Below are 57,671 nucleotides of genomic sequence, written 5' to 3'. Positions count from 1 at the left end.
CTTGAGCCACCAATGGGCGACGTCGCGGCAGGTGGCAAACCACACGTCATCGCGCTCGCGCATGTGTTCGAACAGCCGTTCGAGCAACAGCAGGCGGCCTGGCTTGCCGGTGATCTTGGGATGGAACAGGGTGGTCAGGCACAGACCCTCGGCGGCGGCACCGTCGAACTCACGGCACCAGTTGTCCAGGGTCAGCTCATAGCTGGCGGTGCGGTCCAGGCCACTGGGAAAATCCGGGCCCCGGGTGTAGGCGATGGAGGCATAGTCATCCATCTCCCAGCGCCCGGGAATTTCCACCAGCGGCCGCTCGTGGCCGGGGACATTCACCAGGTAGGGGCGATCGTCGCCACGCATGCTGCTGGAATAGATCACGCCGTTTTCCACCAGCATCGCCGGCGTGTCGCTCTGCCAGTCGCCTGACGGTGTGCGAAAGCCTTCGGCGCGGATGTTCAGGTGTTGCCAGAACACCTCGCGGCATTTTTTCATTACGTCCTTCTGCTGCTGCAGCGAAAGGGCGTAAAAGGATTCGTGCTTGTAGCCGTGGTAGGCCACCTCATGTCCGCGCTCGACGATCGCCTGGCACTGCCGGGGCCAGTTCTCCACGACCCAGGCCGGGACGAAGAACGTGGTGGGCAGGGCAAACGCCTCCAGCAGGTCGAGCAGGCGCGGCAGCGCGCGATACGGGCCGTAGCCGCCGAAGCCGAAGTACTCGGGCTTGCGCCAGATCGAGTCGTCGAGCATGGCATCGCCGGTCGGGCCGTCGAGGTCGAACGCCAGGGCCAGGCAGGCTTTGTGCCCATCCGGCCAGGTCGGGGTCGAGGACATGGGTGGTTGTTCCTTGTTTACACCAGCGCTTACTGGCCTTTGTTGATGGCGACGCTGTCGACCGCACCGACCGACAGGTCCCATTTCTTCAGGATCGCCTGGTAGCTGCCGTCGGCGATCATGCCCTGCAGGGCAGCCTGGATGGCGTCACGCAGTTCGCGGTTTTCCTTGCTCACGCCAAGGCCGGTGAACTGCACGGTCATGGGTGTGCCGATGATCTTGAAGGTGTTCTTTTCCTGGGTCGTCAGGTACGGCAGGGTCTCGCTGCCCTGGACGGCGGCGGCGATCCGGCTCTGGCGCAGTTGCGCCCGGGCGTCGGCCGAACCTTCGGTGCCGATCACCTTGATCTGCTGGTCGGCCGGGCAGTGGGCGCTGCTCCAGGCGGCGATTTCCGCCGGGAAGGTGGTACGCCGGCTGGTACCCACGGTCCTGCCGCAGATATCGGTCATCTCGTTGATGTCCTTGTTCTTCTCCAGGGTGTAGAACTGCGAGCCGCTGGTGAAGTAATCGACGAAATCCACCGCCTTCTGCCGTTCCGCGGTGTCGGTCATGCCCGAGAGCACGATGTCCACGCGCTTGGTGGTCAGGGCGTTGATCATCTGTTCGAAGGAGGTCTCCTGCCACTTGATCTTCACGCCCAGGCGCTCGGCCAGGGCGTTGCCCAGGTCGAAGTCCAGACCGGTCAGCTCGTTGGTGGCCGGGTCCTTGAAGTCCATCGGTGGATAGTTGGGCACGATCGCCGCGACGATCTCGCCCTTGGCCTTGATGCTGGCGGGCAGCTCGGCAGCCCAGGTGAAACCGGAGGCCAGGAGGCTTGCGAGTACTGCGGGAATTGCGAGGTTCTTCATGGTCGTTCTCTTATGAAATGTTGTGAGGTTCAAATGGAACCTAGGTTCGAACGGCAGAAATGAAGCTTTGGGTGCGGGGGTTTTGTGGATTTATCAGTATTTCTTCGGGGCTTCCTTCCTCCACGATCTGCCCGCCGTCCATGAACACCATGCGATTGGAAACCTCGCGGGCGAAGCCCAGTTCATGGGTGACGACGATCATGGTCATGCCGGTGCGCGCCAGGTCGCGCATCACCGACAGCACCTCACCGACCAGTTCCGGGTCGAGTGCCGAAGTGGGTTCATCGAACAGCATCAGCTTGGGCCGCATCGCCAGTGCCCGGGCGATCGCCACCCGTTGCTGCTGGCCGCCGGACAGCTCGATGGGGTAGCTGTCGCGCTTGTGCGCCAGGCCGACCCGCGCCAGCAGTTCCAGGGCTTCGTCGGTCGACTCCTTGGGCGAACGCTTGAGGACCTGGACCGGACCTTCGATGATGTTTTCCAGCACGGTCATGTGCGGGAACAGGTTGAAGCGCTGGAACACCATGCCGGTGGCCAGGCGCTGGCGGGCGATCTGCGCTTCGTTGAGTTCGTGCAGCTTGTTGCCGACCACGCGGTAGCCGACCAGCTCGCCGTCGACCCAGAGGCCGCCCTTGTCGATCTTCTCCAACTGGTTGACGCAGCGCAGCAGGGTGCTCTTGCCCGAGCCGGACGGGCCGATGATGCACAGCACCTCGCCCTGTTCGACTTCGATGTTGACGTCCTTGAGGGCGTGGAACGAGTCGTAGTGCTTGTTCAGGCCGACAGCCTTGACGATGGTTCTCATGTTCGGTTTCTCCAGGACGCTTACGAACGCTTGCCGGCGCCGCGGGCGAATCGGCGTTCCAGGCGGCTTTGGGCAAAGGACAAGAGGGTGATCGCCAGCAGGTACCAGATACCGGCGACCATCAGCAGCTCCATCACACGGGCGTTGGCGTAGTAGATGTTCTGGGCGTTGTAGAGCAGTTCCGAGTACTGGATCACACTGGCAAGGCTGGTCGCCTTGACCATGCTGATGAACTCGTTGCCCACCGGCGGGATGATGATGCGCATGGCCTGGGCAGGATGATCCGGCGCAGCGCCTGCAGGCGCGGCATGCCGATGGACTTGGCGGCCTCGTACTGGCCGGTGTCCACCGAGAGCAGGCCGGCGCGCACCACCTCGGCGGTGTAGGCGCCCTGGTTGATGCTCAGGCCCAGCAGGGCGGCGACGAAGGGGGTCATCAGGCTGACGGTATCGACCTGGAACAGCCCGGGAATCCCTACGGTAGGGAAGATCAGCGCCAGGTTGAACCACAGCAGCAGTTGCAGGATCAGCGGCGTGCCGCGGAACAGCCAGGTGTAGGCGATGGCGACATAACGCAGGATCGGGTTGCTCGACATGCGCATGATCGCGGTGATGACGCCGAAGAAGATCCCCAGGATCATCGCCAGCACCGCCATGACCAAGGTGTTCAGCAGGCCGGTCAGGATCGACCTGGCGCTGAAGAACTGGCCGATGTATGACCATTCGATCTGGCCGTTGGCGAAAGCGCGGACCAGTCCGGCCAGGGCGATGACGATCAGGGTGGCGAAGAATATCCGCCCGTAGTAGCGCCGTGGCACATGCTCGTACTGGGTGATGTCGAACTGGTTCTCGGCCTGCTTGCGCTCGGCGAGCAGGCGATCCGCCTGGGTCTGGCTCATGGTATGTCTCCGTCTGCGGCGCCAGGGGCGCCGCCAGTATTTCTGCCTTGGATCACCGCCCCCTATAGGAGCCGGGCTTGCCCGCGAAGCTTTTGGCGGCCTCAAGGGCCCATTCGCGGGCAAGCCCGGCTCCTACAGGGGAGGGGTTACGGGATCGGGTGTTGGGTCAGAGGCGCAAGCCCGCGTAATGGGTGGTCCATTGCTGTTGCACGGCCAGGGCCGCCTTCAGCCGGGCGATCTGCTCGCGCACCTGCTGCGGTGCGGTACCGCCCCAGCCGCTGCGGGCGCCGATAGCCGCTTCCAGGGTCAGGCAGTCGCGGACGTCCGGGGTCAGCCGGCTGTCGATTTCGGCCAGCAAGGCCGGGCTTGCGTCCCACAACTCGAGGTCGCGGGCTTCGCAGGCCTTGACCAGCGCGCCGGTGATTTCGTGGGCCTCCTTGAACGGTACGCCTCGTACCGCCAGCCAGTCGGCGACTTCGGTGGCCAGGGCGAAACCCAGCGGCGCCTGACGCCGCAGTTCCTCGACGTTGACGGTCATGGTCGCGACCATTCCGGCCATGGCCGGCAGCACCAGCAGCAGGGTGTCGACGCTGTCGAGCACGCCGTTCTTGTCTTCGCTCAGGTCGCGGTTATAGGACAGCGGCAGCGACTTGAGGGTCGAGAGCAGGCCGGTGAGATTGCCGATCAGGCGACCGGCCTTGCCCCGGGCCAGTTCGGCGATATCCGGGTTCTTCTTCTGCGGCATGATCGAGCTGCCGGTGGCATAGGCGTCGTCCAGGCTGACCCAGCGGAACTGCCGCGACGACCACAGGCAGAACTCCTCGGCCAGGCGCGAGATGTTGATACCCAGCATGCTGGCGACGAACAGGAACTCGGCGACGTGGTCACGGCTGGCCACGGCGTCGATGGAGTTTTCACAGACCCCGTCGTAGCCCATCTCGCGGGCCGACTGCTGCGGCTGGCGGGCGATGGCCGAACCGGCCATGGCCGCGGCGCCGAGTGGCGAAAGGGCGGTGCGGGCATCCCAGTCGATCAGCCGCTGGACATCGCGCAGCATCGACTGGGCGTGGGCCAGCAGGTGGTGGGCGAAGACGATCGGCTGGGCCTGCTGCAGGTGGGTGAAGCCCGGGCAGATGCTTTCCATATGCTGTTCGGCCTGTTCCACCAGGGCCTGTTGCAGGGCCAGCACTTCACTGGCCAGGGTGCGTACGTGGTCACGCAGGAATAGCCGCAGGTCGTTGGCGGTCTGGTCGTTGCGCGAGCGGCCGGCCCGCAGCTTGCCGCCCAGGGCGCCTAGGCGTTCGGTGAGCAGGCGCTCGATGAAGGTGTGCACGTCCTCATCGTCGAGGGTCGGGGCGATGCGCCCGGCCTGGAACTCCTCGCCGATCCGGTTCAGGGCCTCGACCAGGCTGCGGGTTTCCTGCTCATCGAGCAGACCGGCCCGCTGCAGTTCGTGGGCATGGGCACGGGAGCCGGCGAGGTCATAGGGCGTCAGGCGGAAATAGCGTTCCGGGCAGCGCGACAGGGCGGCCAGGGCCGCGGCCGGGCCGCTTTTGAAACGGGCCCCCAGAGGCGATCGGTGGCTTGGGTCATTATTGTTTTCCTCACACGAATTGAATGTTCGATGCACCGCCGCAGCCCGCCTGCGGATGGCTCGGAACCGGCCTGCGGCGGGTGGGTCATGCATTGTTCAAGAGGGCAGTTACAGCGTAAGGGAACCGATCGCAATGTCGGTTTTTGAATACCTGGAGTCAGCGGGTTTTCGCTGATTTGCAGAATTTTGTTGTGGTTGCCAAGCCTTGTTTTCTGTGGTCATTATTATTAACCGGCTATGTTTTTCTTGTGGGACAGATCCTGGTTAATAGGCGGTTCGAGGTCAATAAGCATTATGGAAACCCAACTTTCCACTTCTGGAAACCCATCGGCGAAACCGACTCAGAGAGCTCCCCTGGCGCTCAGTGGACTGGATTTCAAATTGCTCAAGGTGTTCAAGGCGGTGGTCGAGGCCGGTGGCTTCAGCGCCGCCCAGAATGAGCTGAACGTTGGCCTCGCGGCCATCAGCAAGCAGATCTCCGACCTGGAGATTCGTATCGGCATGCGCCTGTGCACCCGTGGCCGGGAAGGTTTCTGCCTGACTGAAGAAGGTAGCCTGGTGTATCAGGCATCCATCGAGTTGTTTGCTTCGGTGGACAAATTTCGAGACCGGCTTAGTTCTGCGCAGAATGAACTGATAGGGGACCTTGGTATTGGTGTCGTGGATAATACCATTACCGATCTTAATTCTCCGTTAGTTGCTGCGCTGCGAACTATCAACGAGCAGTCGCCGAAAGTAAGGCTGCGCCTGCATGCGGCACAGCTGGATGAAGTGGAAAGAGGGGTTGTCGAAGGCCGGTTCATTGCCGGAATAGTTCCGGTTTATCAGAAAAGGGAAGAGTTCGATTACTTCAATCTGTACGAGGAACTGTCCGAGGCTTATTGCGCTGTCGGTCATCCGTTGTTCGACCTCGACGATTCGCTGATCGATACCGATGTGCTGCGCAATCATCCGTTCATCAATCACCGGTACGCGATTCACCGCGACAAGCTGAACTTCGTCGGCCACGACAGCCATTCGGCCTCGGCGTCCCAGGTCGAAGCGGTGGCGATGCTGATCCAGACCGGGCGTTTCGTCGGCTTCCTGCCCCAGCACTATGCGGCCGCGCAGGTTGCCAGGGGCCAGCTGCGCGCCTTGCGGCCGGAGACCATTCGCTTCAACACACCATTCAATCTGATCCTGCGCCACAACACGACACGCGGTCCGCTGATCAAGGCATTTGCCCAGGCCCTGGGCGTGGATCTCAAGGTACCCGCTCAGGTTCTTGCAGAGGCTGCCGGTGTTCGTTCAAGTTCGGACCGTTGATGGATTTATTGCAAGTCGGCGCCAGGGTACGAATGGGTCGGGCGCGGCTGTTGGTAGTGCCCGCGATAGTTAAGGCTTTATTCGGGCAAACTTGCGTTTCCTTGCCGGCGCGTCGGCGCAGGGAGCAATGGAAAGTCAAAACGCTTGCGCTCGCCAGCGGACTGTTGCAAAAGTCGGGAAGGGGATGTTGGCCGGGTAAGGAGACGCCCCGGCAATTGCCTTCTGTTAATTAATACCCTTGTTGCTCGCCGAACCGTCTTGCCAACCATGCCCGGCTCATTCCAGCAGTCGTACGAAACCCGGTTGCAATCCGAATACCTCGACCCCTTCCTGGGTCGCCTGCCCGGTCGTGATGGGCACCTGCCTGATCGGCTGGCCCGGCGCCTCGCGATAGTCCACCCGCATGCCGCTGGCATCGTGACGGATCGCCGCCGCGGGCAGGACGATCGCCTGGTCGTTGCGATAGGTGACGATGGTCAGCCGGGCACTCATGCCCAACCGCACCCGTTGCAACTGCTCGCGGGTCAGCTTGGGAATCGACAGCGTCACCGGAAACTGCGCACTGCCGCCCGGCACATCGTTGGGCAGGGCCAGGCTGCTGACGATATCGACCGAGCCGCTGAGCCGCTCGCCGTCGAAGCCGTCGCCGAGGATCTCCACGCTCTGCCCCGGATGCAACTGGTTGATATCCAGCTCGGAAACCTTGCTGACGATCTTCAATTGCTCGATGTTCGCCAGGCCGAACAGTACCTGCCCCTGGCTGACCCGGCTGCCGGTCTGCACCGGTGCCGAATTGCTGTTGGACGAGTTTTGCGAACCGTTGCCGCCCGGCGGGGGGACGACGATGCCGGCGAACGGTGCGGTGACGTCCTTGCCGTCGAGCAGGGCCTTGAGCGTCTCGTACTTGACCGTGGCGTTGGTCAGTTCCATATCGGCGATCTGCCGGTATTCGCCCTTGCCCTGGTCCAGCGCCTGCTGCAGCTCGCCTTCGGCGGCCGTCAGGTCCATGCGCTGGCTCTGCAATTGCTGCTGCAGGTCCTGCAGTTCATTGCGCGGGATGATACCGCGGTCGAACAGGTTCTGGCTTTCGCCCAGCTTGCGTTCGGTGTTGCTCAGCGTCATCTGCGCGCTGCGCAGGCTGCGCCGGGCCCGCGCGACCTGCTGGCTGTTGCTCCAGTCCTGCAGTTCCTGCACCGAGCGCCGCGCCTTGAGCTGGGCCGACAAGGCATCGCGCAACTGGATCTCGAGCAGGCCCGGGTCCATCTGCAGCAGGGTCTGCCCGGCCTCGACCCGTTGTCCCTGTTCCACCAGGATCGCGCGTACGTTGCCTTCGAACGGGGCGGTCAGGATGATGGTCTTCTGTGGCTCGATCTTGCCCACCAGGCCGATCTGGTGCACCAGCGGTGCGGGCTGCACCGGTATCCAGCGGTCATCCCCGGACTGGTCGGCGGCGGGCGCACGCAGGGTGGTGACCACGACACCGGCCACCGCCAGCGCGAGCAGCAGCCCCGCGCCCTGTATCCAGCGCTTGCGCCGAATCTGCTTGTCAGTAGTCATTGAGTGCAATGTCCCAGCTCTCCAGTGTCATGCCCAACGTCAGGTCGAGCTGCGTCTGGGCGTTCAGGTAGGCGATCAGTGCGGTGAGGCGCGAGCTCTCGGCGTTGCGCAGGTCGCCTTCATAGCTCAGCACCTGGAAGTTGCTCGAGCGTCCGGCACTCAGCTTTTCCCGCTCGATATCCAGCTTGCGGCGGGACAGGTCCACCGCACGCCGGGCGATCTCGTACTGTCGCCAGCGGGTGCCGAGGTCGCGAACCACGTCATTGACGCTACGCTCCAGGGCCTGGCGGGCGTCGGCCTGGATCAGTTCCTGTCTTTCCACGTCGACCCGTGCATGCACCTCGGCCTGGCGGGTACTCAGGTCGCCGATGGGGATCTGCACCTGGACCCCGGCATAGCTGTCCCAGCGCCGCGAGCCGTTGCTGCCGACGTCATTGTCGAGGCGGTCGCGAATCTGGTTGGCGCCGGCCACCAGCGACACGTCCCAGCGCCCCTGATCCTTGGCGATCACCAGGTTGAGGTCGGCCTGCTGGCTGCCCAGCAGGGTGGCCAGGTACTCCGGCTGCTGGACCTTGGCCACCCGCAGGGCATCCTGCTTGTCGATGTTGACCTGCGAGGCCTCCAGCGCTTCGCTGGCACGGATCTGCGTCGACAGGTCCAGGGCCAGCAGGCGCAGCAGCGACAGGCGGTTGATGTCCACCTGGTTGCGGGCTTCCTCCACCCCCAGTTCCTGGGTGGCGATATCGGCTTCGGTCTGGACGATCTCGAACTCGGCCATGCGCCCGGAGGCGATCAGCGCCTTGTTCACCTCCAGCAGGGCCCTGGCGCGCTTGAGTGCGTCCTGGGTGATGGTCAATTGTTCCTGGGACCTGAGCAGTTCCCGGTAGGCGGTGATGATGTCGCTGATGGTCTGCGACACGCTGGTCTTGAGGTTGAGCCGGTTGATCTGCTCGGATATGCGGGCCAGGCGCAGCGGCGCGGTGGTCACGTCCCAACCGGCGCCGCGCATCAGGGGCTGGATGATCGCCAGGTCGAGGCCGTCGCTGCGATAGCGGCCGGCGACGTCGGCATTGTTCAACTGCTGGGTCCAGGCCATGCTCAGGCGCGTGCCGTACTCACCCAGCAGGTTGGCGGTCGGCGACAAGGTGGTATTGCGTGCGCTGTCCTCCGAACCCTTGGTCGTCCGGTATTGTCCGGAGAGCAGCAGCTTGGGGTTGAAGGTGTCCTCGGACACCCGCAGGTCGAACTTCTGGGCGATGCGCTGCAGGTAGGCGCTGCGGATGCCGCGGTTGTTGCGCAGGCCCAGGTAGACCGCGTCGCCCAGGGTCAGGTTGGTGATCTGCTCGCTGAGCAGCACGCTGCGGGTCTGGTTGTTGCGCAGCGACGGCGCCGACGGCTGGCCCACCAGCGGGCTGGCGGCGAAGGCCTGGCAGCAGAACAGGCAGAGCAGGGTGGCCGTCCATGGCCTGCGTCTATTCATCGCGCAGCGCCTCCACCGGTTGCAGGTGCGAGGCCGAGATGGCCGGATAGAGCCCGAAGAACAACCCGACCAGCAGGGTGCTGCCGACCCCCAGCGGCAACGAGGCGGCGGCCAGGGAAAACTGCCAGTCGGACAGCCGGGCATAGAGGTAGGCCGCCGTGACCCCGAGGATCGCCCCGGACAGCGCGCCCACCGCCGTCAGCGTCACCGCCTCGAGCAGGAACAGGTTGCGAATGTCCCGCCGCCGTGCCCCCAGGGCCATGCGGATACCGATCTCCCGTCGGCGCTCGGACACATTCATCAGCATCACGTTCATGACCCCCACGCCACCTCCCACCAGCGAAATGCCCCCCAGGGCCATCAGCAGGTAACCGAAGGTCCGGCTCTGCCGCGTCATGCCGTCGATCATCTGCTGGGGAATCTGCACTTCCACTTCGCGCCCGCGCAAGGTGCTTTTCAACGCCGCGGTCAGGTCGCCGGCGACGGCTTCCATGTCCTGGTCGGCGGCGGCCCGGGCAACCACGCTGGTGATCTGCGGCGAATCGACGATGCGGCGCATGCCGGCCAGCGGCAGGAACAGCGAATCGTCGGTCTGTACCGGAATCAGCGCGGCCGCCGGTTGGCTGTGCAGGATCCCGATGACCTGGAACAGATAGTCGTTGAGGCGGATCCGGTCACCGACGCGCAGGGGCAAACCGGCGCTGCCCAGGGTTTGGGCGATATGGTCGCCGACCACGACATGGGTTTCACCCTGGTCGAAATCGGCAAGGAAGCGACCCTCGCGCAGCTTCAGGCGCATGGTGCCGGCCAGTTGCGCGGTAGTGCCGACCCAGTTGGTATTGCTGCCATGGCCCCGGAACACCGCCGACCCGCTGGACAGCGCGATCGGCGCCAGGTACAGCAGGGAAGGCACCATCGCCTGCAGGCGCGCGGTGTCGATACTGGCGGGCATCGGCTCGCGCAGGTCGGCACTGCCGGGAAACTGCGCGGCCAGGGTGTCGGTGCCCATGTCCTTGAAGATGGCCGCCGCTTCCTGCGCCGCGTTATGGCCGATATTGATCAGTGCCACCACCGACGAACTGCCGATGACGATTCCCAGCAGCGCCAGTATCGACCGCTTGCCCAGGGTGCGCAGGCTGACGAACGCCTCGTGCAGCAACTGGCTGGCACTCTGCTGGACCTGCAGGCTCATGCCGGACACGTCTCGTGCACGACGCCATGCTGCACCCGGATCTGCCGATGCAGGCGCTCGGCGATGTGCGGGTCGTGGGTGACGATGATCAGGGTGACCTGGCGCACCCGGTTGAGCTCCAGCAGCAGGTCCATGATTTCCCGCGCCGTGCTGCTGTCCAGGTTGCCGGTCGGTTCGTCGGCCAGGATCACCGAGGGCTCGCCGACCAGCGCGCGGGCAATGGCCACCCGCTGACGCTGGCCGCCGGAAAGATCGGCCGGGCGATGGTGGGCGCGCTCGCCGAGACCGACCTGTTCGAGCATCGCCCTGGCCCGCGCCAGCGACTCGCCGCGCGGCACGCCACGGTAACTCAGGGGCAGGGCGACGTTGTCGAGGGCGTCCAGGCGGGGCAGCAGGTTGAAACTCTGGAACACGAAGCCGATCTGCTGATTGCGGATGGCCGCCAACTGGTCGGGGCTGGCACTGAAGATATCGTGCCCGGCGAAGTGGTAGCGGCCGCTGTTGGGCAGGTCGAGCAGGCCAAGGATATTGAGCAGGGTGCTTTTGCCGGAGCCGGAAGCGCCGAGGATGGCGCAGCTTTCACCGGCGTCGATGGACAGCGAGACATCCTTGAGGATGGTCAAGGGTTGCTCGGCGAGTCGATAGGTCTTGCCGATGCCTTGCAGGCAGATGAGGCCTTTGTGAGCGGTCGTGTCAGTCATTACGCAGAGCGCCGGCAGGCCCGTCCGCGATCCAGCCGCTGCCTGAGCGCGTTGCCAGTGTCCAGGCATGTTGCAAGGCAGGATCAGGCACAGGTTTTGTTTTCCTATTTTAAAATTTTGTTTGAATAGTATCCGCGATCCCGCTCCGATGCCAGCGGTTCGGCGCAACGAAAAGGGCTGTCTGGGCTTGCGATTTTGTGACAAGAGGAAACACTTTTTTGACACATTCCATCGTATTTTTCGTGAGTCTTCTATTGCCTTGCGCGAGGGTAACGAATCCGCGAGAAGCTTGCGTTCCAAGGCTTTCAGAGGTATAAAAAATCAAATTTATTTTTAAAACGCTGTTCGTTCGGTCAGCTATCTCCTTGCAAAGGCTTCCCATCCATGGTCGCAAAGAAACTCAGCGCTCCCAATGTCACCAAGACTCGCTTGCTGGACGCCACGGAAGAACTGTTTACCAAGTACGGCTATGACGCCGTGCTGCTGCGCCAGATCACCGAACGAGCCCAGGTCAACCTGGCCGCCGTGAACTACCACTTCGGGGACAAGGACTCGCTGATGACGGCGCTGCTCGAACAGCGCCTGGGCCCCCTCAACGAACAACGCCTGGAACTGCTGGCCCGCTGCGAAGAGCAGGCTGACGGCCCGCTGGACTGCGAGACTCTGCTCGGCGTGCTGTTCGCCCCGGCGATGGGCCTGGAGCGCAGTGGCTCCGGTGAGCAAGGGCGGTCCTTCGTGCGTTTTCTCGGGCGGGTCTACAGCGATACTTCGCCCTTCATCCAGGAATACCTCAAGGAACACTACCAGCCGGTGTTCGAGCGTTTCTTCAATGCCTTCGCCCTGGCCTTGCCGGACATGCCGCGCAACGAGGTCGGCGTACGCCTGCAGTTTGCCCTCAAGGCCATCTCCGGGGTGATCGCCGGTACCGAGCTGCGCTTTCTGATGCAGGCCATGAGCCTCGGCCGGCCGGCGACGGATGCCGAGGTCATGGCCAAGCTGATCAGCCTGGTGTCGGCGGCGATTCATGCGCCGATGCAGGACCAGCAGGCGACCAGCGCCCTGGACCGGGTACTGGAAACCCAGCACGAAATCCGCCAGGGTCACTCGGCGGGCGCCAAGGTGGCGAGCAAGTAGCGCGGTTCATGGCGCTGCCCGGTCGGCCGTGAGCGCCTGGCCGGGCTGGCCGATCAGCACATCCTCGAAGAACCCGCCGATGGCCTCGGTGGGGTGACGCAGCTGGATCTCCAGCACCCAGAGCCTCTCGCTCGGCACGATGTCCAGATCCGCCAGGGTCGCGGGACCGTGCAGGGCGTGGGGAAAGTCGGTCAGTCGGTGGCCGGCGAGATTGCGTTCCAGCAGCCAGCCCTTGGCTTCGGCACGAGCCTGGGCGAAGTCGTACAGCTCGCGCCCGCTCAAACCGCCGCGCCAGGCCTGGCAGGTCTCCTCGAAGACTTCATGCAGGGCCTGGGTGCAGGCCTTGTGCAGTGGGTGGTCACCGAAGACGAACGTGTCACCGTAGTCGCCTTCATAACCATCCCAGACCGGGCCGAGGTCGACCACGGCGATATCGGTTGCCTGCAGCCTGCGCTGCAGATCCATGCCCTGGCGTGGTACGCGGATGGTATCGGGGCCGAAGCGCACGTAGGTCGGGTGCCAGGTGTGGGAGGCGCCCATGGCTTTCAGGTGCTGGTTGGCCATTTCCAGGGCTTCGCCGGTGGTCATGCCGACCCTGAGCTTGCTGACGATCTGGGCCAGGGCGCGTACCGACTGTTCGCGGGCCGCCAGCATACCTTCCAGGGAGTAACGCGGGCCGACCTGCTCCAGCACCGGGTCCCGTGGCCGTGCAGTGGCCGTGACGCCACTGGGTACGAAGGCCTCGGCGATGAACCGCTGTGGCGCCAGCCCGGCGGCGAGGCACTGGCTGCGCACCTCGCTGATCATCCGGCTGTTGCCGCAGGCGTAGACCTGCGCATCGGCCCAACGATGCCCATGCTGCAGCGCCACCTGTTGCAGCCGCGCCTGTGTGGACAATACCGCGAACCAGCGCAGTCGCGGATGTGCCCGGCTGGCGGCATCGAGGAATTCGCGATCGTAGAAGTCCTCCGCGCTCGATCCACCCCAGTACAAGGTGACTTCAGCCCCGTCGGCCAGGGCCCTGAGCAGCAGTGGCTTGATGCCGGCGTAGCCGGTGCCGCTGGCGAACAGCACGACCGGGCGCTGGCCATCGGGTTGCCAGGTGCAGGCCCCGAACGGCCCCTCCAGCGCCAGGCGCTGGCCGTTGTGCAATGAGTCGAGAACGCCTTCGGAAAAGACCCCACCCGGCACCCGACGAATATGGAACACCAGTCTGCCCTGGTCCTGTTCCGGCAGGTTGGCCACGGAAAAGCAGCGGCTGTCACCGTTATCGAGGCGAAACCTCAGGTACTGGCCGGCCCGCACTCGCAAGATATCGGTCGTTTCGGCCTGCAGCACCAACTCGCTGATATCGTGGCTGAGTGCGCGCTTGCCGAGCACCACGGCCGGGATTTCCAGGGTTGGCGTATCCAGCGACCAGCCGGGAATCTCCAGGCGCATATCGTTGCAGGCATGGCTCTGGCACAGCAGCGCCTCATCGGCGGCGAGAGGGAAGGAGGGCTGCGGATCGTCCGGGCCGAGCCGCTTGTCCCGGCGTTCGCCGCTGAGCACCTTGACCTTGCACGAGCCGCAGGCGCCGCGGCGACAGGAAAACGGCACCGGCAGACCGCTGGCGAGCATGGCGTCGAGCAACAGCTCGTCGCCGGCACTGAAGGTTTTGCCCGAGGGCGACAGTTCGATGACATGGCGATGGGGATGCATGGCGACCTCGGCACAGGGAAGACCCTCATTGTTGCGGTAGACTAGGACCATTAAAACCTCCAGTTCTGGAAACTTCAGATGGTCCAGTTGCGTAAATGGCGGCCCTTGCTCAATCTCGATGCGGACCCGGGCCAGGCATCCTATCGGCGGATCGTCGAAGGTCTGATAGCGGCCATCCGCGAGGGGCGCCTGCAACCCGGCAGCCTGTTGCCGGGCACACGGGAAATGGCGCAATTGCTCGACGTCAACCGCAAGACGGTGATCCTCGCGTACGAGGAGGCCATCACCCAGGGCTGGCTGGTCAGCGAAGCGCGCCGCGGCACCTTCGTCAACACGCAACTGGAAGCGATCGCGCCGTGCCAGGGCATAGCCCGGGACTTCGCTCCACGCCTGCTGACGGAACCGCCGGTGCCTTACCTGCAAGCCAGCCGTCGCGACCTGGCACTGCAGCGCCTGCCCGGTGCGCTGTTCTTCGACAACGGCGCCTCCGACCATCGCCTGCTGCCCCAGGCCGTACTGCACCGTTACTACCGCAATGCCCTGCGCAGCAGTTTTGCCGCCAACACCGTGCGTCATGGCAGTGATGGCAGCGATGACCTGTTGCGCACGGCCCTGGCCGAGATGCTCAGGAACAATCGCGGGTTATCGGTGAGTGCCGAGAACATCTGCCTGACCCAGGGCACCCAGATGTCGCTGTACCTGGCGGCCAGCGCGCTGATCCGGCCGGGTGACGTGGTGCTGGTGGAGCGCCTGAGTTATCCGCCGGCCTGGGCGGTGTTTCGTGCCCTGGGGGCCCGGCTGGTGACGGTCGACATCGACAGTGAAGGCTGCCAGGTGGACCAGATCGAAGCCTTGTGCCAGCAACACCGGGTGCGGATGATCTACCTCACGCCCCATCACCAGTTCCCGACCACCGTCAGTCTGCGGGCCGAGCGGCGGCAGAAGCTGCTGATGCTGGCCCGGCGTCACGACTTCTGCGTGATCGAGGAGGACTACGATCACGAATACCATTTCGAGGGCCGGCCCTATCTGCCGCTGGCCAGCGATACCGGGCAACGGCATGTGATCTATGTCGGTTCGTTGTCCAAGGCCCTCGGCTCGACCTTTCGCTGCAGCTTCGTCGTGGCGCCGGTCAATGTGATCCAGGTGCTGGAGCAGCGCAGCGCGCTGGTGGTGTCCCAGGGCGACGCGGTGATGCAGACGATGCTGGCGGCACTGATCAACGACGGCGAACTGAAAAAGCATCTGCGGCGGGTGTCGAAAACCTATCGGCAGCGGCGTGAAGTGCTTCAGGACAGCCTGATGAAGGCCTTCGGTGAGCGCATAGCCATCCGCCAGCCCCAGGGCGGCCTGGCTCTCTGGGTGGATTTCGAGGCCGGGACGGACGTCGACCGGCTGGTCGCACAGGCTCTGGAGCACAAACTGGTGGTGCGCAGCGGACGACAATTCTCGCCCCTGGATCTGCCGGAGAACGGCCTGCGCCTGGGGTTCGCCTCGCTGGATACGGACGAAATCCGCGAGGCCGTGCAACGCCTGGCGCAGGCCTCACGGCACGCCGTTCGCCAACAGCAGCCAGGCGTCAAGGCTGCAGCAGAATCGCTTCGGCCAGTTCCTGGTCGGTGGCCTGCAGGCCCGGATGTTCCTGGCGAATCTGCCTGAGAGCCGCTTCCAGGTAGGCGCCGCGTATCGCGCCGCCACTGGCGATGAAGCTGGAGGCCTCATCGCGGGAAGGGGCCACCGTCTTCTTGTCCTTCTTGAAGGTGGAATAGAGCGACGCCGATATCCCGGCCGAGGTCGCAATATCACCGGCATCGACCCTGGCGAGGGCATGACCGGCAGGAAGCAGGGCAGCAATTGAAATGACCAGCACTACGCGACGCATGATCGTACGCTCCTGGAATTCAGGGAAGGTGTTACACCTTAGAGCGTAGTTGTTGGCGCAGCACGGCATCGCCCGCTTATCGGACGCGGACCGTCAGCGCCGCACCGACCGCCAGGCCGCTTCGGCCAGCTCGTGGCGGTAGGTCCGTGGGGAGTGCTCGACCCGCCCGGCCAACCAGGCCCGGCAATAGTTTTCCGCCGGGCCGACAATCAGCGAAAGCAGCAGCTCCCTGGGAATCTCCAGCCGTTCATCGCCATCGACCGTGGCCGCCAAGCGCTCGCGCAACTGTCGGTTGCGGACCTTGTTGCGGGCCGCCAACTCATCGGCGAACGGCCCCTTGCTCACCACGAACCGCGCCTGGTACTGGAAGCGCGCCCATTGCGGCTGGTCGTCGACCCAGTCCACATAGCTGTGGACCAGGCCCTGCAACAGTTCCTTGAGGGTTCGCGCCTCGGCCAGGTGGGTCTCGCGCAACCGGGCCTGATCATCCAGCGCGGCGAAGAACAGGGCCGCGACCAACCCTCCTTGTTGCCGAAGTGGTGATAGATCGCCCCCACGCTGGTATCGCAGGCCACCCGGATGGTCTCGATGGTGCTGGCCTCGATGCCCTGTTCGTTGAAGCACGACAGCGCCTGTCTGAGGATCGCCCGTTTCAGTTCGGCCCTGCGGCCCGGGTAGCAACGTTCCAGCAGATCGGGATTTTCCATCGGGGGCAGCCTTGTAGTGGGCGGGAGAGGGCGCGGGGCCCGGTTCGGGAAACTGGTCTAGCTTGACAGATTTTTCCGATGCGGAATATTGTTCTTTTACAGAATAATATTCTGTTTAATTCGTTCACCTTCTGGAGAGTTGCCAAATGAGTCAATCCCTGAACATGTTCACAGCGGTAGGGCCGGAGAAATTCAGCCAGATGACCTGCCAGATGGCACCGTATTTCAGCACCATCGAGCCGTTGGTCAGTGAGCTGCGTGCCGGGCATTCGGTGGTACAGGTGCCCTTTCGCCGGGAAATCACCAATCACCTGGGCACCGTCCACGCCATTGCCCTGTGCAATGCCGCCGAACTGGCGGCGGGGCTGATGACCGATGTCTCGATTCCCGCTGGTGCGCGCTGGATTCCCAAGGGCATGAGTGTCGAGTACCTCGCCAAGGCCAAGACCGCCGTACGCACCGTGGCCGATGGCAGTGCGGTGGACTGGCTGACGCCGGGTGACAAGATCGTGGCGGTCGACACTTTCGATGAGGCGGGTGTCAGGGTGTTCACGGCGCGGATCACCATGAACGTCAAGCTGTCCTGAGGACTGAAAGGGCACATGAACGGCGCCGCTGCTCGTGTGCCATTTTGTCGCACCGGCCGACGTCGGCAGGGCGACAGTGGTAAATTGCCTGCCCATGACCTCCTTTCTTCCCCCGGGAACATTCAGGCGCCGCACTGGAGCCTGGCTGAGCCTGTTCGCCATGCTGCTGGTGTTCGCCGGCCCGTTGATCGGGCAGGTGTCCAGCCAGGCCCGTGCGCCGCAGGTGACCCTGGAGGATCTCTGTGGTGGCCCTCCAGCAGGTTCCGGCCTGTTGCCGGAGCGCAGTCCCGCACCTTCCCCGCATCACCTCGCGCTCTGGGAAAAATGCGGCTATTGCTCGCTGCTGTTCCAGCATCCGGCATTGGCCGATTCCCATGGCGCGCTGTTCCTGGGCCCAGTCCCGCCGCCCGGCTACCCCGGTATTGCGTTCAGCCCGCAGCGGGCCGTCGCGCCGGTCTTTCCCGGCTCTCGCTCGCGTGCGCCACCCCGGGCCCGTGCCTGACCCATCCTTGTCAATCGTGGTCGGCAGCGTGACTGTGCGCAGTGGCGCCAGAGCAGCAGGCCATCACCCCTTGCGTTGCACAAAGGCTACCTAGAGGGCCGTTTACATGAATGAGTTATTGACTCGCCGCCAGGTCGTTGCCGGCCTCGGGGTTCTCGGGCTTGGATTGCTGGCCGGCTGCGACAGCTCCGGCAAGCTGACCTACAAGTACGGCAAGGACCTGAGCGACGAGATCCTCGGGCGCAAGTTCAAGCTCAAGGACACCCAGGGCAACGTCACCCTGCTCGGCAGTTTCAGCGGCCTGATGCCGATGATCTTCTTCGGCTTCACCCAGTGCCCGGCGGTTTGCCCGACGGCGCTGGCTCGCGCGGCCCGCGCCAAGAAACTGATGGGCCCGGACGGCGACAAGCTGCAGGTGGTATTCATCACCCTCGACCCGGAACGCGACACGCCGCAGGTGCTCGACGCCTACGTCAAGGCGTTCGACCCGAGCTTCGTCGCCCTGTACGGCACCCTGGAAGAAACCGCGCAGACCGCCAAGGAATTCAAGGTGTTCTACGAAAAGATCCCGGCTGGCGACAGCTATACGCTGTCCCACACCGCGACCAGTTTTGTCTACGACAGCCGCGGTCGTCTGCGTCTGGGCCTGTCGCCGTCGCTGACCGCCCAGCAATGCGCGGAAGATCTGCTCACCGTCATGTCGGTCTGCTGACAGGCGCTATCTAGAAAAATTCGAGATAATCAAATGAAGTCATTGAAATATATAGTTTTTTCAATTTTTGGAATGATCAGCCTGCACGCTTCGGCACACACCCTGGTGCAAGACGCCTGGGTCCGTGCCACCGTGCCGGGACAACCCTCCACCGGTGCCTTCATGCGCATCACTTCGGCTGAAGGGGGCAAGCTGCTGGAGGCGAAATCGCCCGTCGCCAGACTGGTGCAGATCCACGAGTCGAAGATGCAGAACGACATCATGAGCATGCAGCCGGTCGCTTCCGTCGAGTTGCCAGCCGGCAAGACCGTCGACATCGCACCCGAGGGTTACCACATCATGCTGATGAACCTGGTCGGTCAGGTGAAGGAGGGTGACAGTGTGCCGCTGACCCTGGTGGTCGAGAACGCCAAGGGCGTGAAGGAGTCGATCGAGGTCAAGGCCACGGCCCGTGCCCTGACCGAAATGCCGATGCACGATCATGGCAATATGACTCACTGACAAACCTTTTGCGGTTTTGGCAGAAAACGCCCCGGCAGGTCGAACCTGTCGGGGCGTTTGCATTGGCGGCCGCTGTCTGGTGTATCACAGTGTATCCGGGGCCGCCATTGATACATTGGCCGGCTTTTCGAGGGTTTGCGGACACCTACGCGATACATGGCTGCGATTGACTGTGAAGCCTCCCAGGCACACAGGAAATGCTGACATGAAATGGCTTTATAGCGGATTGGCCGCGGCGGGCGTGGCCCTGTCGGTGGGCATCGCCCTGGCGGCACCGGCGTCGAACAGCGCATCCAACGCGGAAAATGCTTCGCCGATCTATGGCGTGACCATCCCCGATGGCTATCGCCAATGGGAACTGGCGGCACCTTCACTGCAAGGACCGCCGCTGAACGAACTGCGGGCGATCCTCGGCAACCCGACGGCGCTCAAGGCCTACCGCAGCAACGACACCCGGCCGTTCCCCGACGGCACCATCCTCGCCAAACTGGCCTGGAAGCATATGCAGTCGCCCGAGGCGGCCAGTGCCCTGGTCCCGGCGGACTCGACCACCGTGCAATTCATGGTCAAGGATTCGAAGAAATATGCCGCCACGGGCGGTTGGGGTTTTGGCCGCTTCATCAACGGCAAGCCGGCCGATGTGAGCCAGCATGAAACCTGCTTCGCCTGTCACCAGGCCTTGGTCAAGGATCGTGACTACGTGTTTACACGATTGGCGCGTTGAAGGCAGCTCGTTCGCGCGAATCCCAAAACCGGATCAGCCAGCCGCTTGCGCTTCTGGCTGATCCGGTTTTGGCGCTGTTCCCCGCTGGCCCATTCGCGGGCAAGCCTGGCTCTTACAGAGCTGCGGCATTCACAATATCCTGGTACACCGAGAGACTGTAGGAACAGGGCTTGTCGGAACGTCGTACCGCCGCGAAGCTTTTGCTGTTGATCTCGCTTTGGCTTTTGCCTTGGCTTTTGATCTTGCTTTTGATCCACCGGCCCCGTTCCCAGCCGGCTGAGTGGAGGTCCTGTTTCGAGAGTCGCCCGGCAGGGATGCCGGGCGAGCCGTGTTGGGCCATGGATGGCCCGTCACGGCGTGCTCTCGAAACAGGGCCGGAGCGAAGGAACCCCTCGCGTAGCGAGGGGCCAATGGAGGGGCAAGCGTTTTTGGTTACTTTTGCCGCTTGGCAAAAGTGACTCGCCCGTGAAGGGCGAAACCGACACATCAGCTAAACGCGCAAATGGATATGCCCACGAGAGAAGCCTTAACGCCAGGGCTCCTGCTAACCTTGACCAACCCGCCGCTCCATGACCCGAGCCAGCACCGCCAGATCCATATCCCCCTCGCCATGCTCCACCGCATCGACCAGGTTGTCCCGAATCAACTCCGCACTTGGCATCGGCACCGAAACACTGCGCGCCGCCTCCAGAATCAGATTGACATCCTTGAGCCCCAACACCGCCTTGAACGCCGCATTCCCATATTCACTGCGGCCGATCAGCGCCCCATACCCGGAGTAGACCGGCCCCGGAAAGATCGTGGTCGAAATCAGATCGATCAGCGCCGCCGACTCCAGGCCATGCCCCTTGACCAGGCTGGCCGCCTCGGCCATGGCCTCGACTGCGGACACCAGCAGAAAGTTGGTCGCCAGCTTCATCGCATTGGCACTGGCCACACGCTCACCCAGGCGCCAGGTCTTGCGCCCGATCAGGTCGAACAGCGGCTGCACCTGATCCAGCGCCGCCGCCGGCCCCGCAGCCAGGATATTCAGGTCCCCGGCAATCGCCACATTCGGCCGGCCCATCACCGGCGCGGCGATATAGGTCAGCCCCCGGGCCTGGTGCAACCCGGCCAGTTCCTCGGCAAAGTCCACCGCAATGGTCGCCAGGTTCACGTGAATCAGTGGCGCCCTGAGTTCATCGAGCAAACCGGAGTCGAGCAGCACCGAACGCATCGCCTGGTCATGGGCCAGCATGCTGAACACCACGTCCACTTCGAAGGCCTGGCGCGGCTGCATGGCCGCCTGGGCGCCGAGTTCCACCAGTGCCTGCACCGGTGCGGGCGAACGGTTCCACACCCACAGTTCATGGCCGGATTTCAGCAGGTTGCTGGCGATGGCCTGGCCCATGCTGCCCAGGCCGACGAAACCGATTTTCATGAAGACACACTCCTGACGAAAGGGGATGGCATGGACGGCATCCGCCGCCCGACACGCTATTGAGCACAGCGGCAAGCGTCTGGAGTATGTCAAGAATCCTCCAGCATGCCTCGAAAGGTATCGGCTGCCGACTTCGATACATTGCCATACAGTGCAAACGCCGTAATGGCCTGGGTCGCACGCGGTTCCGCGCCCTGCATGAGCCAGGCGGTCAGGAGAGAAAAAGCGCGAAATCCCTTCATGAACGACGCAAGTTTGTATTTCCACCCAACAAAATTCGTGGTTATTATCCATCCGCGCTGTGGGACAGAATCCCCTCCAGTGTAAGAAGATTGCTACGGACAGCACAGTCCAGGCAGTCGCAGCCGATCGGGTCGACCCTAGCGCTGTCATCCCTGCGCAGGCCTCGTCACTGATCGTGAATCCTCCAGGGAATGAGAGGCTTGAATTGGTCAGAGAACCGAACGCCGCGCTTATCCAGCAATTGTTCGAATCCCGGGTCCTGCGTGATCCCTCGGCCCCGGCGCTGGGTTTCAGGGGCAGGTGCTGAGTTACCAGCAACTCAACACCCGGGCCAATCGCCTGGCACACCACCTGCGTTCAGCCGGTGTCGGGCCCGATACACGGGTCGCCCTGTGCCTGCAGCGTTCGCCGCAGATGCTGGTCGCCGTGCTGGCCGTGCTCAAGGCCGGCGGCGCCTATGTCCCGCTGGACCCCACATACCCCGCACAACGCCTCGCACACATGCTGGCCGACTGCACGCCGCGGCTGGTGCTGACCCATGCCCCGGCGCTCGTCGGCCTGAACCCGGCGCTGGCCGGCCTGGCCGAACAGCCCGTGGTGCTCGACCTGGCCGACGAGGCCGCCTGGGCCGACTGTCCGGCGGACAACCTGCCGGCCCAGGCCCTTGGCCTGAACGATCGTCACCTGGCCTACGTCATCTACACCTCGGGTTCCACCGGCCTGCCCAAGGGTGTGCTGCTCGAACATCGCGGACTGGTCAACCTGGCCCGGGTCCAGGGCCCGCTGTTCGCCGTCGGGCCCGGCGACCGGGTGCTGCAATTCGCTTCCTTCAGTTTCGATGCCTCGGTGTTCGAATGGGTCATGGCCCTGAGCCATGGCGCCTGCCTGGAGATCGTCGAGCCGGGCACATTGTTGCTCGGCGACAACCTGGCGCAGGTGCTGCGCGAGCGGCACATCAGCCATGCGACCCTGCCACCGCTGGTGCTGGCCGGGCTCGGCGACCCCGCCGCATTGCCCGAGCTGGTGACCCTGGTGCTCGCGGGCGAGGCGCCGAACCCGGCCCTGGCGGCCACCTGGGCCAAGGGCGGCGGCTGTTCAACGCCTATGGCCCGACCGAAACCACCATCTGGGCCACGGTCTATCGTTGCGACGAACACCACGACCCGCAATCGCCCGTGCCGATCGGCGAACCGATCGGCCAGGCCAGCGCCATCCTGCTGGACGAGGCGGGCACGCCGGTGCGCCCGGGCGAGGTGGGTGAGCTGTTCATCGGCGGTATCGGCGTCGCCCGGGGCTACCTGAATCGTCCGCAATTGACCGCCGAACGTTTTGTCGACAGCCCTTTCGCCCCCGGCGAACGCCTGTATCGCACCGGCGACCTGGCGCGTTTCGACGCCGACGGCCAATTGCTGTTCCTCGGCCGCAGCGATTTCCAGGTCAAGGTGCGCGGTTTCCGTATCGAGCCTGGCGAAATCGAGGCCTGTCTGGACAGCTTGCCGGGTGTCGAAGAGTCCCTGGTGATCGTCCGCGAAGACACACCGGGGGAACGCCGGCTGGTGGCCTACTACCGGGCGGCGGACGACATCAGCCCGCAGCGGTTGCGTGAGCACGCCCGGCAGAGCCTGCCCGAACACATGCTGCCGGCGGCCTGTGTACGCCTGACGCACTGGCCGCTGAATGCCAACGGCAAGCTCGATCGCCAGGCCTTGCCGGTGCCGGATGCCACTGCGCTGATCAGTCGCGAATATGTCGCGCCGGCAGACGGGCTGGAACAGTGGCTGGCGGATATCTGGGCGCAAGTGTTGAAGGTCGATCGGGTAGGGCGCGAGGACAATTTCCTGGCCCTGGGCGGCGACTCCCTGAGTGCCTTGCAGATCACTGTCAGGGTACGCGAACAGGGCGGTCGGCACCTGCCGCTCAAGAGCCTGTTTCTCGAGGGCACGTTGCGCCAGGTGGCACGGCAACTGAGCGAACCCCTGGCCGCTGGCCCGGCCGTTGTCACCGAAGCGTCGCCTATCGCCCCGCTGTCCTACCAGCAGAGCGGCGTCTGGTGGCTGAACAAGGTGTCCGACGCCCGGGCCTATCACGCCCAGAGCGTGATCAGCATCCATGGCCGGCTCGACGAACCGTTGCTGCAACGTTGCCTCGACGAGATCGTCAGCCGTCACGAGATCTTGCGCACCACCTTCCATGACGACGGCGAAGGCGTGCCGTATCAGCGTGTACATGACCAGGCCCGGGCCGCGCTGGCCTGCATCGATATCCCGGCGGAGGATGAACAGGCGTTCATCGAACGGGTCGAGCAGGAGGTGCACCGCGCCATCGACGTCGCATGCCTGCCACTGGTGCGCTGGCTGCTGGTCCGACGCGGGGCCGAGGCCTATGCCCTGGTGCATATCGAGCACCATTTCGTGCACGACGGCTGGAGCGCCAACCTGTTCCTCGAAGAACTGCTGCATCTCTACCAGTACCATCACGGTGATCGCAGCGACCCGCTGCCGTTACCTGGGGCGCAATACGGCGAATACGCCCGCTGGCAACAGAGTGAGGCGGCCGAGGCCGAATACGAACGGCAGATGCGCTTCTGGAGGCAGCAACTGCAGGACGCGCCGTTCACCCTGCCGCTGCCCACCGATTTTCCCAGGCCGGCGCAACGCAGCGGGCGGGGCCGGCAGTTGCGCTTCGAACTGCCGGCCGAGCTGGCCGCCAGGCTGCGTCAGTTCAGTGATGCCGAGGGGGTGACGGTCTTCACCACGCTGTTCACCGTGTTCCAGCTGTGGCTGGGACGGCGCTGCGGTATCGAGGACTTCCTGGTCGGCTCCGCCGTGGCCAACCGCAAGTCGGTGGCCTACGAGCGTTGCCTGGGGATGTTCGTCAACAGCGTGGTGATCCGTGCCGATCTCGGCGGTGCGCCGACCTTCCGCGAGCTGCTGGGGCGTACTGCCGAGCGCATGCTCGATGTCTACGACCACGAAAGCCTGCCTTTCGAACGCCTGGTGCGCGAGTTCCAGCCCAGCCGCTCGCTGTCGCGCAACCCGCTGTTCCAGGTGGCCTTCAGTTTCCACAACTCGCAGACCCCGCAACTCAAGGGACCGGGCTTCGACCTCTCGCTGTTCGAGGCCTACAGCAACCAGACGGCGAAATTCGACATCGAGGTGGTGGTGATTCCCCGGGGCACCCGGGCCGACAACCTCGACACTCTGTCGCTGCTCTGGAACTACTCGGCTGATCTGTTCAAGGAAGAAACCATGACCCGCTTGCGCGACAACTACCTGGCGTTGCTGGGGCAGTGCCTGGATGCACCGGAACGCCGCCTCGACAGCGACTCGGTGATCGGTGCCGAAGAACGTCACCGGCTGCTGACCGAATGGAACCCGGTCACGCCTGCCGAGCCGCCGCCACGTTGCCTGCACCAGCTGTTCGAGGAGCGGGTGGCGCTCGATCCCTGGGCACCGGCGGTCAGCCTCGAAGGCCAGACCCTCGGCTATGGCGAACTGAACGCCCGGGCCAACCGCCTGGCGCGCTACTTGCGAACCCTTGGCGTCGGCCCGGATGTGCTGGTGGGGCTGTGTGTCGAGCGTTCTCTGGACATGCTGGTCGGCCTGCTGGCGATCCTCAAGGCCGGCGGTGCCTACGTGCCGCTCGATCCGGTGTATCCGAGCGAGCGCCTGAACCTGTTGCTCGCCGACAGCAGCCCGGCAGTGGTGCTGACCCACGCCGCCGCCAGGCCGAGCCTGACCGCCGCCTGCAAGGGCCTGGCCAGCAAGCCACGCCTGCTGGACCTGGAAGTCGATGCCACGCGCTGGGCCGAACGGCCCGCCGACAATCTCGATCCGCAGGAACAGGGCCTGACCCCGAACCACCTGGCCTACGTGATCTACACCTCCGGTTCCACCGGCACGCCCAAGGGCGTGATGATCGAACACGCCCAGGTGGCGCGGCTGTTCAGCAGCACCGCCCGACAGTTCGAGTTCAACGCCGACGATGTCTGGACGCTGTTCCATTCCTTCGCCTTCGATTTCTCGGTCTGGGAGATCTGGGGCGCGCTGCTGCATGGCGCACGCCTGGTGATCGTGCCGACCCTGACCAGCCGCACCCCGGCGGATTTCTACCAGTTGCTCTGCGAGCAGGGCGTGACGGTCCTCAACCAGACCCCGAGCGCTTTCCGCAGCCTGCTCGGTGCCCAGGCGCGCAGCACTGCGGCCCACAGCTTGCGCCAGGTGATCTTCGGCGGCGAAGCACTGGAGATGACCACGCTCAAGCCCTGGTTCGCCGATCCGCGCAACAGCGACACGCAACTGGTCAACATGTACGGCATTACCGAAATCACCGTGCATGCCACCTACCTGGCGCTGCGGGCCGAAGACGCCGAGCAGACCGGCAGCCCCATCGGCCGGCCCCTGGCGGACCTGCGCTGCTACCTGCTCGGCAGCGCCGGACAGTTGCTGCCGATCGGTGCCGAGGGCGAGATCCACATCGGCGGAGCCGGGGTTGCCCGCGGTTACCTGAACCGCGCGCAACTGACGGCCGAGCGTTTTATCGACAACCCGTTCGTTCCGGGTGAGCGCCTGTACCGCACCGGCGACCTGGCGCGCTACCGTGCCGATGGCAGCCTGGAATTCCTGGGCCGTAACGATTTCCAGGTGAAGATCCGCGGGTTCCGGATCGAACTGGGCGAAGTCGAAGCCTGCCTGGCACGCTGCGCCGGGGTGCGCGATGCGCTGGTGATCGCCCGCGAGGACCCGCCGGGCGAACCACGACTGGTGGCGTACTACACGGTCGTCGACGGTGCCGTGCCGACGGTCCAGGAACTGCGCGGGCAACTGGCGGCGGCACTGCCGGAGCACATGGTCCCGGCCGCCTATGTCAGCCTGCAAGCCCTGCCGCTGACCGCCAACGGCAAGCTCGACCGCAAGGCACTGCCGGCGCCTGACGACAATGCCTTCGGCACGCGCCCCTTCAGTGCTCCGCAAGGTCCGGTGGAAATCGCCCTGGCCGAAGCCTGGGCCCATGTGCTCGGTCGCGAGCGGATCGGCCGCGATGACAACTTCTTCGCCCTGGGCGGGCATTCGCTGTCGGCCCTGCGGGTCCTCGAGCGCCTGCGACGACAGGGCATCGAACTCGATGCCCGACTGATGTTCAGTGTCCCGGTGCTGCGCGAACTGGCCGCCGGGGTCGAAGTGGCGGAACTGGCCGCCCCCATTCCGGCCAATGCCATCGTTCGTGGCCAGCCGATCACCCCTGACTGCCTGCCGCTGGTCAGCCTGACGCAAGCACAGATCGACGCCATCCTGGCCACGGTGCAGGGCGGTGCGGACAACGTCCAGGATATCTACCCGTTGTCGCCGTTGCAGGAAGGCATGCTGTTCCACCACCTGATGGCGCGCAACGGCGATCCCTACCTGCTCTGGTGCCTGATGAGCTTCAGCGACCGGCCGACCCTGGAACGTTATGTACGGGCGCTGCAAAGCGTGATCGAGCGCCACGACATCCTGCGTACCTCGGTGTTCTGGGATGACCTGGAAGAGCCGGTGCAGGTGGTCTGGCGTCAGGTCGACGGCCTGGTCGAGGAGCTGCAGCTGGATCCGGCCGAGGGTGATATCGCCACGCAATTGCGCCAGCGCTTCGATCCCCGGCAATTCCGCCTGCCGCTGGACCGTGCGCCGCTGATGCGCCTGGTCATCGCCCGGGACGAGGCCAACGACCGCTGGCTCGGCCTGCGCCTGTTCCATCACATCATTGACGACAACACTTCGCTGAAACAGCTCAATGCCGAGGTCGAGGCAGTGCTTGACGGCAAGGCGGCCAGCCTGTTGCCGGCGCTGCCGTACCGCAACTTCATTGCCCAGCGGATCAGGGGCGGCGACCAGCAGGCCCAGGAACAGTTCTTCCGCGGTATGCTGGCCGGCATCAGTCAACCGTCGGCACCGTTCGGCCTGCTCGATATCCAGGGCGATGGCAGCGGGGTCAACGAGGCCCGGTTGATGCTTGACAATGGCCTGGGCCAGCGCCTGCGGCAGTCGGCCCAGGCCCTGGGAGTGAGCCCGGCCAGCCTGTTCCATGTCGCCTGGGGCCAGGTGGTGGCGCACACTTCCAGTCGCCACGACGTGATCTTCGGCACCGTATTGTTCGGTCGCCTGTACGGCGGCGAGGGCGCCGAGCGCATCCTCGGGCCGTTCATCAACACCTTGCCGATCCGCATCGACCTGGCCGCCGAGGGCGTGGCCGCCTGCGTGCGCCGCACCCATGGGCTGCTGACTCAACTGTTCGAGCACGAACACGCCTCGCTGGCCCTGGCCCAGCGGTGCAGTGCCATCGCCTCGCCAACGCCGCTGTTCACCAGCCTGCTCAACTATCGCCATAGCGAACGGGCCACCGAGGGCGGTGACTCGACTTCCGGCGCCTGGAAGGGCATCGAGGTGCTGGGCGGCGAAGAACGCACCAACTACCCGCTGGTGCTGGCCGTGGACGACAGCGGCGAAGGTTTCCGCATCGGCGCCCAGGTCTGCGCGGCACTGGATGCACAACGCACCTGCGCGATGATGCGGCAGGCGCTGGAAAGCCTGGTCCGGGCCCTTGAAGAGGCACCGCAAAGCCGTGCCGACCGGCTGGATATCCTGCCGCCGGAGGAGCGTCGGCAGTTGTTGCAGACCTGGAATCCACCCGCGCCGCACACCGGCGTCAGCGACTGCCTGCACCCAGCGTTCGAGCGGCAGGTCGCCCGCCAGCCTTCGGCAATGGCGGTGAGCTTCGAGGGCACGAGCCTCAGCTATGGCGAGCTGAATGCCCGGGCCAACCGCCTGGCCCATCACCTGCGCCAGCGCGGGGTGGGTCCGGAAGTGCGGGTCGGGCTGTGTGTCGAGCGCTCCCTGGAGATGCTGGTGGGCCTGCTCGCCATCCTCAAGGCCGGCGGCGCTTATGTGCCGCTGGATCCGGCGTATCCCGCCGAGCGCCTGGCCTATCTGCTGCAGGACAGTGGGGTGGCGCTGGTGCTCGTTCATCAGGCCACGCGCACGCTGTTGGCCGAGCCGCTTCACGCTCTGGCGAATGCTCCCGAATGCCTGGAACTGGATCGTGAAACCTGGGCCGACGGCCCGGCGGACAACCTCGACCCGGCGCGCCTGGGCCTGACCCCGGCCAACCTGGCCTATGTCATCTATACCTCCGGCTCCACCGGCCAACCCAAGGGCGTGATGATCGAGCACCGTCAGGTGGCCAGGCTGTTCGCCAGCACCGCGGCGCAGTTCGCATTCAATGCCGGCGATGTGTGGACCCTGTTCCATTCCTTCGCCTTCGACTTCTCGGTCTGGGAAATCTGGGGCGCACTGTTGCACGGCGGGCGCCTGGTGATCGTCCCGGCGTCGACCTGTCGCGCTCCGGCAGACTTCTACCGGCTGCTCTGCGAGCAGCAGGTGACCGTGCTGAACCAGACGCCCAGCGCCTTCCGTGGCCTGCTGCAAGCCCAGGGCCGCAGCGAGGCGACCCACAGCCTGCGTTGCGTGGTGTTCGGTGGCGAGGCGCTGGAAACCACTCTGCTCAAGCCGTGGTTCGCCGACCCGCGCAACAGCGACACGCAACTGGTGAACATGTACGGCATCACCGAGATCACCGTGCATGCCACCTACCTGGCACTGCGCGCCGAAGATGCCGAGCGTTCCGGCGCCAGTGCCATTGGCCGGCCGCTGGCGGACCTGCGTTGCTATCTGCTCGATGCGGCGGGGCAACCGGTGCCGATCGGTGTCGAAGGCGAGATCCACATCGGCGGTGCCGGCGTTGCCCGCGGCTACCTGAACCGCGCGCAACTGACCGCCGAACGCTTCATCGACAGCCCCTTCGTCGCTGGCGATCGCCTGTACCGCACCGGCGACCTGGCGCGCTACCGCGCCGATGGCAGCCTGGAATACCTGGGGCGTAACGACTTCCAGGTGAAGATCCGCGGCTACCGTATCGAACTGGCTGAAATCGAAGCCTGCCTGGGCGGCTGTCCGGGCGTGCGCGAGGCGGCGGTGATCGCCCGCGATGAGCAACCGGGCGAACCGCGGCTGGTGGCCTACTACACGGTGGCCGATGGGGCCGCACCGGCTGTCCATGAGCTGCGCACGCAGTTGGCGGCAGCGTTGCCGGAGCACATGGTGCCCGCCGCCTACGTACGCCTCGACTGCCTGCCGCTGACCACCAACGGCAAGCTCGACCGCCAGGCGCTGCCGCGGCCCGACGAAACCGCCTATGCGCTGCAGACCCATGTGGCGCCGAGCACCCCGATCGAACGGGCTCTGGCCGAGATCTGGTGCGAGGTGCTGCGCTGCGAGCGGGTCGGTCTCACCGACAACTTCTTCCAACTGGGTGGTCACTCGTTGCTGGCGACCCGCATCGTCGCCCGTATCGACGATCTGCTGGGCATCGAGTTGCCGATGCGGGTGATGTTCGATCATCCGACCATCGAGGCGCTGCTCGATTACCTCTTTACCCAGGCGCAGGAAACCCGCGCTTCCCCTTGAGACCCTGAGAACGTCCCGGCCCATAAGGCCGGGTCGCGGCGTGCGGGGCCAATCACGCCCCTGAACCCTACAAAAACAATGCAGTCATGGATGGAAGCCTCTCATGTTCGACAAAACCTCGTTGCGTGATATGACGCCGGCGCAGTTCGCCGCCTTGCACAAACGGTCGAAAATCACGCCGGCAGAGCGGGGCGACACGGCACCGCGGGCCTCCTTCGCGCAGCGTCGGCTGTGGTTCCTCGCCCAGTTGGCCGGGGGCGGCGACGCCTATCACGTACCGTTCGGGCTGCGCCTGCACGGGGCGCTCGACCGCTCGGCGCTGAAACAGGCGCTGGACCGCCTGGTGGCGCGCCACGAGGCGTTGCGCACCACCTTTGCCGCCGAGGGGGACGAGGTGGTCCAACTGATCGCCGCGGCCGACTGCGGGTTCTCCTGGCAGGTCCACGATCTGGCCGCACAGCCTGAACCCGAGCCGCAGGTGGCGTTGCTGGCGGACGAGGAGGCGGAGGCCGCTTTCGATCTGCACAAGGGGCCGCTGTTTCGCGGGCGCCTGCTGATTCTCGGCGAGCAGGAACATGTCCTGCTGCTGACCCTGCACCACATCATCTGCGACGGCTGGTCGATGGCGGTGCTGACCCGTGAACTGGGCGAGCTGTACGAGGCCTTTCGCCAGGGACTGGACGATCCATTGCCGGCGCTGTCGTTGCAATACGCCGACTACGCCCAATGGCAGCACGGCTGGCTGGCGGAGCAGAGCCAGGCCGGCCACCACGACTACTGGCGCGACACCCTGGCCGGCGCTCCGGCCCTGCTGGAACTGCCCGGCGACCGTCCACGGCCGGCCCTGCAGCGCTACGAGGGCGGTTTCGAACCGCTGCTGCTGGATGAAAACCTTAGCCAGCAACTCAAGGCCCTGAGCCTGCGCCATGGCACCACGCTGTTCATGACCCTGCTGGCCGCCTGGGCGGTGGTCCTGGCACGCCTGTCGGGCCAGGACGACATCCTGATCGGCACCCCGGTGGCCAACCGTAACCGTCGGGAAACCGAAGGGCTGATCGGCTTTTTCGTCAACACCCTGGTTCTGCGCCTGTCCCTGGCCGGTGCGCCGACCACCGCGCAGTTGCTGGAACAGGCCCGCGCCGTGGCGCTGGGCGCCCAGGAACACCAGGAGCTGCCATTCGAACAGGTGGTGGAACGGCTCAACCCGCCGCGCAGCCAGGCCTACAGCCCCCTGTTCCAGGTGATGTTCGCCTGGGAAAACACCGAGCCGGGCACGCTGCGACTGGGCGGCCTGGACAGCCAGCCGCTACGCAGCCGCCACCAGGCGGCCAAGTTCGACCTGACCCTGGTGCTGGCCGAGCAGGACGGGCGCATCGGCGGCGGCCTGGAGTACGCCACGGCCCTGTTCGACGCGGCCACGGTCGCGCGGTTTGCCGGCCATCTGCGCCAGGTGCTCGAAGGCATGGTCGCGCAGCCGCTGCAGCCGGTCACGGCGTTGCCCCTGCTCAGTGCCGTGGAGCGTGACCGTCTGGTACGGGACTGGAATGGCCGTGAGCAGGCTTTCGACGCCCGGCGTTGCCTGCATGAGCTGTTCGAAGCCCAGGCAAGCCGCGATCCCCAGGCCATTGCCGTGCGCTGTGGCGACGACAGCCTGACGTATGGCGAACTCAATACCCGGGCCAATCGCCTGGCCCATGAGCTGCGCGCCCTTGGCGTCGGACCGGACGACCGGGTCGGGCTGTGCCTGGAGCGCACCCTGGACATGCCGCTGGCCGTCCTCGCGGTGCTCAAGGCCGGCGGGGCTTACGTGCCGCTGGACCCCGGCTATCCGCCGGCGCGGCTGCGCCACATGTTGGTCGACAGTGCGCCTTCGGTGCTATTGAGCCATGGTCCGGCCCGGCCGGCGCTGCTCGCGGCCCTCGAAGGCCTGCCAGAGCAACCGCTGTTGCTCGATCTGCAACAGGATGCGCAACGCTGGGCCTCGCACCCGCCGCAGGACCTCGCACCCCAGGCATCGGGCCTGACGCCACGCCACCTGGCCTATGTCATCTACACCTCGGGTTCCACCGGCCAGCCCAAGGGCGTGATGGTCGAACACCGTGGCCTGCTGGCGCTCAGCGCCGCCTGGGAACAGCTGTACGCCCTGCGTCCGGGCCTGCGCCACCTGCAGATGGCCGGGTTTTCTTTCGACGTGTTCAGTGCCGACCTGATCCGCGCCCTGTGTTTCGGCGGTGAGCTGGTGCTGTGTCCGCGCCAGACCCTGATGGACCCACCGGCTCTCTACCGCCTGCTGCGGGATGCGCGGATCGACTTCGCCGACTTCGTCCCGGCGGTGCTCAACCCGCTGCTGGCCTGGGCCGAGGAAAGCGGCCATGAACTGGCGTTCCTCGACACCGTGGTCTGCGGCTCGGACACCTGGAGCGCCCACAGTGCCCGCCAGTTGCGCCAGCGGTGCGGCGAGGCGGTCCGAATCGTCCATGCCTATGGCGTGACCGAAGCCAGCATCGACAGCACCTGCTTCGAACTGCCGGCCCGACCGGCGGCCGACGCCGGCCTGCCCATCGGCCGGCCGCTGGCCAACACCCGTATCTACCTGCTGGACGCCCTCGGCACACCGGTGCCGACCGGCGTTGCCGGCGAGCTGCACATCGGCGGCGTCGGTGTGGCCCGCGGCTACCTGAACCAGCCGCAACTGACGGCCGAGCGCTTCATCGACAACCCGTTCGTGGCCGGCGATCGCCTGTACCGTACCGGCGACCTGGCACGCTACCGCGCCGACGGTCAACTGGAGTTCCTCGGCCGTAACGACTCCCAGGCCAAGCTGCGCGGCCTGCGCCTGGAGTTGGGCGAGATCGAGGCGCGCCTGCTCGATGTGGCCGGGGTGCGCGACGGCGTGGTGCTGTTGCGCAACGACGCCGAGCAGCCCAGGCTGGTCGCCTACTACGTCGAAAGCGAGGCGGGAGCACCAGCCCCGGCGCCCTGCGCGAGCAGTTGGCCCTGAGCCTGCCGGACTACATGCTGCCCGCTGCCTTCGTGCGCCTGGACAGCTTGCCGCTGACCGCCAACGGCAAGCTCGACCGTGGCGCCTTGCCGGCACCCGATGCCGCCGCTTTCGACCCGCGTCACTACGTTGCCCCGCAGGGCGAGCTGGAAACCGGCCTGGCGCGCATCTGGAGTGAAGTGCTGGGGATCGAGCGGGTAGGGCGCGACGACAGTTTCTTCGCCCTCGGCGGGCATTCGCTGCTGGTGATGCAGGTGATCGCGCGGATTCGCCGCCAGCTCGAGCGCGAAGTCGCGGCCTCGGCGCTGTTCGCCAGCCCCCAGCTGAAACAGTTCGCCCGCAGCCTGGAAAGCGCCCGGGAGGCGGTCCGGGCGCCCATCACGCGGATCGAAAGGGGCGTCGCGCAAACGTTGTCGTTTGCCCAGCAGCGCCTGTGGTTCCTCGCCCAGATGGAGGGTGGCAGCGCGGCCTACCATATGCCGCTGAACCTGAAATTGCGCGGCCCGTTGCAGGTGCCGGCGCTGGAGCGCAGCCTCAATCAGCTGGTGGCGCGGCATGAAGCCCTGCGCACCCGCTTCATCAGTGTCGAGGGCGAGCCCTGGCAGGTCATCGCCGCGCCAGGGCAGGGCCTGAAGCTCGAACGGCTGGAGGCCACTGCCGACCTCGACGGTCTGGTGGAGGCCGAAGGCGCACGAGCCTTCGACCTGGAGCAGGGGCCGCTGATCCGGGCCGGGCTGGTCCGTCTGGCCGAGGACCAGCACCTGCTGTTGCTGACCCTGCACCACATCGTCTCCGATGGCTGGTCGATGGGCGTGCTGACCCGCGAGCTCAGCCAGTTGTATGCCGCAGCGCTGGAGGATCGCGACGATCCGCTGCCGCCGCTGCCGCTGCAATATGTCGATTATTCGGCCTGGCAACGCCAGTGGCTGACCGCAGAGGTACTGGAACGCCAGGGCCGCTATTGGCGCGAAACCCTGGCCGAGGCGCCGTTGCTGCTGGAACTGCCGCTGGACCACAAGCGTCCGGCGGTACAGGACTATCGCGGCGGTGTGGTGCCGCTGGTGCTCGACGAGGCGCTGACCCGGCGCCTCAAGGACCTGAGCAGGCGCCAGGGCACGACGCTGTTCATGACCCTGCTTGCCGGCTGGGCGCTGGTGCTGTCGCGGCTGTCGGCGCAGGCCGACGTGGTGATCGGCGTGCCGTCGGCCAACCGCCCGAGCAGCGAACTGGAGGCGCTGATCGGTTTCTTCGTCAACACCCTGGCCCTGCGCCTGAAGGTGACCGGCAACCCCAGCGTCAGCCAGTGGTTGCAGCACACCCGTCAGGTCGCGCTGCAGGCCCAGGAGCACCAGGACCTGCCGTTCGAGCAGGTGGTGGAGCTGCTCAACCCGCCGCGCAGCCTGGCCTACAGTCCGCTGTTCCAGGTGCTGTTCGCCTGGGAACAGGGGCAGCAGGGTGAACCGGCCCTGCCGGGCCTTGCTGTCGAGCCGCTGGCAAGCCGCCAGCACGTCGCCAAGTTCGACCTGCAACTGGCCCTCAGTGAACGTGACGGGCAGATCGTCGGTGGCCTGGAATATGCCTCGGGGCTGTTCGAGGCGCAGACGGTCGCCGGTTTCGGCGAGTACCTGCGCCGGGTCTTGATGCAGATGGCCGCCGATAGCGAGCAGCCGGTCGCCAGCCTCGACCTGCTGACCCCCGGGCAGCGTCGGCAACTGCTCGACGAGTGGAGCCGTAGTCACACCGATCGCGTTCCGCAAGGCGGCTTCCTTGCCCGTTTCGAAGCCCAGGTGCAACGCACGCCACAGGCCGAGGCGCTGGTCCATGCAGAACAACGCTACAGCTACACCGAGCTGAATGCGGCCGCCAACCGTCTGGCACATTTCCTGCGCGGGCAGGGCGTCGGTCCCGAGGACCGTGTCGGCCTGAGCCTGGAGCGCTCGCCACAGATGGTCATCGGCCTGCTGGCGATCCTCAAGGCCGGGGCCGCCTATGTGCCGTTCGACCCGGCCTATCCGGCCGAGCGCCTGGCCTACATGTTCGCTGACGCGGCGCCGAGCCTGCTGCTGACCCACTCGAGCCTGAGGGAAACACTGCCGGCCACGGCGAGCGAACGCCCCCTGTACTGCCTGGATAGCGACCAAGCGCGCTGGGTCGGGCAATCCACCGACAATCCCGGCGTGGCGATCGGGCCGGACAACCTGGCCTATGTGCTCTACACCTCAGGTTCCAGTGGTCGCCCCAAGGGCGTCGCGCATACCCACCGGGCGCTGGACAACCTGATCGACTGGCAACTGCTCGACGCCGCCGGCCCGGCCCCGGCGCCACGGCGGGTGCTGCAGTTCGCCTCGCTGAACTTCGACGTGTCGTTCCAGGAAGTCTTCAGCACCCTGTGCCAGGGCGGCTGCCTGGTGCTGATGGACGAGGCGGGGCGCAAGGATCTCGCCACGCTGCGCCCGACCCTGGTGGCCAGTGGCGTGCAGCGGGCGTTCCTGCCGTTCGCAGTGCTGCAGCAGGTCGCCGGCCTGAGCGACGACGACACACCCGGGCCAACCGGCGGCTGTGACCTCGTGACCGCTGGCGAGGCCCTGCGGGTCAACGACGAACTGCGCCGCTTCGTCCAGGGGCTGGGCGGCGCATACCTGTACAACCAGTACGGGCCGACCGAAACCCACGTGGTCAGCCAGTTCAGCCTGGCCTGCGCCGAAGCCGCCGACTGGCCCGAGGCGCCGCCGATCGGCCGGCCGATCAACAATGCCCGGCTGTATGTGCTCGACGAGGCGCTGAACCCGGTGCCGCCCGGCGTTGTCGGCGAGTTGTACATCGCCGGCGCCTGCCTGGCGCGCGGTTACCTGAACCAGCCGGAATTGACCGCCGAGCGTTTCCTGCCCGATCCGTTCAGCCGCGAGCCGGGGGCCCGCATGTACCGCAGCGGCGACCAGGTGCGCTGGCTGGCCGACGGCAACCTGCAGTACCTGGGACGCATCGATCAGCAGGTCAAGCTGCGGGGTTTCCGTGTCGAACTGGGGGAAATCGACAGCCTGCTGCAGCAACAGCCGGGCGTACTGGAAGCGGCCGTGCTGCTGCGCGAGGATGCCCCGGGGGACAAACAGCTGGTGGCCTACATCGTTGGCCCGGCGTCGGCCGAGACGCTGCGCGAAGCCCTGCGCCGCCAGGTGCCGGAACATATGATCCCCAGTGCCTGGGTGTCCCTGGCGAATCTGCCGCTGACGCGCAACGGCAAGCTCGACCGCCGTGCGTTGCCGGCGCCGGAGCGGGTGTCCGGCAGCGCCTACGTGGCGCCCCGGGATGCCGACGAGATCCAGTTGACCGACATCTGGGGCGAGGTGCTGCGCTGCGAACGGGTCGGGATGCAGGACAACTTCTTCGAACTGGGCGGTCATTCGCTGTTGGCCACGCGCCTGGTCTATGCGATCAACCGGCGCATGGCCGCACAACTGTCCCTGAGCAGCCTGTTCAAGACCCCGACCCCGGGCGAGCTGATGGCCGCGATTCGCGCCAGCCGTGACGAGCAGATCCAGAGTGAACCGGCCTTCGCGGTGATCGAGCCGGACCTGGCCAACCGCCATGAGCCGTTCCCCCTGACCGATATCCAGCAGGCCTACTGGTTCGGCCGCGAATCCACGGTCAGCCTCGGTGGCGTCAGTGCCCACGGCTATGAGGAACTGCGCATCCGCGATTTCGACATCCCGCGCTTCGAGCGTGCGCTGAACCGGATGATCGAGCGCCACGACATGCTGCGCGCGGTTTTCCTCAGCGACGGCACCCAGCAGGTGCTGGCCCAGGTGCCGAGCTATCGCATGCCGCAGCTCGATCTGCGCGGCCTGGACCGCGAAGCCGCGCAACAGGCCCTGGACCACAACCGCCAGCGCCTGTCCCACCAGGTGCTGGACGCCAGCCACTGGCCGCTGTTCGAGTTCAGCCTGACCCTGCTCGACGATGGCATCAGCCACCTGCACATCAGTCTCGATGCGTTGATCGTCGATGCCGCCAGCAGCCAGATCCTCGCCCGCGAACTGATGGGCTTCTACCTGGAACCGCAACGGACGTTGCCGGTGCCGGGCCTGAGTTTCCGCGACTACGTGCTGGCCGAACATCGGTTGCGCAGCGGCGTGCGCTACGAACGGGCCCTGGCCTACTGGCGCGAACGGGTCACCCGCCTGGCACCGGCGCCGGACCTGCCGCTGGTGTGTCAGCCGCAGAGCATTGCCGCACCGCACTTCACTCGGCGCGACCGGCAGTTGTCGGTCGAGCACTGGAGCCGGATCAAGGAACTGGCCAGACAATTCGGCGTGACCCCTTCAGTGGTGCTGCTCACGGCCTTCTGCGAAGTGCTTGCGCTGTGGAGCCGTCAGCCGCGCTTCACCCTCAGCCTGCCGCTGTTCAACCGCCTGCCGCTGCACCCGGAGGTGGACTCGATCATCGGCGACTTCACCTCGCTGGTGCTGCTCGAAGTCGCCATCGACGGCAACCTCGGCTTTACCGACAAGGCCCGGGCGATCCAGCAGCAACTGTGGCAGGACATCGACCATGCGGTGGTCAGCGGCGTGCGTGTGCTGCGCGAGCTGTCCCAGGCCCGTGGGGCCCAGCAGACGGCGATTCCCATCGTGTTCAACAGCACCCTGTCCGAGGCGGCCACCCAACAGGCCGAGTACAACCTGGCCGATGCGCTGCAGGCGCAGAACGTGCACAGCATCACCCAGACCCCCCAGGTGTGGATCGACCATACCCTGCTGGAGCTGGAAGGGCGCCTGCTGTTCAACTGGGACAGCATCGACGAGCTGTTCCCGCAAGGCCTGGTCGAAGCGATGTTCGTCGCCTACAACGGCATCCTCGACCGCTTGCTCGAACCCGCGGCCTGGGCCGCCAGCACGCCCGGGCTGCTGCCCCAGGCCGGCCTGCCGCCAGCGCCGGCGTATCCGCAGGCATCGCCGCTGATGCATGAGCTGTTCGAGCGCCAGGCGCAGGCGACGCCGGATGCCCCGGCGCTGATCGCGCCGGGCCGGCAACTGAGCTACGGGCAGTTGCGCCACGAGGCCCGTCGGCTCGGCGCCCACTTGCAGACCCTGGGCGTGCGGCCCAACCAACTGGTCGCGGTGATGATGGAGCGCGGCTGGGAACAACTGGTGGCGACCCTGGCGATCCTGTATGCCGGCGGTGCCTACCTGCCGCTCGATCCGGCGCTGCCGGCACAACGGGTACGGCATATCCTGGAGCGCGCCGAAGCGCGCCTGCTGCTTGCGCAACCCGGCCTGAAGGCGGACAGCGACTGGTCGTCGCGGGTGGAGATCATCACCCTGAGCGAAACCATGGACATGGGCGAGTCGGCGTTGCAGGCGGTCGAGCAGAACCCCGCAGACCTGGCCTACGTCATCTACACCTCCGGTTCGACCGGCGTGCCCAAGGGCGTGGTGATCGACCACCGCGGCGCGGTGAACACCCTGCTGGACATCAACCGGCGCTTCGCCGTCAGCCCGCAGGACCGGGTGCTGGCGATCTCGTCGCTGAGCTTCGACCTGTCGGTGTACGACTTCTTCGGCACCCTGGCGGTCGGTGCGGCAGTGGTGCTGCTCGAACCGCGCCTGGCCCTCGACCCGCGGCACTGGCGTGAGCTGATCGAGCGGCATCGCGTCAGCCTGTGGAACTCGGTGCCGGCGTTGTTCGGGCTGCTGCTGGAGTCCGTCGAGCAGCAGGGCGGCCAGTTGCCGACCTGCCTGCGCCTGGCGATGCTCTCCGGCGACTGGATCGCGCTGAACCTGCCGGACCGGGCGCGGGCGCTGCAGCCGGCGATCGAAGTGATCAGCCTCGGCGGCGCGACCGAAGCCTCGATCTGGTCGATCTGCTACCCGATCGGCCAGGTCGATCCCGACTGGCGCAGCATTCCCTACGGCAAGGCCCTGGACCAGCAGAGCTTCCATGTCCTCGACGAGGCGCTGCAACCGCGGCCGACCTGGGTGCCTGGCCAGCTGTATATCGGCGGCATCGGCCTGGCGAAGGGCTACTGGCGCGACGAGAAACAGAGCGCCGCGAGTTTCTTCGCCCACCCGGCGACCGGTGCCCGGCTGTATCGCACCGGCGACCTGGGCCGCCTGCTGCCGGACGGCAACATCGAATTCCTCGGGCGCGAAGACAACCAGGTCAAGGTCCAGGGCTACCGCATCGAGCTGGGCGAGATCGAAGCCGTGCTCAACCGTCACCCCGGCGTGCAGAGCGCGGTGGTACGGATTCTCGGTGAGCAACTGGGTGAAAAACGCCTGGCAGCCTACGTGATCAAGAGCGATGCACAGTTGCAGTCCGCGGATTTCGCCCTGTATCTGGTGGACAAGCTGCCGGCCTACATGGTGCCGACGTCATTCACGTTCCTTGAAACCTGGCCACTCTCGGCCAATGGCAAGGTCGACAAGAACCGCCTGCCGCAGCCGCAGGAGGAGGCGGACGCGGGACCCTTGCTGGTTGCTGAAGGGCCCGAGGAACAACGTCTGGTGGAGATCGTCCGGCAACTGCTCAAGCGCGAGACGATTGCCGGCAACGCCAATCTGCTCAGCCTGGGCGCCACGTCCATCGATATCGTGCGGATCAGCAACGCCCTGGCCGCCGAACTGCAGTTCCGTCCGCACCTGGCGCAACTGCTGGCCCAGCCGACCCTGGCCAACCTGCTGGAACTGTACCGTCGCCACCGGGAGACCCCGCTCCCCGCCGGCCGTGTGCCACAACCGCCAGCGCTACAAGCGGAGGCGGTGATCGAGGACCCGCAACTGCGCCAGCAGTTCAAGGCCGACGAACGCGGGCGGCGACGTTTCGCCCGGCCGTTGCCGGCGGTGGCCCTGGCGCTTCCGACGGAGGCCGGCTTCGCCCAGCGTCTGCGCGACTATCGTTCGGTGCGTCGCTACGACCAGCAGCCGATTGCAACCCTGGCATTCGCCCACTGGCTGGCCGGTCTGTCGCGCGGGCAACTGGAGGGCGAGGTGAAATACCAGTTCCCCTCGGCCGGCGGTCTCTATCCGCTGCAGGCCTACCTGTACATCAAGCCGCAGCGGGTCGAAGGCGTGCCCGGTGGGGCCTTCTACTACGACCCGGTACGCCACCAGTTGCTGGCCATCGGCGAGCAATCCCGGCTCGACCCCGACACCTACGACTACTTCGTCAACCGCCCGGTCTATGAGAACGCCGCGTTTTCGCTGTTCCTCATCGCCGACATGGCGGCGATCCGTCCGCTCTATGGCGGGCGCAGCCGGGACTTCTGCCATATCGAGGCCGGCGCCATGACCCAACTGCTGACCATGACCGCCGCCAGTCACGGCCTGGGACTGTGCGGCATGGGCTCGATCGACGAACAGGCACTGCCGGCGCTGTTCGACCTGGGGCCGAGTCATCAGTTGATTTATTCGATGGTGGGCGGCCTGCGGGCCGAAGGCGAGCAGCGCAGCGTCGAGGTGGAGGCGTTCAACCGCACGCACACGGATGACGACAGCGACATGGAGGAAATTGAGCTATGAATGCCGAACAGTTGCTGGCCTTTTTCGACCGTCACGGTGTGGTGCTGGAAGCCGATGGCGACAAATTGCGTTGCAAGGCACCCAAGGGTTTTCTCACCGAAGACCTGCTGCAGGCACTCAAGCGGCACAAGCAGGCATTGCTCGGCCGGTTGACGGTCAATGACGGCCTGCGCCCGCGCGCAGTCGGCACGGCACCGTTGCCGCTGTCGTTCTCCCAGCGGCAGTTGTGGTTTCTCGACCAGTTGGAGCCGGGCAATCCGTTCTACAACATCCCCAATGCCCTGGTGCTCAAGGGGCGCCTGAACGTCAGCGTGCTGGAGCGGGCACTGAACGAACTGGTACGCCGCCACGAAGTCCTGCGCACGACCTTCGACGATCACGACGGCGAGCCGTGCCAGGTGATTCACGAGTACCGTCCGCTGGCACTGGCGGTCACCGACCTGAGCCAGCTGCCGGCCGCCGAACGCGAGTCGCTGGCACAGGCACGGGTGGCCGAGGAAGCCCGGGCTGCGTTCGACCTGGCCAATGGCCCGCTGTTGCGCACCTCGTTGCTGCGCCTGGCGGACGACGAACACCTGTGGCTGTACAACGTGCACCACATCATCGCCGATGGCTGGTCGATGGCATCGTCCTGCGTGAAGTGGTGACCCTCTATGGTGACTACCTCAGGGGCCAGCCATCGAGCCTGGCGGCGCTGCCGGTGCAGTACGCCGACTATGCCTGCTGGCAACAGCAGCGGCTGGGCGGCGCGGCCCTGCAGGAGCAGCTCGACTACTGGCGCCGGACGCTGGCCGACGCACCACCGTTGTTGACGCTGCCCACCGATCGGCCACGGCCACGGGTGCAGCGTTATGCCGGTGCCACCGTCACCAGCTGTCTCGACAGCCGTACCCTGCGGGAACTGCAGGACCTCGCGCGGCAGACCCAGGGTTCGCTGTTCAACGTGTTGCTGGCGGCACTGGCGGTGCTGCTGTGGCGCCACAGCGGCCAGCAGGACGTGTGCATCGGTACCCCATTCGCCAACCGCGGGCAGGCCGAGATCGAGCCGCTGATCGGCCATTTCGTCAATACCCTGGTGATCCGCAACCGCTTGCAACCGCAATGGACCTTCGCCGAGCTGCTGCGCGAAGTTCGCGCCCGCATGCTGGAAGTCCACGCACACCAGGACGTGCCGTTCGAGCGGGTGGTGGAGGCGGTCAATCCCGAGCGCGATACGTCCTATTCGCCGCTGTTCCAGGTGATGCTGGTGTTGCAGAACACCCCCGGCGCGGCCGTGGACATGCCCGGGCTGAGCCTGGCGTCCTACGGTACCAGCAGTGCCACCGCCAAGTTCGACCTGGCCTTCGAGCTGGTGGAACAGACCCAGGGCCTGCAACTGGTGGTCGAATACAACACCGACCTGTTCGATGCGGGCACCGTGGAGCGGCTGAGCGGCCACTACCGGCAACTGCTCGAACAGGTCGCCGCGGACGCCAAGCAGCCGATCGGTACCTTGCACCTGTTGACCGGGGCCGAGCGCGAGCAGATCGTCGTCGACTGGAACCGCAGTGCGCCGCTGGCCCGGGAGCCGGGCTGCGTGCAACAGCTGATCGAGGCGCGGGCGGCGGCGGCAGCGGACGATTGCGCCGTGGTGTTCGAGGGCGAATCACTGAGCTACGCCGAACTCAACCGTCGCGCCAATCGCCTGGCCCATCACCTGCGCAGCCTTGGTGTCGGCCCGGACGTGCGGGTGGCGGTGTGCCTGGAGCGCTCGCTGGAACTGCCGGTGGCGATCCTCGCGGTGCTCAAGGCCGGCGGCGCCTACGTGCCGCTGGACCCGACCTATCCGGTCGGGCGCCTGGGCCATATGCTGGCCGACAGCGGACCCCGTGTCGCCCTGGTCCATAGGGCGACCCGCCCGTTGCTGCGCGAGGCCCAGGGCATGGCGCACCACGAGGTGCCGGTGCTGGATCTCGACACGGACGCGGGGCAATGGGCTGGGCAGGCGGTGGACAATCCCGATCCGCAGGTCATCGGCCTGACCCCCGAGCACCTGGCCTATGTGATCTATACCTCCGGCACCACCGGGTTGCCCAAGGGCGCAATGGTTGCCCATCGCGGGCTGAGCAACCTGTTGCTGTGGTGCCAGCAGGTCTGTGGCGACGGCCGGCAGGCGAGCATGCTGCAGAAGATTCCGTTCGGCTTCGACGCCTCGGCCTGGGAACTGCTCTGGCCCCTGGCCATGGGCGGACGCCTGGTGCTGGCCCGGCCTGGTGGCCATCTGGAACCGGACTATCTGGTCCGCACCGTACGCGAGCAGCGGGTGTCCGCGCTGGTCTTCGTACCGGCCATGCTGCAACTGTTCCTCGACGTCGACGAGCTGGGGCAGTGCCGGGACCTGCGCAACGTCTTCTGCGGTGGCGGCGAACTGACTCCGGCGATTGCCCGGCGCTTCCGGCAGGTATTGCCCGCTGCGCGCCTGCACAACGTCTACGGCCCCACCGAAACCACGGTGATCAACAGCATCTGGACCCTGCAGCCCGGTGCCGACGTGCCAGAGCGACAGTTGCCGATCGGCCGGCCGATTGCCGGCAACCGCCTGTATGTGCTCGACGAGCATGATGCGCCGGTGCCGGTCGGCGTCAGCGGCCACCTGCATATCGGTGGTGTCGGCGTGGCCCGTGGCTACCTGGGCCTGGCGGCGCTGACGGCCGAGCGTTTCATCGACAGCCCGTTCGTGCCCGGTGAGCGTTTGTACCGCAGCGGCGACCTGGCGCGCTACCGCGCCGACGGCCAGCTGGAGTTCCTTGGCCGCAACGACTTCCAGGTCAAGCTGCGCGGCGTGCGGGTGGAACTTGGCGAGATCGAGGCGCGCCTGGAGGCCTTCGCCGGCGTGCGCCGCGCCGTGGTGCTGATGGTCGGCGACGGCGCACAGCACCAGCGCCTGGTGGCCTGCTGCAGCTTCATGGCGCAGGCCCGGCCCGAGGAGACAGCGGTGCACGAGCATCTGGCGCTGACCGTGCCGGCGCAGGTCCTGCCCAGCGCCTACCTGTGGCTGGAAGAACTGCCGCTGACCGCCAACGGCAAGATCGACCGCGACGCGTTGCGGGTCATGGCCGACCAGGACCTGGCCAACCGCCAGGTCAACCTGTCGAGCCCGCGCGACCACATCGAACTGGCGCTCTACCAGATCTGGAAAGGCCTGCTGCTGGCGCCGCAGATCGGTATTCGCGACAACTTCTTCAATGTCGGCGGCACCTCGATCGCCGCGATCAAGATGGCCCATCAGGTCCGCGAGGTATTCGGCATCGAGCTGCCGATCCGCGTGGTGATCGGCCATCCGACCATCGAGGCCCTGGGCGGCTGGATCCGCTCGGGAGCGGGGCCGGCCGCGGCGCAAGGCAACCTGATCGAGTTCCGGCCGGGTGCCGGCCAGCGCAATGTGGTGTGTATTCATCCGGCGGGGGGCACGGCGTTCTGCTACCTGTCGCTGGCCAAGGTCCTCGACGAATCGGTCGGGGTGTATGGCGTGCAGTCGCCGGGGATCAACCCGGGCGAGCCCACGGAGCCTACGGTCGAAGCGATGGCCATAGCCTATCTGCGACTGATCGAACCGATGCTGGCCCAGCCGCTGATTCTCACCGGGCTGTCGTTCGGTGGGCTGGTGGCCTATGAGATGGCCCGGCGCCTGACCGAAGCGGGGTACCGCCAGGTCACCGTGGTGCTGCTCGATACCCAGGGCTCGGACAACGCCGCCTACCGCCAGCAGATGGCACCGGTGGACATGGCCGAGTTCCGCGACAAGCTGGTGCGTTTCAACGGCATGTATCCGGGCATCGACGATGCCCAGGTCGAACGTTACTTCCATATCTACAACCACAACCGCATGGCCGTGGCCGACTACGTCTGTGCCCCCAGGGCAGGGCGGGTAGTGCTGATCCAGGCCCGCGAGGGCTTCAGCCGTGCACAACTGCGTGGCCTGCGCGGTTTCTGGCGGCGTCGCGCCGGGGACGGTTACCTCGCCCGACTGGTCAATGGCGGCCACTGGGACATGCTCGAGACCGTCGAGCTGCGCCGCGTCGCCAGGGCCCTGGAACAGGAACTGCGGCGCTTCGATGTCGCCGCGCCCGCCGATTCCTTGCCGCAGGAGGCGTAATGGACAACGCTCAGCAAGCTACTACCCTGGTCCCATCGCCGACCCTGCTCGGACGCTTTGCCGAACAGGTGCGGGCAACGCCCCTGGCCCTCGCGGTGCTCGACCGGCAGACGCAACTGAACTACCACGAACTGGCCGCTGCCAGCGAACGCATCGCCCACGGGTTGCTGGCGCGGGGCGTACTGCCCGGCCAATCCCTGGCGTTGCGCATGCCGCGCTCCTGGCGCTGGCTGGCGGCAATCCTCGGCGCACTCAAGGTCGGCGCCGTGCTGGTACCGCTGGACCGTGCCAGCCCATTGGCGCGCCAGGCCCGCATGCTGGAGGACGGCGGTTGCGTCGGCCTGCTGCTGGACGAACCCAGCGCCGAACCATTGGCCAACCTGTGGCAGGCCGACGTCACGGCGCTGCTGGAACACCAGGCGCCGAGCCGGTTGGCGCTGCCCGGCGAACCGGCCGATGTGAGCTTCCTGTTCTATACCTCGGGCTCGACCGGTACACCGAAGGCGGTGGAAGTCGGCGAGCGTGGCCTGTTGCGCCTGGTGCAGCCGGATGGCTACATCGACATTCGCCCCGGCGACCGCTTTGCCTGCCTGGCCAACCCGGCCTTCGACGCGATCAGCTTCGAACTCTGGGCGCCACTGCTCAACGGTGGTGCCTGCGTCATCATCGCCGACGACGACCTGCTCGATGCCCGGCAACTGGCACAGGTGCTGGAGACGCAGCGGGTCGACAGCCTGTTCATGACTGTGTCGCTGTTCAACACCCTGGCCCAGGAGTACCCGCGTTGTTTTGCCAGCCTGCGCCAGGTCCTGATCGGCGGCGAACAGATCAGCGCCGTGGCGGTGCGCGACTGGTACCGGGCCAACCCGGACAGCGCCTGCCGGATCTTCAACGTCTACGGCCCGACCGAATGCACCACCTTCGCCCTGTGCCAACCGATTGCCCGTGATTTCATGGGTGCCTCGGTGCCGATCGGACGTGCCTTGCCCGATACCGGCCTGCGCATCCTCGATGAGCAGCAGCGCCCGGTCACGCCGGGCACGGTGGGTGAGCTGTACCTGAGCGGCAGCGGGCTCGCCCGTGGCTACCGCCACCGTCCGGAGGAAACCGCGCGCAGCTTTCTCATGCTGGCGGACGACGCTGGCCAGCCAAGGCGCCATTACCGGACTGGCGATCTGGTCCGGGAGAACGAGGCCGGCCTGGTCGAGTACATCGGCCGGGCCGACCGCCAGGTCAAGATCCGCGGTTTTCGGATCGAGCCGGGTGAAGTCGAGCAGCGCCTCCTCGAGCATCCCGGGGTCGCCCAGGCCTATGTCTGCACGCGCCGCCAGTCCGCCGAGGATCACCAGTTGCTGGCGTTCATCGTGCCGCGAGGCACCCTGGAACAGGCCGACTTCGACGCCTACCTGCGGGCGCAGTTGCCGGGCTACATGCGCCCGCACCATCTGTTCCTGCTCGACCGCCTGCCCCTGACCGCCAACGGCAAGGTCGATCGCGCCCGGTTGCTGGAACAGGACCGGCAACCCTGGCGCGCCACACCGACGGGCGAGCTGCCGGCCGCCAGTGAGCAGGGCGCGGAACTGTCCTGGCTGTTGGCTCAGGTGCGGAGCTTGCTCGGCCAGCCATGGCTTGGCGCCCAGGATGACTGGCTGGGCAGCGGCGGCGATTCGCTCAAGGCCTTGCGCCTGCGCTCGGCGATCCGCCGGCAATGGCAGGTGGAGTTGAACCTGGCGCAACTGCTGGGCGAGGACTTCGCCGCAGTGGCGGCCAGGCTGGTGACACCGCAGGTGTCCGCGGCGGCATACCCGCCGGCACCGCTGCCGAGCGCCGCCTGGCGCCTGCCGGCCACCGCCGAGCAACGTCGGTTGTGGTTGCTGCAACAGCGCGAGCCGGACTCGACGGCCTATAACGTGCCGTTGGTGCTGCGCCTGCCGGTCGGGGTCGACCCGGACGCGTTGGGTGCGGCCGTGGACCAACTGGTCGAGCGCCATGCCGCGTTGCGCACGCGTTTCGTATCCGGACCGGACGGTCTCGATCAATGGGTCGCCGAGCAGGGCACGCGCTGCCTGCGCATGCCCCCCGGACGATTTACCGAAGACAACTGGCAGGCTTTTGCCGAACTGGTGTTCGCCACCCCGTTCGACCTGGGCACGGCGACGCTGTTCCAGTCCTGGCTGCTGCCGTTCGCCGACGGTAGCGCCCGACTGTTGCTGCATCTGCATCACTGCGTGGTCGATGGGTGGTCGCTGAACCTGTTGTTCGACGACCTGCTGGCCCTCTACCAGGCCAATCGGCAGGGGCGCCACCTGCCTGAACCGCCCGCTCGCCTGACGCCGCTGGAATTCGGCCAGTGGCAGGGGCAATGGAGTGTCGCGCCGTACTATCGCCAGCAGCGCCGTGCCCTGGCGCAGTTCTACCGCGAACAGCCGCCAGCTTCGCCGGCCCTGGTCCCACAGCGCCGCGATGGCGGCGCCCAGGCCCGACAATTCCGGCAGAGGCTTGCGCCGTCGCAATCCAGGGCTCTGGAGCAGTTCTGCACGCAGCAGCGCCTGACCCGTTTCGAGGTGCTGTTCAGCGTCTTCGCCTGGAGCCTGCATGCGCTGACCGGCCTGTCACATCCGCGCATCGCCAGCCCGGTGTCCAACCGGCCGCTGGGGGAGTTCGAGGAGGCCGTGGGCATGTTCGCCAACACCGTGCTGATCCCGACCGAACTGGATGGCCGGCAGTCGCTGGAGGCACTGCTGCACGCGCAGACGGATCGGGTTCGCCAGGTCCTGGCGTTGCAGGACGTGGCCCTGGCCGATGTGGTCGAGGACCTGCGGCTGTCGGGCCAGCAGGCGCTGTTCGACTTCATGTTCGTGCTGGAAAACACCGATTTCAGCAAGCTGGACGGGCTGGGGGCCCAACTCGAATTCAGCGGTCCCGTGCAGGCCAAGTGCGCGTTGACCCTGTCCCTGGTGGACAGCCCCGACGGGTTTGCGGCCTGGTGGGAGTACCAGTGCGACCCTTTCGACCTGCAACGTATCGAGGCGGCCGCCGAGTTGTTTCGCGCCGGTCTGGATCTGTTGCTGCAGGCTCCGGACAGCCCGCTGGACCGGCTGCTGCTACCCTACCGGCACCGCCTGCCGCCGGCCAGCCTGGGCGAACGGGTACAGCCGCCGTTCGCCACCCTGGCCGACTGGTTCGAACATCAGGTGCGCTGTACCCCGGAGGCCACCGCCCTGGTGGCCGGCGAGCGGCGGGTGAGCTACCGGCGCCTGAACGAACTGGCCGATACCCTGGCGGCGACTCTCGGCGATGGCGCGAGCCTGCCAGCGTTGGACGGTGAACCGGGCCCGGTACTGCTGTTCCTCGATACCTCGGTGGAGCATATCGTCGCCCTGCTGGCCCTGGCCAAGCTCAATCTCACCGCCGTGCCGCTCGATCCGGCCTATCCGCAGGCGGTGCTGCGTCAAGTGATGAGCCAGTGCCGCGCCCATGGCCTGCTGTACAGCGACGCCACCGAAGCCGCCCTCGAACGCCTGGGCGAGCACGCCATCGCGCGGCATCGGGTGGCACTCGATGCGCCGCCGCGGCCGTTTTCCCGGACGCCGCACCAGGGCGAGCGGCCGCTGTACATGCTGTTCACCTCCGGCTCGACCGGCATTCCCAAGGGCGTCCAGGTCACGGACCGGACCCTGTGCAACCTGCTGCACTGGCAGCGCGGTGCGGGTGAGCTGGCCCCACGGGCGCGGACCCTGCAGTTCTCCATGCTGTCGTTCGATGTGTCGTTCCAGGAGATTTTCAGCACCCTGTGCGGCGGCGGCTGCTATCACCTGATCGTCCCGGCCTGGCGCCAGGATGCTCCGGCGCTGCTGGATTACCTGCTGAAGGCGGACATCGAGCGGCTGTTCATGCCCTGCGTGGCCCTGCAGCACCTGGCCGAAACCGCCGTGCGGCGGGGGATCTATCCGACGCAATTGCGCGAGGTGGTGACGGCGGGGGAACAACTGCTGTGCAACGACACCCTGCGTGAATGGTTCGCCGGCATGCCCCAGGCCAGTCTGTTCAATCATTACGGTCCGACCGAGACCCATGTGGTCTGCGCCCTGCGTCTTGCGCCAGAACCACGGGACTGGCCGTTGCGCGCGTCGATCGGCCGGGCGGTGAACAATGCCTGTCTGCTGCTGGTGGATGAACAGGACCGGCCGCTGCCCGCCGGCATGGCGGGTTACCTGCTGGTGGCGGGGCCGATGGTCGCCCGCTGCTACCTGGGGGATGCGGCGCTCAATGCCAGCCGCTTCGTCGAACTGCCCGATGATAGCGGAGCCACGCGGCTGTTCTATCGCACCGGCGATCTGGCCCGGGTCGATGCCCAGGGCTGCCTGCACTACCTGGGGCGCGACGATCAGCAGGTCAAGCTGAGCGGCCATCGCCTGGAGCTTGGCCAGATCGAGGCCGCCCTGATGCAACTGCCCGAGGTGAGCGGCGCCGTCGTCACCCTGGACGCCGACTCGGCGAAGCTGAACGCCTACCTGCAACTCGACGGGCCGCCGCCGGCACCGCAGGCGCTGGACCGGCGACTGGCCCGCGAGTTGCCGGCCCAGGTGCGCATCGATGCCTACTGGCAGGTCGGGGAGTGGCCCCGCACGCCGAGTGGCAAGGTCGACCGCAAGGCGCTCCAGGGCCTGGGGGAGCCGCTTCCACGGGAGGCGGCAGACGCATCCGCGGAACCGGCCAACCCGTTGCAGCAGCGTCTGCGCGAACTGTTCGAAGCGGTGATCGGCCGGCCGATCGGGCTCGACCAGAGCTTCTTCGAAGCCGGCGCGACCAGCCTCGGGCTGATGCGCCTGCACGCCCGCTACAACCAGGAAAGCGACCTCAAGGTGAGCATGGCCGATCTGTTCGAGCAGGTCAGCATCCGTCGCCTGGCGGCCCATCTGGCCAGCACACCGGTCGAGGCGCAGCAGCCACTGCGCGGTGGGGACAACAGCCATTCGCCGGTGGCGATCATCGGCATGGCGGTGAATGTCGCCGGTGCGCCCGACCTGGGCGCGTTCTGGTCGATGGTCCAGGCGGGCGAGTCGGGTATCGAGCTGTTCGCGGCCGAAGAGGGGCTGGTCGGCGCCCGTAGCCAACTGGCCGGGTTGTTCGACTTCGACCCCGAGTACTTCGGCATCAGCCGCCAGGAAGCACGGCTGATGGACCCGCAGCAACGCCACCTGCTGATGGCCTGTGTCCAGGCACTGGAGCACGCGGCACTGGTGCCGTCGGCGGACGGGCCGCGGATCGGACTGCTCGCCAGTTGCGGCGAAACCACCTATTTCCAGCAACTGCTGCGCCAGGCCGGCGACAGCGAGCTGCCGGACACCTTCCAGATGGCCTTGCACCACGACAAGGACTTCCTCGCGACCAAGGCCGCCTATCACCTGAACCTCGGCGGGCCGGCCATGAGCGTGCAGGCCGCCTGCGGCAGCTCGCTGATCGCCGTGCACCTGGCCTGTGCGCTGCTGCGCCAGGGCGATGCCGATGTGATGCTGGCCGCCGGGGTGCTGGTGGACCCGACGCTGACCGAGGGTTACCGCTACCGGCCGCAGCACATCTTCTCCCGGGACGGCCAGTGCCGACCTTTCAGCGATGATGCCAGCGGTACCCTCGGCGCCAGTGGCTACGGGGTGGTGGTGCTCAAGCCGCTGGCCCGGGCACAACGCGATGGCGACCGGATCTACGGGGTCATCGAAGCCTCGGCGCTGAACAACGACGGCCATGCCAAGATGAGCTATACCGCACCGTCGGTGGCCGGCCAGAGCGCAGTGATCCGCGAGGCGCTGGACAAGGCTGGCCTGCGCGGTGCCGACATCGGTTATGTCGAGGCCCATGGCACCGGCACGCTGCTGGGGGATCCGATCGAGGTGGCGGCGCTGGGCAAGGCCTTCGGCACGGCCCCGGCGGACAGTTGCGCACTGGCCTCGGTGAAGAGCCAGATCGGTCACCTGGGGGCGGCGGCCGGGGTGGTCGGGTTGATTCGTGCGACCCTGGCGGTGTATCACGCGGTGGTGCCGGCGAACCTGGGCTTCAATCGGCTCAACCCGCAGATCGATCTGCAAGGCACGCCGTTCTACATCCCGACCCAACCGCGCGCCTGGCCGCCAGGGCGCCGGCGCGTGGCCGGGGTGAGCAGCTTCGGCATCGGCGGCACCAATGCCCATGCGCTCGTCGCCGCCAGCCCCACGCCCGAGCCGGTTTCGGCAGCGGGCGCGGCCTGCCTGCTGCTCAGCGCCCACAGCCGCAGTGCACTGTTGCGCAACATGGCGGCGATCAAGGCCTATCGGGAGGCGTTCCCACAGCGGCATGAGGCGCTGCTGCGTTTCCTGCAAGCGGGTCGCCGCCAGCAGCGCTGGCGTTATGGCGTGTGCCTGGCGGCCGGGGAGACCTGGCAGGTGGACGAGGCACTGATCCGCGAAGTGCCGCCGTCGACCCGCACCTGGTCGGTCGGGGATGCAGAACCGCAGGCCATCCTCCGGGCCTGGTACGACGGTACGCGGCTCACCTGGCCGACGCGCTCGGCCCCTCCGCCATGGGACCTGCCGCCGTCGGCATTCGATCTCGAGCCGTGCCGGTTCCAGCCGGCGGCCGCGTTGCCGGCGGTGCCGCTCGACAGCGCAGCGCAATCGACTCGCAATGCCTTGCCGGACTGGTTCCACCAACGCCAATGGGTACGCCTGCGCCGATTGGGCAGCGGCAGCCCCCACGAACGTCGCGGCACCCTGGTGGTATGTGCCAACGAGGCACTGGACGGCGGCCTGCTGGACGCCTTGGGCCACGTCTATCGACGGGTGGTCCAGGTCCGCGCCGGCAACGGCCTGCGGCGCCTGGCTGCCGATCGTTTCGAACTGGATCCGGGTGATTCCCAGGCACTGACGGCGCTGTTGGCCGAACTGATCGCGGCGCAGGTGGAGGAGTTGGACTGGCTGCACGCGTTGCCGCTGTCGGTCGGTGGCGCGGTGAACGAGCAGAGCCTGGCCGCTGCGCAATGGGCCTGCCTCGATACGCCGAGCGCCTTGCTCCAGGCCTGGGGCGAGGTCTCGGGGGCGCTGAAGCTGCGGCTCTGGTTGCTGTCCTGGCAGGCCTGTGCAGTCAACGGCGAGGTGCGGCGTCCGGAGCTGGGCGCCCTGGCCGGGGTCTGTGAGGTGGCGCCGCAGGAGTATCCGCTGCGGGTTCACTGGCTGGACCTGCCGGGTTCGCAGTGGGCGGACCAGGCCGGCAGCCTGGCGGCACTGCTGGGCGACTCGGCGGCATTGCCACGGCGTCTGGCGATTCGCGGCGACTACCTGTGGCAGCCACGCCTGATTGCCAGCCCGGCACCGGCGTCCCTGCCGGCCTCGCCCTTGTTGCCGGCAACCGGCACCTTCCTGGTGCTGGGGGTAACGGCGGCATCGGCAGCAGCCTGTGCGAGCACCTGCTGCAGGCGCCGGGACGGCGGGTGATCGTGCTTTCCCGTCGCGGCGAGCGGCCGCAGAATCTGCGCGACTACGGCGATCGGGTCGAGGTCGTGCAGGCCGATATTGCCGATCTGGCGCGCTGGCCGAGTGTCGTCGAGCAGTTGGCGCGGCGTTACGGCGAACTGGTCGGCGTCATTCACGCCGCGGGCATCGGTGCCGGCAGCCTGATTCGCCATCGCGATGCCCGGCAGATGGACAGCGCCATGGCCGCCAAGACCCTCGGCATGCTGGCGGTGGAAATGCTGATCACACGGTTGTCGCCGGGGTTCGTGCTGTACTGCTCGTCGATGTCGGCGCTGCTCGGCGGTGCCGGGCACCTGGACTATGCCGCTGCCAGCGGGGTCATGGACGGTTTTGCCCATTACCAGCCGGAGGCGGCCAGTCGTTGCGTACGGCTGGGCATCAACTGGGATATCTGGCGCGAACGCGGCATGGCCACCGCCGTGAGTGCCGGTGACGAGGCTCACCAGCGCCACCTGGCGGTCGGTTTGTCCGTCGAGGAGGGGGCAAAGGTGTTCGACCTTGCGCTGGCCCTGCAACTGCCGCAGTGCCTGATCTCGACCACTGCGATCGAGGCGTCGCGCGGGTTCTACCCGCGGCGGCACACTGCGCGGGTGTCCGAGGCCGCAGCCCTCTGCGTCGAACGCGGGCCGGACCCGGCGGCACATCTGGGCGAGTGCCTGTGCCAGTGGCTGGGGGTCGACACCCTGGACGACGAGGACTCGCTGTATGAACTGGGCGCCGACTCGTTGACCCTGCTCGACCTGATCGACGAGGTGCAGTCGCGGCTGGGCATCGGCCTGCAACTGTCGCAATTGAGCCACAAGGTCAGCCTGCGGGAAATTCTCACGCTGATCGAGGGCAGTGGCGCCAGGACGGCTGTCGTCGATTGGGCCCAGGCGGTGCAACTGGATGTCTGGAACAGTGGCAACGGCCGCGACTGGCTATGCCTGGTGCACCCGGTGGGGGGCGATGTCCAGGCCTATCGCGAGATGGCGGCGGCCTTGCCCGAGGCGCTGGGGGTCTGCGTGATCGCCGATCCGCTGCTGCAGCATCCGCAGTTGCCGCCGATCGCGATCGAGCAGCGCGCCGCACGTTACCTGGAGGCGCTGCAGAGCCGTTTCCCTCGGCAGTCCTGCCACTGGCGGCTGGCGGGCTGGTCGTTCGGCGCCTGGGTCGCCCAGGCCATGTGCGCGCAGGCGCAAGCCATGGGCCTGGAACAACCGCTGCTGTACCTGATCGACCCGCCGGCGCCGGATGCCGGTGCCGAGCTGGCAGGGATGGACGAGGGGCATATCGAGCAGGTGTTCCAACGCGAGTTCGTCCAGCGCTGGCCCCAGGCGAGCGGGCAGGGGCTGTCCGAGGAAATGCGCGGCTACCTGCAACGCCTCACCGCCTGCTGCAAACACAACATGGCGAGCATGGCCGCCTTCACACCACCGGTTCTGCCGAACACCCAGGCCCGGTTGCTGGTCGCCACCCAGGCCAACCCCTATGGTGTCGGTCGCGCCTGGCCGGCCGACCAGCTCAAGGCGGCCTGGCAGGCGCTGCTGCCGCGGCTGTGCGACTGGCAAGCGCTGGATACCGACCATTACGGCATCGTCGCCGGTCACTGGGCACGGCTGATTGGCGAAACGATCGGCCAGGGAGGCGAACATGCGGCATGAGCGCAACGCGGACTGGCTGCAGGCGTTGATACCGGTGCTGCTGGCCGGGCAGGCCAAGGACTGGGCACTGCGCTGGAGCAACGAGTTGCAGGCGGCCCTGGCCGGGTTTGGCGAACCGCCGCCGTTTCGCCTGTTGCACGCCTGGCAGGCCGAGACGGTGTTGCCGGTGTTGCTCGAGGCCGACGTCGAGGGCACCAGCGTGGCGCAGCTGAATGTCCTGCGGCAATTGCATCGGCGTGCGGCCCTGGGCCTCAACGGCCGGCGGGGCGAGTGGCTGGCGGCCCTCAAGCCGGTATTGCCGGCGCTGTACCGGCGAGCCTTTCCCTATGCCACCGGCTATGCCCGGGCCCATGAGATCGCCATGGTCTACGCCAGCGCGCCGGCCAATACGGCAATGATCGCCGAGCACTTCGGCGATGCCCAGGCCTACGCGGACTACTACGCCCAGCTCAGCACCGATGCCAACGCCGCCGCGTTTGCCGATGCCAACAGCCGGGCCTACGCACGAATCGCCGCCGCGGCCTATGCCGACAACGATGCCCAGGCCTACGCCGGCATCTGTGCCGGGGCCACGCGGATCTGCGCGCTGGTGCGCGCCGGTAGCGGTGAGCGGCAAGCCGATGCCGGACGACAGGTATTCAGGCACCTGGCAGAAGGCTTGAGCCGCTGCCTGATCGAGGCGGCTCCGGCCGCACGGGGTTATTTCTCTGGAGAGCAGCATGAACAATGAAACGGAAATGTTCGACGTGGTGATCAATCATCAGGGCCAGTACTCCATCTGGCCCCAGGGCAAGGACATGGCCATCGGCTGGGTGGCTGTCGGGGCCCGGGGCGAGCGTCAGGCCTGCCTGGACTATATCGCCGAGCACTGGACCGACATGCGCCCGCGCTCCCTGCGTCAGGCCAGGGACTGAAGGCGGCCTGACCGGGCAGATGGCGGCAATAACTCAACAAAAAGGTGAGGGAACATGGATCAGTGGGCATTGAAGGCCGTCGAGAGGATCGCCGGCGAACGTCGGGCGCCGTACCAGCACATCACCGTCGATCGGTTGACTCCGATCATCGGCGCGCAGATCGGCGGGGTCGACCTGTCCAGGGAACTGGCGCCCGGGCAACTGGCGGAAATTCGCCGGGCCTTTCTGGAAAACCACGTGCTGGTGTTTCGCGACCAGCACCTGAGCGTCGAGCAGCACAAGGCCTTTGGTCGACTGTTCGGTGAGTTGCGCGCCTTGCCGCTGGAGGATATCGACGGCGACGATGCGGAACTGGTGGTCATCCGTGCCACGGCGCAATCGCGCTTCGTCGCCGGGGAGGCCTGGCACACCGACGGTACCGCGGACCTGGCACCGTCGATGGGTTCGATGCTGTACATCAAGGAGACCCCGGCCATCGGTAGCGGTGGCGACACCTTGTTCGCCAACATGCACCTGGCGTTGGACATGCTGTCGCCGACCCTGCAGGGTTTTCTGCAGGGGCTGACGGCCATCCATGATGGGGCGATTCCGTGGAAGGGCTACCCGGCGCCGGAGGGGTTGCCCAGGACCGAACACCCGGTGGTGGTGCGCCATCCGGAGACCGGGCGCAAGACGTTGTTCGTCAACTCCGGGTTCACCTCGCATATCGTGCAACTGTCCGAGGGGGAAAGCCGGGCGCTGCTGGACCTGTTGTTCGGCCTGGTGGCCCGCGAGCCGATTCTCACCTGCCGGGTACGCTGGGAGCCCAATACCCTGGTGTTCTGGGACAACCGCTGCACCCAGCACCATGCGGTGTGGGACTACTTCCCGCATTCGCGGTATGGCGAACGGGTGACAATCCTCGGTGAGCAGCCGCAGCCCTATACCGAAACCTGAAATCCTGTGGGCCCGCAGGCCTGCGCTCATCCACCGAATGGAGCGGGATGGGGGGTGGGTCAGGCCCACTGTGGCTGGGCGAGTCGGGGAAGCAGCGCCTCGACGATCAGCTCGCCGAAGGCCAGGTTGCCGTGCAACGGGTCATCGATCTCGCAGAACCGCGGGGCCTGCCAGCCATCCTCACCGTTGGCGGCGTCCCGCACATCGATCAGCTCGACGCCCAACTCGCGCAAGCGTCGAATCAGCACCTCCTGCGCCGCGATGAATACCCGCGCATCGGAAAACTCCGGCACCCGCTGCGGTGGCAGGACCACCAGCACCCTGATGCCCAGTCCCAGCACCCTTTCGTAGAACGCCAGGGCATACCGGCTCATTTCTTCTATGATCGACTCGAACAGGGGCCCGCCCAGAAACCCGGCGTCGAACTCGCCACTTTCATCCTGATAACAGTGCCAGTTCGGCCGACTGGCGAGAAAGTGCACGCTCATGCCGAGCGTACTGACCAGCGGAACCGACAGTTCTTCCAGCCGGGCCACCCCGGCCAGCTCCAGCGCCTGGCGATAACGCTGGTCCATTTCCGTATCACGAAACCCCACGTCCCCCGGCTGCGCTACCAGGAAATCGACGTTGAAATCCCGTCCGGCCCCCAGCGGGCCGCCGCAGGCCATCAACCCGCGGGCCTGCGCCGCCTTGCCGATCGGCCCGGCGTTGGAGTCGCCCAGCAGCAGGAAGCTAGGGCTTGGCGTAGTAGTCGAGTACGGCGTCTTCACAAACAAGGTCCTCGCTGGGCAGATGAGCGATCGGGTTGGCTGGTGCCACCGGCGGTTGGCCGTTCAGGGCGCTGAAGAACTGGCGCATGACGAACGCCACCCCGGCGGCCGTGACTTCGCGTTGGTTGTCCTGGTAGAAGGCGGCCTTGAACGGCGTGCCGGTGATGATCTCGTAGGAGGGGAAGTAGTCGACTTCCGGCTGTTCCTCGCACAACTGGCCGGCCACCGCGCGCAACACCGATTTGGAGTAGGTGGTGGCGGTCAACACATGCTGGCCGGTCGCGGTAGCGGTCAGCGGCACCGGCGACACGGTCAGCAGCACCCGGATCCGCGGATTCACCGAGCGCAACAGTTCGAGTGCCGTGTGCATTTCACGGTGGCTGTCGACGAAGCCGAAGTTGTGCAGGGCATGGACCTGCGGATCGAACGTCCCCTGCAGCGTACCGGGGCAGAGCGGGTACACCAGGCCGTTGCGTCGATTCACCCAGGCCTCGGTCAGCCCCAGGGTGAAAACGAAGACCCTGGCCCGCTGCAACGCCGTCTTCATCGCCGCCAGCGTGACCTGTCGGGCCTCCAGCAGCGCCTGCCGGCTGGCATGGCCTTCGGGTTCGACCACCGGCCGCATGGGGTCGAAGAAACGTCCATCGCGGCTCCAGAGCTCGTCGGGCATGGCCTGCCTGTCCAGGCACCACTCCAGCCACTGGCGCAACATCGCCGGGGTGTAGAGGTTGCCGGTGCGAAAGGAGAACACGCCATAGTGCCGCGCCTTGCGCTCGGCTTCCGACAGGCCGGCCGGCGCCGGTTCGCTGTCGACCCAGTTCATCCCGCGCTCCACCAGTGCCCGGCCGATATGCTGGGCAAAGCAGGAACCGGCGGTGACGATGGCATCGTCGCGTTCGATCCCGAATTGCGGCAGCCACAACTCGCTCATGCTTTCGGCCGTCTGCTGTGCCACGGCACTGCGCCAGAATGAACGAGGTGCCAACAGTTGGTAAGGATTCATCCCGGGTTCACTCCGAATTGGACCTGGTTGAGGGCGATCATGTCGTCGGTTCCAGCGCGCTGGCCGGCTGGCCGGCATCCAGTGCCCGGTAGCCGAGCAGGCCGATGGGCAGGCAGGCCAGCGCCAGGGCGGAAAACAGCACCACGCCGCCCAAGTGGCTGATCACCAGCGCCCCGAGCAGCGGCGCCAGCGCCGAGCCGAGCCCGGCCAGCATGGAAATGCCGATGAAACTGCCGCGCATGCCGGGCGGCGCGAGGCGATCGATCAGGGTGGCGAACAACGGCATGACGATGATCTCGGCCAGCGTCGCGAACCCGATCGCCAGTATCCAGCCGTACCACAGCGCGCCGGTGTTCAGGGCAATGATCGCGTGGCCGATCATCAGGCAGGCGAGGGCGAGGATGTAGGCGCGCTTGTCGGCCAGGTTCATCAGC

At 66.3% G+C, this 57,671-nt stretch carries 24 protein-coding genes and 8 pseudogenes (2 of these 32 cut by a window edge); 16 read left to right on the top strand and 16 right to left on the bottom strand.

Annotation, left to right across the window (positions count from 1 at the left end):
* The 5 genes and pseudogenes from ACZ5KU_RS15390 to argH all read right to left on the bottom strand — a co-directional run.
* Positions 1-825, bottom strand: partial view of a polysaccharide deacetylase family protein gene (locus tag ACZ5KU_RS15390; protein ID WP_054059511.1) — the 5' portion only. 18 nt of this gene lie to the left of the window's left edge; only the first 825 of its 843 coding nucleotides appear in the window; it begins with the start codon at positions 823-825; its stop codon lies beyond the left edge, outside the window.
* A 29-nt stretch (positions 826-854) separates the two neighbouring features.
* A complete protein-coding gene (locus ACZ5KU_RS15385) occupies positions 855-1,673 on the bottom strand; it encodes an ABC transporter substrate-binding protein (protein ID WP_054059510.1) in 819 nt (272 codons plus the stop codon).
* Between the two features lie 40 nt (positions 1,674-1,713).
* A complete protein-coding gene (locus tag ACZ5KU_RS15380; protein ID WP_054059509.1) occupies positions 1,714-2,478 on the bottom strand; it encodes an amino acid ABC transporter ATP-binding protein in 765 nt (254 codons plus the stop codon).
* A 20-nt stretch (positions 2,479-2,498) separates the two neighbouring features.
* Positions 2,499-3,376, bottom strand: a pseudogene (locus ACZ5KU_RS15375) (amino acid ABC transporter permease).
* A 166-nt stretch (positions 3,377-3,542) separates the two neighbouring features.
* Positions 3,543-4,969: pseudogene (gene argH / locus ACZ5KU_RS15370) on the bottom strand (argininosuccinate lyase).
* Positions 4,970-5,264: 295 nt separating this feature from the next.
* On the opposite strand from argH, the gene ACZ5KU_RS15365 reads away from it, so the two are divergent.
* Positions 5,265-6,275, top strand: coding sequence for a LysR family transcriptional regulator (locus ACZ5KU_RS15365; RefSeq protein WP_054059507.1), 1,011 nt, complete (start codon positions 5,265-5,267; stop codon positions 6,273-6,275).
* Between the two features lie 276 nt (positions 6,276-6,551).
* Here ACZ5KU_RS15365 and ACZ5KU_RS15360 read toward each other — a convergent pair whose 3' ends face one another.
* The 4 genes from ACZ5KU_RS15360 to ACZ5KU_RS15345 are packed head-to-tail and all read right to left on the bottom strand — an operon-like array spanning position 6,552 to position 11,205.
* Positions 6,552-7,832 carry an efflux RND transporter periplasmic adaptor subunit gene (locus ACZ5KU_RS15360; RefSeq protein ID WP_054059506.1) on the bottom strand — a complete coding sequence of 427 codons (1,281 nt, stop codon included), beginning with the start codon at positions 7,830-7,832 and terminating at the stop codon, positions 6,552-6,554.
* Positions 7,822-9,312, bottom strand: coding sequence for a TolC family protein (locus ACZ5KU_RS15355; protein WP_054059505.1), 1,491 nt, complete (start codon positions 9,310-9,312; stop codon positions 7,822-7,824). Before ACZ5KU_RS15355 ends, ACZ5KU_RS15360 begins: the two co-directional genes overlap by 11 nt.
* Positions 9,305-10,504, bottom strand: coding sequence for an ABC transporter permease (locus ACZ5KU_RS15350; protein ID WP_054059504.1), 1,200 nt, complete (start codon positions 10,502-10,504; stop codon positions 9,305-9,307). Before ACZ5KU_RS15350 ends, ACZ5KU_RS15355 begins: the two co-directional genes overlap by 8 nt.
* Entirely contained in the window at positions 10,501-11,205 is a 705-nt protein-coding gene (locus ACZ5KU_RS15345; protein ID WP_054059503.1) for an ABC transporter ATP-binding protein, read from the bottom strand. The genes ACZ5KU_RS15350 and ACZ5KU_RS15345 overlap by 4 nt, the downstream gene beginning before the upstream one ends.
* A 384-nt stretch (positions 11,206-11,589) precedes the next feature.
* Here ACZ5KU_RS15345 and ACZ5KU_RS15340 point away from each other — a divergent pair, with 384 nt between their 5' ends.
* Complete coding sequence (locus ACZ5KU_RS15340; protein WP_054059502.1) at positions 11,590-12,339, top strand: TetR/AcrR family transcriptional regulator; 750 nt, start codon at positions 11,590-11,592, stop codon at positions 12,337-12,339.
* Between the two features lie 6 nt (positions 12,340-12,345).
* Here the strand turns inward: ACZ5KU_RS15340 and ACZ5KU_RS15335 are convergent, their stop codons facing one another.
* Positions 12,346-14,118, bottom strand: coding sequence for a M24 family metallopeptidase (locus tag ACZ5KU_RS15335; protein ID WP_054059542.1), 1,773 nt, complete (start codon positions 14,116-14,118; stop codon positions 12,346-12,348).
* Here ACZ5KU_RS15335 and pdxR point away from each other — a divergent pair, their 5' ends adjacent.
* Positions 14,119-15,699: a MocR-like pyridoxine biosynthesis transcription factor PdxR gene (gene pdxR / locus ACZ5KU_RS15330; protein WP_081006025.1), complete on the top strand. Its 1,581-nt coding sequence runs from the start codon at positions 14,119-14,121 to the stop codon at positions 15,697-15,699. It begins immediately after the preceding gene.
* Here the strand turns inward: pdxR and ACZ5KU_RS15325 are convergent.
* A complete protein-coding gene (locus ACZ5KU_RS15325; protein ID WP_054063294.1) occupies positions 15,620-15,922 on the bottom strand; it encodes a DUF2388 domain-containing protein in 303 nt (100 codons plus the stop codon). The two genes, pdxR and ACZ5KU_RS15325, sit on opposite strands and share 80 nt — an antisense overlap.
* A 93-nt stretch (positions 15,923-16,015) precedes the next feature.
* Positions 16,016-16,629: pseudogene (locus tag ACZ5KU_RS15320) on the bottom strand (TetR/AcrR family transcriptional regulator).
* Between the two features lie 146 nt (positions 16,630-16,775).
* Here ACZ5KU_RS15320 and ACZ5KU_RS15315 point away from each other — a divergent pair.
* From ACZ5KU_RS15315 to ACZ5KU_RS15295, 5 genes are all read left to right on the top strand, one after another.
* Positions 16,776-17,216 carry a hotdog fold domain-containing protein gene (locus ACZ5KU_RS15315; RefSeq protein WP_054059499.1) on the top strand — a complete coding sequence of 147 codons (441 nt, stop codon included), beginning with the start codon at positions 16,776-16,778 and terminating at the stop codon, positions 17,214-17,216.
* A gap of 94 nt (positions 17,217-17,310) precedes the next feature.
* Positions 17,311-17,718 (top strand): DUF2946 domain-containing protein, encoded by a 408-nt coding sequence (locus ACZ5KU_RS15310; RefSeq protein WP_081006023.1) that lies wholly within the window; start codon positions 17,311-17,313, stop codon positions 17,716-17,718.
* 106 nt (positions 17,719-17,824) lie between these two features.
* Positions 17,825-18,430 (top strand): SCO family protein, encoded by a 606-nt coding sequence (locus ACZ5KU_RS15305; RefSeq protein WP_054059497.1) that lies wholly within the window; start codon positions 17,825-17,827, stop codon positions 18,428-18,430.
* A 72-nt stretch (positions 18,431-18,502) separates the two neighbouring features.
* Positions 18,503-18,931 (top strand): copper chaperone PCu(A)C, encoded by a 429-nt coding sequence (locus ACZ5KU_RS15300; RefSeq protein WP_416769004.1) that lies wholly within the window; start codon positions 18,503-18,505, stop codon positions 18,929-18,931.
* A gap of 205 nt (positions 18,932-19,136) precedes the next feature.
* The gene (locus tag ACZ5KU_RS15295; RefSeq protein WP_416769003.1) at positions 19,137-19,655 is read left to right on the top strand and encodes a cytochrome P460 family protein; all 519 of its coding nucleotides are present in this window, start codon (positions 19,137-19,139) and stop codon (positions 19,653-19,655) included.
* 544 nt (positions 19,656-20,199) lie between these two features.
* Here ACZ5KU_RS15295 and ACZ5KU_RS15290 read toward each other — a convergent pair.
* Complete coding sequence (locus tag ACZ5KU_RS15290; protein WP_416769002.1) at positions 20,200-21,075, bottom strand: NAD(P)-dependent oxidoreductase; 876 nt, start codon at positions 21,073-21,075, stop codon at positions 20,200-20,202.
* Between the two features lie 543 nt (positions 21,076-21,618).
* Between ACZ5KU_RS15290 and ACZ5KU_RS15285 the strand changes: the two are divergent.
* The 8 genes and pseudogenes from ACZ5KU_RS15285 to ACZ5KU_RS15250 all read left to right on the top strand — a co-directional run.
* Positions 21,619-24,665: pseudogene (locus ACZ5KU_RS15285) on the top strand (amino acid adenylation domain-containing protein); the annotation flags it as partial.
* A 60-nt stretch (positions 24,666-24,725) separates the two neighbouring features.
* A pseudogene (locus tag ACZ5KU_RS15280) lies at positions 24,726-29,768 on the top strand (amino acid adenylation domain-containing protein); the annotation flags it as partial.
* A gap of 151 nt (positions 29,769-29,919) precedes the next feature.
* Positions 29,920-40,331: pseudogene (locus ACZ5KU_RS15275) on the top strand (non-ribosomal peptide synthetase).
* A pseudogene (locus tag ACZ5KU_RS15270) lies at positions 40,328-44,466 on the top strand (non-ribosomal peptide synthetase). The pseudogenes ACZ5KU_RS15275 and ACZ5KU_RS15270 overlap by 4 nt, the downstream one beginning before the upstream one ends.
* A pseudogene (locus tag ACZ5KU_RS15265) lies at positions 44,466-53,614 on the top strand (hybrid non-ribosomal peptide synthetase/type I polyketide synthase). The pseudogenes ACZ5KU_RS15270 and ACZ5KU_RS15265 overlap by 1 nt, the downstream one beginning before the upstream one ends.
* Positions 53,604-54,344 carry a hypothetical protein gene (locus tag ACZ5KU_RS15260; protein ID WP_054063303.1) on the top strand — a complete coding sequence of 247 codons (741 nt, stop codon included), beginning with the start codon at positions 53,604-53,606 and terminating at the stop codon, positions 54,342-54,344. The pseudogene ACZ5KU_RS15265 and the gene ACZ5KU_RS15260 overlap by 11 nt, the downstream one beginning before the upstream one ends.
* Complete coding sequence (locus tag ACZ5KU_RS15255) at positions 54,334-54,528, top strand: MbtH family protein (protein WP_054059243.1); 195 nt, start codon at positions 54,334-54,336, stop codon at positions 54,526-54,528. The genes ACZ5KU_RS15260 and ACZ5KU_RS15255 overlap by 11 nt, the downstream gene beginning before the upstream one ends.
* A gap of 54 nt (positions 54,529-54,582) precedes the next feature.
* The gene (locus tag ACZ5KU_RS15250; protein ID WP_273826193.1) at positions 54,583-55,464 is read left to right on the top strand and encodes a TauD/TfdA dioxygenase family protein; all 882 of its coding nucleotides are present in this window, start codon (positions 54,583-54,585) and stop codon (positions 55,462-55,464) included.
* Between the two features lie 59 nt (positions 55,465-55,523).
* Here the strand turns inward: ACZ5KU_RS15250 and ACZ5KU_RS15245 are convergent, their stop codons facing one another.
* The 3 genes in view from ACZ5KU_RS15245 to ACZ5KU_RS15235 are tightly spaced (at most 37 nt apart) and all read right to left on the bottom strand, a layout consistent with a single transcriptional unit that may run on beyond the window.
* Positions 55,524-56,234: a hypothetical protein gene (locus ACZ5KU_RS15245; RefSeq protein ID WP_054059241.1), complete on the bottom strand. Its 711-nt coding sequence runs from the start codon at positions 56,232-56,234 to the stop codon at positions 55,524-55,526.
* On the bottom strand, positions 56,197-57,237 hold the full coding sequence (locus ACZ5KU_RS15240; protein WP_054059240.1) for a GSCFA domain-containing protein: 1,041 nt from the start codon (positions 57,235-57,237) through the stop codon (positions 56,197-56,199). Before ACZ5KU_RS15240 ends, ACZ5KU_RS15245 begins: the two co-directional genes overlap by 38 nt.
* Before the next feature lie 37 nt (positions 57,238-57,274).
* Positions 57,275-57,671: the end of an MFS transporter gene (locus ACZ5KU_RS15235; RefSeq protein ID WP_464737382.1), read on the bottom strand. 851 nt of this gene lie beyond the right edge of the window; 397 of the gene's 1,248 nt are visible here — the last part of the coding sequence; its start codon lies off the right edge, out of view; its stop codon occupies positions 57,275-57,277.

This window comes from Pseudomonas sp. Tof1 (assembly GCF_055390395.1).
This window is presented reverse-complemented; position numbering and strand designations above follow the sequence as displayed.

What these genes read in the sequence shown, in the direction of transcription:
- ACZ5KU_RS15385 (WP_054059510.1), bottom strand. Translation starts at nt 1,673, where the DNA reads ATGAAGAACCTCGCAATTCCCGCAGTACTCGCAAGCCTCCTGGCCTCC.
- ACZ5KU_RS15380 (WP_054059509.1), bottom strand. Translation starts at nt 2,478, where the DNA reads ATGAGAACCATCGTCAAGGCTGTCGGCCTGAACAAGCACTACGACTCG.
- ACZ5KU_RS15365 (WP_054059507.1), top strand. Translation starts at nt 5,265, where the DNA reads ATGGAAACCCAACTTTCCACTTCTGGAAACCCATCGGCGAAACCGACT.
- ACZ5KU_RS15360 (WP_054059506.1), bottom strand. Translation starts at nt 7,832, where the DNA reads ATGACTACTGACAAGCAGATTCGGCGCAAGCGCTGGATACAGGGCGCG.
- ACZ5KU_RS15355 (WP_054059505.1), bottom strand. Translation starts at nt 9,312, where the DNA reads ATGAATAGACGCAGGCCATGGACGGCCACCCTGCTCTGCCTGTTCTGC.
- ACZ5KU_RS15350 (WP_054059504.1), bottom strand. Translation starts at nt 10,504, where the DNA reads ATGAGCCTGCAGGTCCAGCAGAGTGCCAGCCAGTTGCTGCACGAGGCG.
- ACZ5KU_RS15345 (WP_054059503.1), bottom strand. Translation starts at nt 11,205, where the DNA reads ATGACTGACACGACCGCTCACAAAGGCCTCATCTGCCTGCAAGGCATC.
- ACZ5KU_RS15340 (WP_054059502.1), top strand. Translation starts at nt 11,590, where the DNA reads ATGGTCGCAAAGAAACTCAGCGCTCCCAATGTCACCAAGACTCGCTTG.
- pdxR (WP_081006025.1), top strand. Translation starts at nt 14,119, where the DNA reads ATGGTCCAGTTGCGTAAATGGCGGCCCTTGCTCAATCTCGATGCGGAC.
- ACZ5KU_RS15325 (WP_054063294.1), bottom strand. Translation starts at nt 15,922, where the DNA reads ATGCGTCGCGTAGTGCTGGTCATTTCAATTGCTGCCCTGCTTCCTGCC.
- ACZ5KU_RS15315 (WP_054059499.1), top strand. Translation starts at nt 16,776, where the DNA reads ATGAGTCAATCCCTGAACATGTTCACAGCGGTAGGGCCGGAGAAATTC.
- ACZ5KU_RS15310 (WP_081006023.1), top strand. Translation starts at nt 17,311, where the DNA reads ATGACCTCCTTTCTTCCCCCGGGAACATTCAGGCGCCGCACTGGAGCC.
- ACZ5KU_RS15305 (WP_054059497.1), top strand. Translation starts at nt 17,825, where the DNA reads ATGAATGAGTTATTGACTCGCCGCCAGGTCGTTGCCGGCCTCGGGGTT.
- ACZ5KU_RS15300 (WP_416769004.1), top strand. Translation starts at nt 18,503, where the DNA reads ATGATCAGCCTGCACGCTTCGGCACACACCCTGGTGCAAGACGCCTGG.
- ACZ5KU_RS15295 (WP_416769003.1), top strand. Translation starts at nt 19,137, where the DNA reads ATGAAATGGCTTTATAGCGGATTGGCCGCGGCGGGCGTGGCCCTGTCG.
- ACZ5KU_RS15290 (WP_416769002.1), bottom strand. Translation starts at nt 21,075, where the DNA reads ATGAAAATCGGTTTCGTCGGCCTGGGCAGCATGGGCCAGGCCATCGCC.
- ACZ5KU_RS15260 (WP_054063303.1), top strand. Translation starts at nt 53,604, where the DNA reads ATGCGGCATGAGCGCAACGCGGACTGGCTGCAGGCGTTGATACCGGTG.
- ACZ5KU_RS15255 (WP_054059243.1), top strand. Translation starts at nt 54,334, where the DNA reads ATGAACAATGAAACGGAAATGTTCGACGTGGTGATCAATCATCAGGGC.
- ACZ5KU_RS15250 (WP_273826193.1), top strand. Translation starts at nt 54,583, where the DNA reads ATGGATCAGTGGGCATTGAAGGCCGTCGAGAGGATCGCCGGCGAACGT.
- ACZ5KU_RS15240 (WP_054059240.1), bottom strand. Translation starts at nt 57,237, where the DNA reads ATGAATCCTTACCAACTGTTGGCACCTCGTTCATTCTGGCGCAGTGCC.